This is a genomic window from Anaerotignum faecicola, from assembly GCA_024460105.1.
Lineage (GTDB): Bacteria > Bacillota > Clostridia > Lachnospirales > Anaerotignaceae > JANFXS01.
Genome location: JANFXS010000001.1, coordinates 461,374 through 519,044 on the forward strand (window position 1 = coordinate 461,374; position 57,671 = coordinate 519,044).

The 57,671-nt window shown below is 42.6% G+C and carries 40 protein-coding genes and 1 tRNA gene; 8 read left to right on the forward strand and 33 right to left on the reverse strand.

The features are described from left to right. Positions 1-9: 9 nt before the first annotated feature. Positions 10-1,227 (reverse strand): CCA tRNA nucleotidyltransferase, encoded by a 1,218-nt coding sequence (locus NE664_02040; protein ID MCQ4725443.1) that lies wholly within the window; start codon positions 1,225-1,227, stop codon positions 10-12. 478 nt (positions 1,228-1,705) lie between these two features. Here NE664_02040 and NE664_02045 point away from each other — a divergent pair. Further along, positions 1,706-1,778 (forward strand) — tRNA-Lys (locus NE664_02045). A gap of 801 nt (positions 1,779-2,579) precedes the next feature. Here NE664_02045 and NE664_02050 read toward each other — a convergent pair. The 3 genes from NE664_02050 to NE664_02060 form a co-directional block, all read right to left on the reverse strand. Next, positions 2,580-3,020, reverse strand: a complete 441-nt coding sequence (locus NE664_02050; protein MCQ4725444.1) for a MarR family winged helix-turn-helix transcriptional regulator — start codon at positions 3,018-3,020, stop codon at positions 2,580-2,582. Positions 3,021-3,108: 88 nt separating this feature from the next. After that, positions 3,109-4,056 carry a 3-hydroxyacyl-CoA dehydrogenase family protein gene (locus NE664_02055; protein ID MCQ4725445.1) on the reverse strand — a complete coding sequence of 316 codons (948 nt, stop codon included), beginning with the start codon at positions 4,054-4,056 and terminating at the stop codon, positions 3,109-3,111. Between the two features lie 13 nt (positions 4,057-4,069). Then, positions 4,070-8,167, reverse strand: a complete 4,098-nt coding sequence (locus tag NE664_02060) for a diguanylate cyclase (protein ID MCQ4725446.1) — start codon at positions 8,165-8,167, stop codon at positions 4,070-4,072. Between the two features lie 213 nt (positions 8,168-8,380). On the opposite strand from NE664_02060, the gene NE664_02065 reads away from it, so the two are divergent. Continuing rightward, entirely contained in the window at positions 8,381-8,815 is a 435-nt protein-coding gene (locus NE664_02065; GenBank protein ID MCQ4725447.1) for a hypothetical protein, read from the forward strand. A 549-nt stretch (positions 8,816-9,364) separates the two neighbouring features. Here the strand turns inward: NE664_02065 and spoVG are convergent. Genes spoVG through NE664_02080 form a run of 3 tightly spaced genes read right to left on the reverse strand, consistent with a single transcriptional unit; the run spans position 9,365 to position 12,107 of the window. Continuing rightward, the gene (gene spoVG / locus NE664_02070) at positions 9,365-9,658 is read right to left on the reverse strand and encodes a septation regulator SpoVG (GenBank protein ID MCQ4725448.1); all 294 of its coding nucleotides are present in this window, start codon (positions 9,656-9,658) and stop codon (positions 9,365-9,367) included. A gap of 56 nt (positions 9,659-9,714) precedes the next feature. Continuing rightward, positions 9,715-10,830: a glucose-1-phosphate adenylyltransferase subunit GlgD gene (gene glgD / locus NE664_02075; protein MCQ4725449.1), complete on the reverse strand. Its 1,116-nt coding sequence runs from the start codon at positions 10,828-10,830 to the stop codon at positions 9,715-9,717. Next, positions 10,827-12,107, reverse strand: coding sequence for a glucose-1-phosphate adenylyltransferase (locus NE664_02080; protein ID MCQ4725450.1), 1,281 nt, complete (start codon positions 12,105-12,107; stop codon positions 10,827-10,829). The genes glgD and NE664_02080 overlap by 4 nt, the downstream gene beginning before the upstream one ends. 790 nt (positions 12,108-12,897) lie before the next feature. Between NE664_02080 and murC the strand changes: the two genes are divergently transcribed. Next, positions 12,898-14,277, forward strand: coding sequence for a UDP-N-acetylmuramate--L-alanine ligase (gene murC, locus NE664_02085; GenBank protein ID MCQ4725451.1), 1,380 nt, complete (start codon positions 12,898-12,900; stop codon positions 14,275-14,277). A gap of 262 nt (positions 14,278-14,539) precedes the next feature. Here murC and NE664_02090 read toward each other — a convergent pair whose 3' ends face one another. After that, entirely contained in the window at positions 14,540-16,204 is a 1,665-nt protein-coding gene (locus NE664_02090) for a GH3 auxin-responsive promoter family protein (GenBank protein ID MCQ4725452.1), read from the reverse strand. Between the two features lie 98 nt (positions 16,205-16,302). Here NE664_02090 and NE664_02095 point away from each other — a divergent pair, with 98 nt between their 5' ends. After that, the gene (locus tag NE664_02095; GenBank protein ID MCQ4725453.1) at positions 16,303-17,217 is read left to right on the forward strand and encodes a hypothetical protein; all 915 of its coding nucleotides are present in this window, start codon (positions 16,303-16,305) and stop codon (positions 17,215-17,217) included. Positions 17,218-18,014: 797 nt separating this feature from the next. On the opposite strand, the gene NE664_02100 is transcribed toward NE664_02095, so the two are convergent. From NE664_02100 to NE664_02125, 6 genes are all read right to left on the reverse strand, one after another. Continuing rightward, positions 18,015-19,361 (reverse strand): GntP family permease, encoded by a 1,347-nt coding sequence (locus tag NE664_02100; protein ID MCQ4725454.1) that lies wholly within the window; start codon positions 19,359-19,361, stop codon positions 18,015-18,017. A gap of 1,283 nt (positions 19,362-20,644) precedes the next feature. Further along, a complete protein-coding gene (locus tag NE664_02105; GenBank protein MCQ4725455.1) occupies positions 20,645-21,721 on the reverse strand; it encodes an ABC transporter substrate-binding protein in 1,077 nt (358 codons plus the stop codon). Further along, complete coding sequence (locus NE664_02110; GenBank protein ID MCQ4725456.1) at positions 21,718-22,506, reverse strand: ABC transporter permease; 789 nt, start codon at positions 22,504-22,506, stop codon at positions 21,718-21,720. Before NE664_02110 ends, NE664_02105 begins: the two co-directional genes overlap by 4 nt. Beyond that, on the reverse strand, positions 22,503-23,348 hold the full coding sequence (locus tag NE664_02115; protein ID MCQ4725457.1) for an ABC transporter permease: 846 nt from the start codon (positions 23,346-23,348) through the stop codon (positions 22,503-22,505). The genes NE664_02110 and NE664_02115 overlap by 4 nt, the downstream gene beginning before the upstream one ends. A gap of 2 nt (positions 23,349-23,350) precedes the next feature. After that, positions 23,351-24,919: an ABC transporter ATP-binding protein gene (locus NE664_02120; protein MCQ4725458.1), complete on the reverse strand. Its 1,569-nt coding sequence runs from the start codon at positions 24,917-24,919 to the stop codon at positions 23,351-23,353. Positions 24,920-25,016: 97 nt separating this feature from the next. Next, entirely contained in the window at positions 25,017-25,550 is a 534-nt protein-coding gene (locus NE664_02125; protein MCQ4725459.1) for an XRE family transcriptional regulator, read from the reverse strand. Positions 25,551-25,994: 444 nt separating this feature from the next. On the opposite strand from NE664_02125, the gene NE664_02130 reads away from it, so the two are divergent. Beyond that, positions 25,995-26,831, forward strand: a complete 837-nt coding sequence (locus tag NE664_02130; protein ID MCQ4725460.1) for a Cof-type HAD-IIB family hydrolase — start codon at positions 25,995-25,997, stop codon at positions 26,829-26,831. Between the two features lie 527 nt (positions 26,832-27,358). Here the strand turns inward: NE664_02130 and NE664_02135 are convergent. After that, complete coding sequence (locus NE664_02135) at positions 27,359-27,871, reverse strand: cysteine hydrolase (protein ID MCQ4725461.1); 513 nt, start codon at positions 27,869-27,871, stop codon at positions 27,359-27,361. A gap of 135 nt (positions 27,872-28,006) precedes the next feature. On the opposite strand from NE664_02135, the gene NE664_02140 reads away from it, so the two are divergent. Continuing rightward, positions 28,007-29,563, forward strand: a complete 1,557-nt coding sequence (locus NE664_02140) for an ATP-binding cassette domain-containing protein (protein ID MCQ4725462.1) — start codon at positions 28,007-28,009, stop codon at positions 29,561-29,563. Positions 29,564-29,828: 265 nt separating this feature from the next. Here the strand turns inward: NE664_02140 and NE664_02145 are convergent, their stop codons facing one another. From NE664_02145 to cysK, 3 genes are all read right to left on the reverse strand, one after another. Next, positions 29,829-30,245 carry a YjdF family protein gene (locus tag NE664_02145; GenBank protein MCQ4725463.1) on the reverse strand — a complete coding sequence of 139 codons (417 nt, stop codon included), beginning with the start codon at positions 30,243-30,245 and terminating at the stop codon, positions 29,829-29,831. 408 nt (positions 30,246-30,653) lie between these two features. After that, a complete protein-coding gene (locus NE664_02150) occupies positions 30,654-31,202 on the reverse strand; it encodes a DUF2148 domain-containing protein (GenBank protein MCQ4725464.1) in 549 nt (182 codons plus the stop codon). A gap of 1,075 nt (positions 31,203-32,277) precedes the next feature. Continuing rightward, positions 32,278-33,207 carry a cysteine synthase A gene (cysK, locus tag NE664_02155; GenBank protein MCQ4725465.1) on the reverse strand — a complete coding sequence of 310 codons (930 nt, stop codon included), beginning with the start codon at positions 33,205-33,207 and terminating at the stop codon, positions 32,278-32,280. Between the two features lie 349 nt (positions 33,208-33,556). Between cysK and NE664_02160 the strand changes: the two genes are divergently transcribed. Next, complete coding sequence (locus NE664_02160) at positions 33,557-34,156, forward strand: formate/nitrite transporter family protein (protein MCQ4725466.1); 600 nt, start codon at positions 33,557-33,559, stop codon at positions 34,154-34,156. A 423-nt stretch (positions 34,157-34,579) separates the two neighbouring features. On the opposite strand, the gene NE664_02165 is transcribed toward NE664_02160, so the two are convergent. From NE664_02165 to NE664_02180, 4 genes are all read right to left on the reverse strand, one after another. Then, entirely contained in the window at positions 34,580-34,732 is a 153-nt protein-coding gene (locus NE664_02165) for a hypothetical protein (GenBank protein ID MCQ4725467.1), read from the reverse strand. Positions 34,733-34,743: 11 nt separating this feature from the next. Continuing rightward, a complete protein-coding gene (locus NE664_02170) occupies positions 34,744-34,902 on the reverse strand; it encodes a rubredoxin (GenBank protein MCQ4725468.1) in 159 nt (52 codons plus the stop codon). 27 nt (positions 34,903-34,929) lie between these two features. Continuing rightward, a complete protein-coding gene (gene pyk, locus NE664_02175; GenBank protein ID MCQ4725469.1) occupies positions 34,930-36,693 on the reverse strand; it encodes a pyruvate kinase in 1,764 nt (587 codons plus the stop codon). Between the two features lie 258 nt (positions 36,694-36,951). Beyond that, positions 36,952-40,440 (reverse strand): DNA polymerase III subunit alpha, encoded by a 3,489-nt coding sequence (locus tag NE664_02180; protein MCQ4725470.1) that lies wholly within the window; start codon positions 40,438-40,440, stop codon positions 36,952-36,954. 196 nt (positions 40,441-40,636) lie between these two features. On the opposite strand from NE664_02180, the gene NE664_02185 reads away from it, so the two are divergent. Next, positions 40,637-41,539: a DMT family transporter gene (locus tag NE664_02185; GenBank protein ID MCQ4725471.1), complete on the forward strand. Its 903-nt coding sequence runs from the start codon at positions 40,637-40,639 to the stop codon at positions 41,537-41,539. Positions 41,540-41,903: 364 nt separating this feature from the next. Here the strand turns inward: NE664_02185 and NE664_02190 are convergent, their stop codons facing one another. The 11 genes from NE664_02190 to NE664_02240 all read right to left on the reverse strand — a co-directional run bounded on the left by NE664_02190 (position 41,904) and on the right by NE664_02240 (position 57,561). After that, positions 41,904-43,265 carry an MATE family efflux transporter gene (locus NE664_02190; GenBank protein ID MCQ4725472.1) on the reverse strand — a complete coding sequence of 454 codons (1,362 nt, stop codon included), beginning with the start codon at positions 43,263-43,265 and terminating at the stop codon, positions 41,904-41,906. Positions 43,266-43,550: 285 nt separating this feature from the next. Then, entirely contained in the window at positions 43,551-44,525 is a 975-nt protein-coding gene (locus NE664_02195) for a 2-hydroxyacid dehydrogenase (protein ID MCQ4725473.1), read from the reverse strand. Positions 44,526-44,591: 66 nt separating this feature from the next. Continuing rightward, a complete protein-coding gene (locus NE664_02200) occupies positions 44,592-45,596 on the reverse strand; it encodes a TAXI family TRAP transporter solute-binding subunit (GenBank protein MCQ4725474.1) in 1,005 nt (334 codons plus the stop codon). 35 nt (positions 45,597-45,631) lie between these two features. Continuing rightward, positions 45,632-47,602 (reverse strand): TRAP transporter permease, encoded by a 1,971-nt coding sequence (locus NE664_02205; GenBank protein MCQ4725475.1) that lies wholly within the window; start codon positions 47,600-47,602, stop codon positions 45,632-45,634. A gap of 550 nt (positions 47,603-48,152) precedes the next feature. Further along, positions 48,153-52,460, reverse strand: a complete 4,308-nt coding sequence (locus NE664_02210; GenBank protein MCQ4725476.1) for a 2-hydroxyacyl-CoA dehydratase — start codon at positions 52,458-52,460, stop codon at positions 48,153-48,155. Between the two features lie 177 nt (positions 52,461-52,637). Continuing rightward, positions 52,638-53,042: a hypothetical protein gene (locus NE664_02215; GenBank protein ID MCQ4725477.1), complete on the reverse strand. Its 405-nt coding sequence runs from the start codon at positions 53,040-53,042 to the stop codon at positions 52,638-52,640. A gap of 62 nt (positions 53,043-53,104) precedes the next feature. After that, entirely contained in the window at positions 53,105-54,508 is a 1,404-nt protein-coding gene (locus tag NE664_02220; GenBank protein MCQ4725478.1) for an aminotransferase class I/II-fold pyridoxal phosphate-dependent enzyme, read from the reverse strand. A gap of 9 nt (positions 54,509-54,517) precedes the next feature. After that, positions 54,518-55,018 (reverse strand): prolyl-tRNA synthetase associated domain-containing protein, encoded by a 501-nt coding sequence (locus NE664_02225; protein ID MCQ4725479.1) that lies wholly within the window; start codon positions 55,016-55,018, stop codon positions 54,518-54,520. A 1-nt stretch (position 55,019) separates the two neighbouring features. Further along, positions 55,020-55,868: a 16S rRNA (cytidine(1402)-2'-O)-methyltransferase gene (gene rsmI / locus NE664_02230; protein MCQ4725480.1), complete on the reverse strand. Its 849-nt coding sequence runs from the start codon at positions 55,866-55,868 to the stop codon at positions 55,020-55,022. After that, positions 55,865-56,464, reverse strand: a complete 600-nt coding sequence (gene pth / locus NE664_02235) for an aminoacyl-tRNA hydrolase (protein ID MCQ4725481.1) — start codon at positions 56,462-56,464, stop codon at positions 55,865-55,867. Before pth ends, rsmI begins: the two co-directional genes overlap by 4 nt. A gap of 107 nt (positions 56,465-56,571) precedes the next feature. Next, a complete protein-coding gene (locus tag NE664_02240; GenBank protein MCQ4725482.1) occupies positions 56,572-57,561 on the reverse strand; it encodes a 2-hydroxyacid dehydrogenase in 990 nt (329 codons plus the stop codon). Positions 57,562-57,671 lie beyond the last annotated feature (110 nt).

Consider the following 57,671-nt stretch of genomic DNA (forward strand, 5'->3'; position numbering starts at 1 on the left):
TTCAGCCTTTTAAAACCGCTCTTTTTTCAATTCTTCGGCCGTTAGAACCGAAAGGGTTTCAAATGTGTTTAACCTCGGATCATCAAGCACTTTATCCAGAAGGAAATTAAGCATGCCGCCTACTTCCCGTCCCTTCGGCACTCCCATGGCCATTATGTCGTTCCCCGTTATTTTGAGATCCTTAATATATAAAGGCTCCTTGTTTCCGATTACTTCTTCCAGTATTTTTCCTGCCTCAGCGGCTTTTGCGTTTCCTTTGGCGCGCGCCGTATCTATAAGCATACGCGTCTCTTCCGCTCCAAGATTTGACGCCGCTTTTCTTACATCGGCATAAAACGGGCGTATATCGGCCCTTCTGTTTTCAAGCAGTTTTTTAATCGCGTTAAACGTTTTGCCGTCAAATTTAAGCCATTTAACAAATTTTAACGCCTCGTCAAGCTCCACAAAATCAAGGAACAGCGCAAATGCCTCCGCAATATTTTTGTCGGCCTTTTTAATAAAACCTATAATTTCCCCGCCGTTTTTATATACGCCTTCATAAACAGGCCGGGACACATGTCTTATAAGCCCCGTTTCCCACAGCACGGGAAGCCTGTCAAGATAATCTCCCAAAAGCGTTTTCGTAAGTTCTTCCCTGACCCTTTCGGCGCTGATGTTTTTTATAAGCGCCCCGTTTTCCCGTATGGCATTATATGTATTGCTTTCAATTTCAAAATCAAGCTGTACGCTGAACCTTACGGCCCTGAGCATCCTCAAGGCGTCCTCTCTGAATCTTTCGCATGGATCGCCCACACCTCGTATTATTTTTCTTTCAATGTCAGCCATTCCTCCGAAAATATCCACATATCCTTCTTCCGGGGAATATGCCACTGCATTAGACGTAAAATCCCTCCTAAGCAGGTCCTTATGCAGATCCCTTGTAAAACTTACGCTGGACGGGCGGCGGCAGTCCTCATACCCGCCTTCAATTCGATATGTCGTTATTTCATAGTTCCGCCCGCCAATTACAGCCGTTACAGTTCCGTGTTTAATGCCCGTATCCACAGTATGGCGGAATATTTTCTTTACTTCTTCCGGAACGGCAGACGTTGTTATATCCCAGTCGTTTGGACGCCTTCCCATTATCGTATCCCTTACGCACCCTCCTACAATATAAGCCTCATATCCATGCTTTTTTATTTCGTTAATTATATAAATAACGTCGTCTGGCAAAACCGGTTCTTTCATTTGTATTCTCCTTATAATAAATTATGTTAATATAAAATCCGTCAAAACGCCCTTTTTTTACAGTATTGTATATTCACTTTACAAGAACGCGCACGTTTCGCAAAAAATTTTCCGCATTTCGTCGCTGCACACGCTTGCCGCCGATTCCTCGGCGCCTTAAACGGCGAAACCTTGAAAGACCGTAGAGTTTTAACCGGCAGAAACGGCGTAAGAGCATGGAAAGCCGCTCCGACGCCGCTAACTTGGCGGCAATCAGCCTTAACGCTGTTATTTCACCGCCTGATATCGGTTAAATCTGTATACGCCTTTACAAACCGAAACCGCTTACTTATATGCGTCCTTATGGAATTAACATGTGTTTTCCGCTGCAAACTACGGACGTCTTTCTTTAAACAATAAAATAATTTAAGATTTTTTTAATAATTTTGTTGACATACTAAAGATATGGTGATATTATATTTCTTGCGTTAATCAATGTGCGCTTTTAGCTCAGTTGGTAGAGCAGGTGACTCTTAATCACAAGGTCCAGGGTTCGAGTCCCTGAAGGCGCATTTCAAAAGCGGCGTTTTGTACGGCAATCGTATGGGGCGTCGTTTTTTTATTCAAAAAATCGAGCCTTACGCCAAATATATACTGTAGCTTTCGCCGTGTGAAGGCAAAAAATTTGTTTTTAATAAATTCCTTTCAATAACTGCTCTTTGCGGCATCCCCAATAAAATGTGCCTTCACTTTACAAGGCATACACGCTACATATGGTACATTTTTCTGTTTTTCCACTCTGCAAGTACTCGGCTGAATTCTCTAATCTCGCCTTGTGGAATCTAAACGCCATGATTCTCACAGCGCGTATACTTGCCTGCATATTTGCGCCTTGAATAATAAAAAAATTTTTCCGTGCACAGCCAAAGACTTGAAAAGGGCATCAGCGGTTTAAGAGCAATGAAAAAGTACTCCGATGCAGCGAACGTCAAATTTTTTGACGCCGCTATTATGCCGATGATGCCTTCCTCAGCCGTATGCGCCCTTGTAAACCGGAAATAACATTCGGCAATGAAAAATATACGTTTATTAAAACTTTGTGCCATACCATGCGTTTCATTACAACCCGCACATTTCAGCATATCGACGCCCGCCATACGTTTAAACAGGGCTTTTGCACAGTACTATGCTTCAAGCCCCGTATCATCATTATCTCTGTTCTTCACGTTTGCATAATTAATTTTTTGACACAAAAACCAATACGTTCAAGCCTTATCAGTATTCGTAACGGCATGATACGCCGACAAAGCCCATATGGACTTAAAAAAGTATATACGTCTGTTTTTAAAAATATATTTCAGACGCAAAACCCTTTACAGCAATTTTGAATCAAGTGTTTCAATTTTAGAAAATATTTCCTTCAGCATCGGTATATTCTCTTCCCCAATAACAGCCTTAACCCTCTCCTGCGCTTTCTTCCATTCTTCCATTCCGTCGGCTACCGTTTTTTCACCCGCTCCTGTCAGCCTGATGTTTTTGTTCCTGTTGTCATGCCCGTCAATTTCTTCTATCAATTTTTTCTTTTTCAGTATGCCAAGCCCCCTGATAACAGTCGTCCTGTCCAGCTTTGTAAACTGCGCAAGTTCGCTTTTATTGCATGTTTTTAATATATTAATGTTATTAAGGAGCGAAAACTGCGTTGTCGTTATATTCAGTTTTTCAAACGCATTATCATAATATTTTGTAATAGTATTTGCGGCGCGCCTGAAATTAATGCAGTAGCACGGCGTATTCCTAGGTATAATTTTACTCACAGCGTTCCCCTTTCCCGCTTTTTTAATACTGAATACATAAATAAATTTTACCTGCCCCGTACTTTCATGAGGTAATAAAATTCCTGCCTCAATCTTTGTGTTCTTCCGTTCCGTATAACGCTTTATATAGCCTTATAAATTTTTCGTCCCTATTCTTAATAGCCTTCTCAGATTTTCCGTCGGAATAGTCATAAAACCCTTTTCCCGTTTTAACGCCGTAATTTCCTCCCTGTGCAAGCGAATTAAGAAGCGGCGCTTCGCGGCTTACGCTCAAATCCGGAAAAAGATACCCGCAAATATTTGAAAACGTATTAAGCCCTCCCAAATCGGCTGTTTCAAAAGGCCCTATACATGCATATCTGAAACCGACTCCGTATTTAACGGCGTCGTCAATGTCTTCAACTGTTGCCGCGCCGCTTTCCAAAATTGCCATGGCTTCCCTTAAAACGGCAAGCTGGATACGGTTGCCTATAAATCCCATTATTTCCTTTTTCAGCACAACCGGTTTTTTGCCGATTTTTTCAGCCAGCGAATATACTGTATCTACAGTTTCGCCGTCTGTTTCACGCCCTTTGATTATTTCAACGAGTGGAACAAGGTGCGGCGGATTCCAAAAGTGCATGCCCGCAAAACGCTCCGGTTTTTTAACGGCCTCGGCCATTTCTGTGATGCTTAGCCCCGATGTATTTGTTGTAAGCACGGCGTGTTCCGGCGCAATTCCCGAAATTTCTTTCCAGAAAATATGCTTTTCGGCCATATTTTCCACTATGTTTTCAATCACAAAATCACAGTCAGCAAATTCCTTTTTGTCAGTTGTAAACTTTATGCTTTTTACAACGTTTTCAGAGCTTTCCTTCGTTGCCATGCCTTCTTTTATAAGGCCCTCCTGATTTATTGCAATAAGTTTTCCCGCCCTTTCCAGGCCGCTTTCCGATCTGTTATAAAGCGCAACATTATACCCGTATTCCGCAAATATCTGCACTAAGGATATTCCCATCGTTCCTGCGCCCGCAATTACAATTTTGTTAATTTCCATAAATATCTCCCCCTTAATCATTCCAAGGCATGCCGCTTATAAGCATCCCTTCATATTCTTCTTCCGGCAGTGGCATAGAATAAACATATCCCTGAATATAGTCGCATCCCATCTTCCGGAGTTCTTCCACCTGTTCCAAAGTTTCAACGCCTTCAACCACCGTGCGTATGCCAAGCCGCTTTGCCATTTGCAGCACGCTCTTAACTATTATATCATGCCTGCTCTTGTTTACTATCCTCCCGTAGAAAAACATTTTGTCAAGTTTAATCATATCAACAGGAAGATTCTGAAGGAGATTAAGGGAAGTATCCCCCGTGCCGAAATCATCCATTGTACATAAAAAACCGCATTGCTTCATTCCGTCTATAATTTTTTCAAATTTATATGGGTTTTCAACAGCCGCGCTTTCGGTAAATTCAAGCTCAATTTCACCGTTTGATACGGAATACCTTTCTTTAACGGCCTTATACTTCTCTATGCAGTTAGGCCGCATAAGGGATATTTTTGAAATATTTACAGATATGCAGACTTGTTTTTTATGCTTTTCCTTCATCATTTTAATAAATCGGCAGCTTTCTTCAAACATATACATATCAAGCTCCGCAATCTGCCCGCTCTTTTCAAGAACAGGTATAAATTCATCGGGATACGAAAATACGTTTCCGCCCCTAATCCACCGAGCAAGCGCTTCGGCTCTTTCCGGACCGCCCGCATTATCGCCGCCTACTGCCGCCTGAGGCTGGAAATACACTTCAATTTCCTTATTTTGTATTGCGTGCGCGGCTTCGCTTTCAAGGTTAAAATACCTAAGCGATTCAAGCCTCAACGTATCGTCAAAAAACGCCATTTGGCTGCCGCCCTTGCCTTTAATGCGCTTCTGCGCCATATTGGCCCTGTTTATAATTTCCTCAAGAGTAATGTTTTTAAGCTCTTCCCTTTCTATTAAATAAATACCGGCAGAAAACTCAACGCGAAAATATCTTTTTGCCAATTCTTTATATTCATTCAAGGCTTTTTCAAGCTTATTAAACAACTTGCCTATTTCCCCGATTTCCTTATATTTTTTAAGCAGTATAAACGTATCTGCCGAAACGCGGCAAAAAGTTTCATCCTCTGTTAAATACAGATCAAATACTTCCGCACAATAACTAAGGAGGCCATTGCCTTTGTCAAAACCGTAGGCGTCGTTAATGTATTTAAAGTTTTTAATATCAAAATACCACAGGGAATAATCATTTCCTTCAAATTCGTTAATGAGCCTTTCGGCTTCAATTTTAAAGCCGTCAAAACTTAAATACCCCGTAAGCATATCTCTATACCTGAGTTTTTTATTTTCTTCCCTAAGCGAATCTTTTTTTATCTGAGCCGCAAGATATGACGCCATAATCCTGGTTAAAGCCAAATCCGCCCAGTGTTTTTTGACATTGGCAATCCCTATCATCCCTTCAAGCTTGCCATCCACAAATAGCGGCGTAATAAATATGGATTCCACATCAAACTCCCTCAAAAAATCATACGCATGAGGATCTGTTTCCTTAATGCCGTCTACACTGCTTATAACAACCTGCTTGCCGTTTTTAAGCGATTCCTGCCACAAAATCCGCACATCAGCCGAAACAGACGGAAAAATGCACTCCGAAAACCCATTTTCCCTGTTCCAGTACACATTTGGCAAATTTCCGAAAAACTGTATATAAGTATGCTGTGCGTCGAAAAAACCGCACAGCGCCTTAAGCATATCCGCGACTGCCCCGGCCTTATTGGAGTCGAACAAAAGGGGGCTTAAAAATCCATTGAGAAGCCTTTGGCTTTCAAGGTTTTCTTCAAGCACTTTCCTTACCCTTCCCGTTTCCGATATGTCCATGGCTATTTCCATGCGGACAATTTTCCCGTTCCACTCCGCCAGTTTGTCTTTAAGCAGATATTCGTGGTTTGTAATCGGATTTTTGAAAGACCAAATCAGGTACTCGTCTTTTTTCAAAAGGCGGTTTGTACAGAACAGGCAAGGGCTGTCCCTCTCCTGAAGCACTTCATAACATTTGCGTCCCTTATAATTGCCCCATCGCCTTTCGGCAAGCCCCGGCTTTTGGGAAATAATTTCATATAGTTCATATGTATTAAGGTCGCTGAAATAAAGGAAGTCATTGTCGTTTTCAAGCATAAAACGCTCGCTTGCATTAATCGAGTAGCCGCTTATTATTTTTGAAAATATTTCGCTGGGGCCATTTTTACAGCTTGCAATGCTTTTAATATTCTTTTCTGTTTTTCCCACGTCATAAAGTACGCCCCTGTTTTTTCCAAGCCTTTTCGCTTCATAAAGGGCCGAATCGGCTTTTTCGTAAAGCGAATCCAAATTCCTGCCGTCTTTCGGATAAACGGCGGCGCCTACGCTTATAAATACGGAAGTAATCCATTTTTCATCGTTTCCGGTTCCCGAAAAAACGCGCTGCAAAAGTTTCAGTTTCTTTTCGGCTTCTTTCCCACCTTGTATATTTTTCATGAATACGATAAATTCGTCGCCGCCGAGCCTGCCGATAATATCGCTTTCCCTGAAAGAATGTTTCAGCATCCGCGCAACAAACTTTATAACTTTATCTCCTTCCATATGTCCGTAAGTATCGTTTATCTTTTTAAAATCATCTATATCTACGATAAACAAAGCTCCACATTTATCGCCATTGCGTATTATGTATTCGGCTATTTTCCTTTCTATACTTTTCCTGTTGTAAAGCCCCGTAAGGGAATCGGTTTGGGCTTCGGTTTCAAGATCGTATTTGTCTGAAATGTCTTCGATTTTTCCAACTATACGCCGTACCGTGCCGTTTTTTCCGCGCAGTATTGCCGCTGTAATTTTGCACCAGATGTACCTGTCCTCGGTTTCATGATTTATCCTTATTTCAATAGGATCGCGTTCAACGCCGCCGCTTATGTCGTCCAGAAAATCCCTAAACTTTTCCGAATCGTCTTCATGTATATGCATGAAGCTTTCATCTATGGAAAACCTTGACGAACGACCGAAAAGTTCGGTATATGTGTCGCTTACAACAAAATTTTTTTCGTCTATATCATATTCAAGTATTACATCCTGTGAACTTTCGGCAAGTATCCTATACCTTTCCTCATTCCACAAAAGTTTTATTTTATCCTCGGAGCTTTGCCTGAATCGGTTTTCAAATATAAGTATTACAAGGAATATGAGCATCAGAAAACAAATGGATATAGAAATTTCAAGGATTACTCCGTTATCAATTACAAAGCCGAACTCCTTTTCCATTAAACTTTTGTCGTAAATCGAAACGAGATGCATCCCCTTCGCTCCAAGCGGCTGGCACAGCATATATACGCAGTTTTGGCCTATATTATACACGGACGTTCCATTCCCTCCGGAAGCCAGCCTTTTCCTTAGCGTTTTGCCCGTTTCTTCCAACCCTTCCGTATTAATATACGCTTCAACTATATTGTCCCCTGTTTTAAGGCCGTCTCCGCCGTCGTATCTTTTCGCAAGTATATTTCCGAAATCGTCCACAATAAATCCCCTGGCCGCATAAGCATCCATATCTTCCCAAATCGATTCCGCAAGCCAGTTTGTATCCGCTACCGCCGCTATGACAAACTCAACCCTGCCGCCGTCGAATACGGGGACGCTCATTATAAAATATCCTTTTGCGCCTTCACCGGAAGATATTGTATAATTTCCGGCAAACCTCATGCCGTTTAAAGCCTCGGAAATAAACTCCTCAGAGCCGGTCAGTTTAACGTTTCCCATTGAATATATTTCCCCGTATTCAGCCGACATAACAAAAACCGAGGTGAATGTCCCGTCAAGCGAACCGAACTTTTTAAAAAACCTTTCGACCGTTTCGCTTTCTTTGCCTTCCTCCGCTATTTCAATAATATCCCCCAAATTGTCGAGGGAATCAAACTTGGAATCAAGCTTTGTTTTAAACACCCGGCTTTCCTTTTCCGCAAGCGTTTTTATGGATAAAGCCGTTATCTCGCCTATGCCGCGATCTATTTTTTTATTATATGTATTAACGGAATATATATACCCGACAATAATCATAGCAAAAAGAAATACTATCCCGAAAATAAACCCAGAGTTCTTCTTCATAAAAATTCAATCCTTCGCAATATTTGAAAACCACCCATATAATATATGACATTATAACATACATATCTTTTAAGGTAAACAATTCAAAACAACGTAATCTAAACTGCTTTTAAGGCGCAAAAGTAAGGCTTTAGTTTAAAAAACATTTAAATAACGGATAAAAACACGCTGTGGAAAATATAATTGTAATAAAATCCCTTTGGGAGGCTAATTATGAGCGATAATAAAATTTATGAAATTGCGAGAATGATAAACAATTCGTCGCCGCTGAACGAGGACGTGGTAAACGCCTTGGAGGTACTGAGGAATAATTTTCAAAACAACTACGTACGCCGTCTTGTCCACGCGGCCGGCAGCGAAGCCGAAAAGGCTAAAACGCATCCCAGCCGTGAAGTTGTTCTTCTGAAGGCATTAAAAAGCTTCGGCGATAAAAATTCCATGCGAAATATAGACAGGGCTATAGAAATGCTTACCACATTCCAGGCAATTAATAATGTACAGTACACATTAAATACATTGAAGCAGAACCAAACTTCCATACAAATGAAAAGCAGCTTGGCAAAAAATCATCCGGCCGATATAATCAGCCCTTCAAGCATAAATATAGCCGGCCTGCTTTTAACTATGGAGCTTTTAAAAAGTATGTAACCGCCCCGCACAACATAATTAAAAAAGCCCGTATCCTTCAAAGGGAACGGGCTTTTTTAACGCTTTAAGCAAAAAAAGCTTTTATAACGGCGTATACCTTCGGTTTGCAAGGGCACATACGCCCCACAAGGAAAAAATTTCCGCATTTCTGCGCTGCATAAGCTTGCCATAGGATCCGCTGTGCCGGCGCATATGCGCCTTGAACTGCAAAAATTTTTCCCTTGTGAGGCCGGAAAGTTTTAGCGAACGTCATCGGAATAAGCGCAAGGCAAAAACGAGCAGGCGCCACGGTTCCTACGGCAAGCGGCTTTAACACAGCTATTGCGCCGCTGACGTCCGTTAAAACCGTGTGTGCTCTTGTAAACTGAAGCTATGATAAATATTTATGGCTTTTAAAAAATGTTCAAAAATACAAAACAGGATTTTCGATTCGGCTTAAACGCCGTTCAAAAATCCTGTTTTTACAACGCGGCTATTCCCCGCGTTCCATTAAAATATTATTTTCCTAAATATAAGCCGCAATGTTTCTTTGCCTTAAGAGCAAATTTCTCAGATTTCCGTCGGCTCCCCTTCCAATGCTTCGGCTTCTTCCAATGCCTCTTCATACTTTTTAAGTACCACGTCTTGGATCTTCTCTCTTGTAGATGCATTTATCGGATGCGCAATATCCCTAAATCCGCCCTCGCCGGTCTTTCTGCTCGGCATAGCAATAAAAAGGCCTTCATCTCTTTCAATGACCTTTATATCGTGGACAACAAACTCATTGTCAAACGTAACTGAAATAACAGCCTTCATTTTGCCTTCTTTGTTGACTTTCCTAACCCTTACATCAGTAATTTCCATAATTAGTCCACCCTTCTTTTGTCGTCTTAACGCGTTAGCATTGGTATAAGCGCCGTTTATAAAACGGTGCCTTTTTTTAATATAACCGGTTTATTTTTTTCGCCGATTATATGCCTTCCCTCCGATATAATAACATTTTTGTCGAAAATAACATTTTCAATAACACAGTTATTTCCTATATAACATCCTTCCATCAATATGCTGTCCTTAACGCTTGTATTTTCGCCGATATATATTCTCCTGAAAAGCACGGAACCCTCAACCCTGCCGTTAATAATGCTCCCTCCGCCGCTGATTGTATTTTTAACTTCGGCGCATGCATTATACTTAACGGGCGGTTCGTCTTTCAGTTTTGTTGTAGTATACGGGTATTCCTTTACAAAAATATCCCTAATCTCTTTTTTAAGGAAATCCATATTAGTCTGGTAATAGTCCGAAATTCCTCCGCCCACGCAACTCCAATAGCCGTCGAACTTATATCCGTAAATGTTAAGCTTTCGGCGAAAACGTACTATAATATCTTTAACAATATCATATCGCCCTTCCGGAACAATTTCTTCAAGCAGTTCTATCAAAAGCGTCCTTGATATAACATAAATCCCGAGAGAAGCGTTATTTGTCTGCGGCTCCAACGGTTTCTCTTCAAAATCCACAACCCTTCCGTCATCGTTTACGTTCATAATGCCAAGCCTTGTCAGATCCTTATCGTGCATTTGTTTATACACAACGGTTATATCCGCTTTTTTAGCCGCATGGTATTCAAGCACCTGCCTGTAATTCATTTTATACACCGAATCGCCCGACGCTATAACCACATAAGGCTCGTTGCTCTTTTTAAGGAACGAAATATTTTGATATATGGAATCCGCCGTCCCTCTGAACCAAAAATTGTTGTCGCTGCTTATAAACGGAGTAAATATGAAAAGCCCGCCCTGCTTGCGTCCGAAGTCCCACCATTTTGAGCTTGATAAATGGTCGTTCAGGGAACGCGAATTATACTGGGTAATAACCGCGACTTTGTTAATGCGGGAATTTGCCATATTGCTTAAAGGAAAATCAATAGCCCTGTAGCAGCTGCCGACAGGCATGGCCGAAGCCGCCCTTGTTATTGTTAAATCGCCAAGGCGCATCTCGCTGTTGCCGCCTGCCAATATAATACCTATAGCTTTCATAATTCAACCCCCTCTTTTATGATGGATAATCCGCTTCCAAGCTTCATATCAGGGTAGTCTTGTGCCGATGTAAAGCCGTAAATAACACAGTTTTTGCCTATCTCAACGCCGGGAGGCACCACTGTTTTTTCTCCCAGTACGGTAATTCCGGTATTGTATATTTTAGGCTGGTTAATACAAGGTATGTTGTCGCCGACGCCCATTTTAACATTTTCGCCTATTATACATCCTTCGTCTATTATGCACCTGTCGATCACAGCCCCTTTTTCTATCCTGCAGCCTGACATAATAATCGAATCTTTAATAAACGCGCCTTCGGCAACTTCAACATTCGGGCTTAAAACCGAGTTATGTACCTCGCCGTATATTTCGCATCCGTCCGAAACAATGCTTTGCCTTATAACCGCATTTTCTCCGGTGTACTGCGGAGGCTGCTGTTCGGCGTTTGTATATATTTTCCAAAAGTCTTCATAGAGGTTAAACGACGGCAGAGTTTTTATAAGCTCCATATTAGCCTGCCAATAACTTTCAATTGTTCCGACGTCTTTCCAGTAATCCTTAAACCTGTAGGCATACATAATTTCGCCGTTATTAAGCATTGCGGGTATTATATGGTTTCCGAAATCGCTGTCGGGATGTATTTTGCTGTCGGTAATGAGAGCTTTCCTGAGCTTATCCCATGTAAAGATATAAATTCCCATGCTGGCAAGGTTGCTCTTCGGATTTACAGGTTTTTCTTCAAATTCATAAATAAAATCGTCGTCTTTTGTATTCATAATGCCGAAACGCCCGGCTTCTTCAAAAGGCACTTCCAAAACCGCTATCGTTGCGGCGGCATTTTTTTCCTTATGGAATTCAAGCATTTTAGAGTAATCCATCTTGTAGATATGGTCGCCTGAAAGAACCAGGACATATTCCGGATCGTTTTCATCGATATATTCGATATTTTGATAAATAGCATTAGCCGTGCCCATAAACCATTCGCCGCTGTCGCCGCCTTTTACATGGGGGGCGAGAATTGTAACTCCTCCCCTTTTTCTGTCCAGATCCCACGGTATGCCTATGCCTATGTGCTGGTTAAGCCTTAACGGCTGATATTGGGTCAGGACGCCGACGTTATAAACTCCTGAATTTATACAGTTGCTGAGCGGAAAGTCTATTATCCTGTACATGCCTCCGAAAGCAACAGCCGGTTTAGCTATTTTCTTAGTCAAAATACCAAGCCTGCTTCCCTGCCCGCCGGCAAGGAGCATTGCAATCATTTCATTTTTACTCATGCCATCATCCCCCCGCATATCCATGTCCGTATGGATAATTTTTGTCAAAAAAGTAAATAATAAGCCCTGACGGATAATAAAATATTCCTGACATATTATCTTACTTTGTATATGTAATTATTTTAACATAAATACCATAAATTATAAATAGCAATTTAACCGTTTATTAAAAAATATATCCAACCCATTGTTAAAATTATATACTTTTTTGTCAAATATGTGTACTAAACATTTTTTTAACCAAATTAAAAAGTAATTTTTTATATATTTTAGTATTTTTAAGCTTTATTTATATGAATTTTGACTACCTTTTATACAAATACGCATTTATTTTCTGCAAAGTTGTTTTTTTATAAATACAAGTTCATATACTTTCCTCGCATCTTCAAGTATTTTGGGCTTATCATAACGGCCGGCAAGCGCCTGTCCTAAACGCCCATTAAAAGCTTATGCGGCGTAAAGTTAAAAATATTCATAAATATAATGCCGAAAATCTACAGTGCCGGCCGGCGCACATAATTTATGCCAAATAACGCCGCCGCCTTCAAAATTGCTAAAATATAGACTTTAAACAAAGTATGTAGTATAATTTTATCGTAAGATATTTCATAAACCCGCTTGGCAAAACATAAATAATCCTATTTTATATTTCTGTCCCGAATCAGTTTTAATGCCGACGGCGGCTCGATATTTTTAACGGCTTATATTTATAATTTTCCATGCAGGTTTTTATACCACCAAAACGGGGATTTATAATCAAATTTAATAAAGAATAGAGGCGTTCTGATTAATGAATAAAAATATTAAGGAAACATATAAAAACGTTTATTTTATAGGCATAGGCGGCGTAAGCATGTCAGGCCTTGCCGAAATACTTAACGGCATGGGGATAGCGGTATCCGGTACGGACATAAAACCGTCGGCCGCTACAAAACGCCTTGAAAATCTCGGCATACATGTCAATTACGGCCATAAAGGCGAAAATATAAAGGACGGCACGGATCTTGTGGTCTATACCGCCGCAGTTAAGGAAGATAATCCCGAAGTAGAGGCCGCAAGGGAAAAAGGCATCGAAACAGTCGAAAGGGCCGATCTCCTCGGCGCAATAATGTCAAACTACAGCCATTCAATAGCCGTAAGCGGAACCCATGGAAAAACAACGACGACCTCTATGATTAGCGAAATACTGCTTGCAGCCGACGCTGACCCGACCATAACCGTAGGCGGAACCTTATCGACAATAGGCGGCAATATTAAAGTAGGAAAAAGCGGTTACTTTGTTGCCGAAGCGTGCGAATACCACAACAGTTTCCTTAAATTTAACCCATATATAGGGATAATACTTAATGTAGAAGCAGATCACCTTGATTTCTTTAAGGATATTGACGAAATAAAGGAATCTTTTAAAAAATTCGCTTTAAACGTGCCTAAAGAAGGACGCGTTATAATAAACCATGAGGCATATGGTGTTGAATATATTACATCCGGGCTTAACAGCGACGTTATCACATTCGGCCTTACCTCCGGAGCCGACTGGTATGCCGAAAACATCGTTCATGAACCTGACGGCACAAACAGTTTTGACGCTGTGTTTAAAGGCAAAAACTCAGGCCGTATTTCCCTGAAGATACCGGGAGAACACAATATTTTAAATGCCCTTGCCGCATGCGCCGCTTCATACTCTCTCGGCATAAGCATGGAAAATATTATAAAAGGCCTTGATAGCTACACCGGCGTTAACCGCCGTTTCCAGAGAAAAGGCGAATTTAACGGAGTTAAAGTTATCGACGACTACGCGCACCATCCTTCCGAAATAAAAGCCACCCTCGCCGCCGCAAAAAATGTCGAGCATAATAAAATATGGTGCGTATTCCAGCCGCACACATATACAAGGGCAAAAGCTTTATTTGAAGAATTCGGCAAGGCATTTTCGGACGCCGACAAAATTATCGTCGCCGACATATATGCCGCAAGGGAAAAGGATACGGGGCTTATAAACGCCGAAGATATTGCGCAAAAAATCAGATCTAACGACAAAGACGCCGTTTATCTCGGAAATTTCGACAGTATAGTTGACTACATTAAATCCACAGCATGTCCGGGCGATCTGTTGATAACCATGGGCGCCGGAGATGTTTATTTAGTTGGGGAAAGGCTGGTTTCCCAATAGTTATCCACACTATCCACAGAGTTATAAACATTTTATGATTAATATTACTGTTGATAACTTGTTTTTCCCCATAAACATACGTCTTTTCCCAGCAGTATAAAACTGCCGTAAAACACGGCAAAAACTCCTTTGATTTTTCGGCGCACGTAAAAGCGCTTATATTATATCAAAGGAGTTTTTTGCTGCCCAATTATATCAGCCGACGCAAAATCGTGCTTTGCATCAATTATTAAACGCGCCGAAACTACGCGGCGTTTCCGGCTTATTCCATCTTTTGAATCATAGAAAAGAAAAAGCTTTCCCTGAACTTATTGTCAATCAGACGCACCGGCTTTATCTGCCCCGACGCTCCGCCTTTGGCGCACATAAGCTGCCTGTACACGGCATACGAACCTTCCCTAAGCATATTTATTTTAAGAGGGGCTATAATACCCAATTTCCGTTTGTCCAAATACGAACGGTTAAACCTTCCTATTTCCAAATCAAGCGCGCTTTCGTATTCCGAAAGGCGTTCTTTTTTTATCCCGCCTGGTATTTCCATAAAAACTATATACCTTGCCGGGCTGTGGCTGTAATCCGGATACAGACTGTATTCGGCGACGTCTGCTCCCGTTTTTTCGGAAAAGGCGTTAATCGCCGACTGCATGGCGTAATCGTTTGTTTTTTCGCCTGCCAGGCTTACAATCTGATTTTTCCTGTAAAGGAATTTAATAACAGGGCATGTCCCCCAAAATCCTACAACCTTTATCACGTCAAGCATTTTATAGCGGTAAAAACCTGAAAGATTGGTTATTACAAGTTCATAGTCGCGCCCTTTTTCAATTTCGCCGACGGTTTTCGGCCCGCCGCCGCGCTCAATGTCTATAAATTCGTAAAAGGCGCTGTCGAGTATCATAACCATTCCGTCGTCCTCCGGGGCTATATGTGTGGCAAATATCCCTTCCGACGCGGAATATATGCTTTCGTTTAAAAGCGCCCCTCCCATGTAGCGCCGCATTTTATCTGCATATACCGAAAAGCTTCCCCCGCCTATGCCGTATATAAATTTGAAATCAGGCCAAATCCTTGTAAGTATTCCGTCAAAGCCCTTCTCGCATTCCTTCCTTATAAATCTCCCCCTGCCGGGCATGGGCTTAATGCCCTCCGAGATTTCTTTTCTTACGCGCGGCGGCATAATTATATCTTCGTTTACAGTTCCCCGTTCTATATCGCCGGCCAGCATTTCCCAGTTATCCTCAAAATATTTCATGGCGTCAACGGCGGTGTTCAGAAATGCGCATGTAATAAACGACAAATCCTCTTCCATAAGGGCAAAGCGCAGATGAAGGTATTTTGTATCCGTTTCGCCTCCGGGATATGTGGCCGCCAAAGGCGACGTATACACATAATGTTCCACATCCTTATATTTCTCGCGTATTTTGCTTGAAACAGCCCCATACGAATAACCGTTAAGGTTTTTAAGGCGCACATTTGCAAGGGATAGCCCTCTGCTTTTTTTCCAGTTATCCCCAAGCGTGTTTTCCATTGCCCCAAAACATACGTTTAAAGTATAGTCAGTAAACATTTCAAGCGCCTCGGCGCACATGGGAACCTTTTTAGGCAATCCGCTGCTGCCGCTGCTTTCGGCAAAATGTACTGGGCGGCGCGCTGAAAGTATATTTTCGCCTCCGTTTAATATGCTTTCAATATATTCCTCATAATCGGAATATTCTGTTAAAGGCGCTTTTTCCATATATTCCTTCACATTCTTTATGTTTCCGAAACCGTATTTCCTTCCGTATACGGTATCTTTATTTTCCGATAAAATACGCATAAGCAGTTCTTCGTTGCTTTTTGCAGCGTTTTTGCTTAATTGAGACATATTGGCAATACGTTCTCTGCCTATTTCTATTTTGCGTTTAATTGCTTTTAATGTTGCCTTTTCCATACTTAGCTCCTTTTTATATTTTACATACTGTATACCACTTGTAACACTGCATATGCTGTGGTAGAATATTCAGATATTAATTTTTTGGAGGAATAATAATGCCGGGATTTATACTTATTGGCGAAAAAAGCGCTAAATTGAAAGACCTTGATATATTTACCGAAACATTTAACAGCCTCGGCCTGCCGCTTGAAAAGGTATATGCCGACGATATTGCCGTAATAAGCGGCGAAACGCCTTATATTTATATCCGCGGCGCCAAAACGCCGCCGCCTGATTTTATAATTCCGGCATTTTTCGGCGACAACACATATCACAACAGAAGCGTTGTACGCATGTTTGAAAGTATCGGCGTCCTCTGCATAAATAACTGCGACTGCCTTATAAATACGGGCGACAAGCTTAAAAGCTTCCAGCTTATTAAAAAGCATGCGCCATATGCCTGTCTGCCAAAAACAATGCTGTATATGCCTTCCATAGGCGAAAAAACTATAACCGAAAACTTTTCATTTCCTATTATAGTAAAAATAGACCACGGAGCAAAGGGAACCGGCGTATCCCTTGCCAAAAATTACGATCATCTTATTGATATAATAGGATTATACCGTAAAAGCTACAACGACGAAATACTTTTACAGGAATTTATATCCGAGTCGGCCGGCGTGGATCTTAGGATTATAATATGCGGCGGCAAATATATAACTTCTTTTAAAAGGATAAATGAAAAATGCTTTAAGTCCAATCTGGCTTCGGGCGGCCGCCTTGAGTTTTTCACGCCGCCCGATGAAATAATAAATACTGCAAAAGCCGTAGGAGCCGCGCTCAACATAAATCTCGGCAGCGTGGACTTTCTTCTCGGAAGCAAAGGGCGGTACTATGTATGCGAAGCAAACTCCATGCCCGGCCTAAGCTATGTTAAAGCGGCGGCAAAGGCAGGGCTTAGGAACCCTCTTTCAGATATAGCCGAAAATATAAGGCGGCAAGTTGAAAACCACAAATCAAATATACAATAACTATCCGAAAAATTGCGGCATACGGCAATATTATCATACAAATCTAATTTATTGCCGATCCGCGGAGTATTCCATGTTTTTTACGTTTTTAAGCACGCCGTTTATACCTTCGATTTTTCGGTATTCACTTCAGCCTATATATTATAAAGTTTCCCCGTATTTTCAAACTTCCAGCCAACCCGAAAATCCGCATAACATATACGGCTTTGAAAAACGGCAAACATTACGCATGATATTTAGGATTAAATTACCTTCAATTTACGATGTTCAATTTACAATGGAATATATGGTTTAGAACAGCATCGGCGTCATAGCGGCGGCGTCAAAAGCATTACCGCGCCGCTTAGACTGCTTTTGCACCCTTACTTTATCTTTGCTCTTAAACCGCTAATGCCGTTGCAGGCTCTTCAACTCCATATAAAGAAATTTTTTGTTATTCAATGCACAAATATGCAGGCAAGTGTACAAACCTTATGAGAGTTGCGGCGCATTTTCCAAAGCGGAGTTAAAAAGTCCCAATCAAGGGTTTGCAGCGCCAAAGAACAGAAAAATTTACCATGCGGAGCCTGTATGTTCGTAAGCTTAAGGTATTCATGTTTCATATAAATGCATCTAACGGTAAATCTTTCTGTACAAATTAATATACTGTTAATATACTGCCGACAAAAAAACACTGTTTCTTAAAGAAACAGTGTTTTTTTGAAATGTGCCGCTGCCCATGTGAATTTAAATCAGTTAATTTAAATCGCCATACTCATTTAACCCCCCGTTAAATACGGCGGCGGCTGTATTCAATTTTAAAGCCCCGGAAGAACTCCCGCGAACAGGCTTAATATAAGCACTACTACAAAACCCGATAAGCCCGCTACAAGGCCGCCTATCGTCCATGTTTTAAATGTTTCCGCAAACGAGAAACCGGAGAACCTGTTAATTACCCAGAAACCTGAATCGTTCGGGAGCGAAAGCCCTACGCTTCCACAGCATGTTGCAAGGCCTACAAGTACCGGCGACGCACCTACTGCCGCAATAGTCGGCGCAACAATCGACGCCGTTGTTACGAGGGCTACTGTTGCAGAACCCTGTGCCGCACGGAGTATCTGCGAAAGAAGGAACGCAAGCAGTATAAGCGGTATATTGAAGTTGCCCATAACGTTAACAAGATATTCGCCGATACCTGTTGAGTTGATAATCTGCCCAAAACTTCCGCCGGCTCCCGTTATAAGAAATACCATTCCGGCCTGCGCCGCGCCTTCTGTAAGCACGTCTTCCAAAGGCCTTTTGAGGTATTTTTTAAGGGCGAAAACCGCAACGAGCACGCCTATGAAAAGCGCTATATTCTTATCGCCGATAAATGTGAAAAACGCTGTTACGGCAGGGCTCTTATCACCTATAACCGCTCCGGCAACAGTGCCTAAGAGTATAAGGAGTATAGGAAGGAGAATAAGCCCGATTGCAAGCTGTCCGCTTGGCTTAGGACCGTTTGAAGCTTCAGCCTTTGCCGCGGCCTCGCTGTCCTCCTTAATTTCAAAGCCGTTAGGGAAAAACTTGTCCACAGTTAATTTTGAATATAAAACGCCGCCTATTAAGCTGGCAGGAACCGCAACTACTAGCGAATAGAATACGAACGGCCCCATGCTCGCCCCTACAGTGCCGGCAACGGCCATAGGCCCAGGAGTAGGAATAACAAGGCAATGGGCAACAATAAGGCCTACGCCAAGCGCCGTAACAAAACGCGCAAAATTAATGCCCGTCTGCTTTGAAAGCTGTTTCGCAATAGAAACAAGTATAACGAAAGCCGCGTCAAAATAAACAGGTATTGCAACTATAACGCCTGTTAAGTTCATTGCCAACGGCGAGTTCTTTACGCCGATTTTTTCAAGCACAAGGCTTGCTATTTCTTCTGTGCCGCCCGTTTCATAAAGGAGCTGGCCAAGTAAAATTCCGAGCGCGATAACAATACCTATAGAGGTCATTGTAGAGCCGAAGCCCTTCGCTATATCGGTTGGTATCTGCGCAACCGGAATACCGCCGCCCAAACCGATAACTATTGAAACTAATAAAAGCGCGATGAAAGGGTTTACTTTAAATTTGATGATAAGAAGCATTAATAAAGCTATACCCACTAAGAAAATTGCAAGAAGCATTTTATGCCCTCCTAGAAATAAATTGCAGAAATGAGCCGTTTTTATAACATATCCCGGGTTTATTACAATTAAACAGGCCTTAAACATTTGCACATATATAATAAATAAATGCGCCTGTAATGTCAAATTTTTAACGGCCAAATATTTCTTTTAATGTTAAAAAATTATTTGTGATATTTAACATGCACAGCTTCGGTAAGTCCGGCGAAAAAATGCCTAAAAACAAATATTTCTACAAAAAACATCATAAAATCCCTATATAAAGCTATAAAAAATACAGAAAATTCCTCAAATCTAAATATTTTATATTTATATATAAATATACATCCAGCCATAATAATAACAGCGGCAATATGCGCATTTCCATAACTTAAAATCCCCAAAATATGAATAAAACTGAAAAATAATAAAAATCTAAGCAAAATAAACTCCCCCTAACTTCAGTATAAAAATATAAAACAAAAAAAGTTCACAAATTTTATTGTCTTTTATAAAATTTACATTTTTAACCCGTTAAAATTTTAAGCGTTTATTTCTGTGTACATTTCGACGTAAATTTATAAAGCTTTACCGATTTCCTATGTGCTTTTTGTTTATATTAAAATGGACGATGTGTTGCGGGTAAAACTCCATGCCGCCTCCATTCGGCTAAATATGGCAATTTAAAGTTTTGATCCGAAATTGCTCCGGCTAATTTGCTGCAAACGTTTCCGCATTGCAACAATATAGGGCCGCGACGGTTTTTTTTCGTCTGTCTGTTTATACCTTCGCTTGCATTAGAATTTTTTTACATAATACGAAAGCCGATATTAACGGACTTAGCTTTAAATTGTTGTAAAAAGATGTGTATATAATTTCATTTTTTTTATTCTAATCTTAAATTTCCCGGTATATTTTCGTATAAATTCAATCAATAATTATTCAAATAAAGCATATTAATAAAATATTGTTCATTATAAACGCGATATAATACCGTTATATTCCATATATCATTCTTAATTTTGAAGCGCATCCTTTAATATTTCCATTAAAAACTATATATTTCATATATTTTTCTATACAAAAGCATCGTTTGTGTAAAATTTCATCCGCTTTTTGAAAACAAAAGCGTTTCCGCCTATGCAATATTATGAATTAATCCTGCCGAAAACCAAATGAACGGAACAAATTTTGAAATTTATATAATTAAAAACCGCCGCACAAATGATCTGCAATCATCTGCACGGCAGTTTTATATTCATTAATCTATACAGCGTATAAATTCCTTAAAATACCGTTCGCTTTTATTTTTCCGCTTTAACTTTAATCCAAAGATCCGAAAGTTTCTGTTTTAAAACCTCGTTGTCCCTGAAAATCTCATCTTTATCGTATCCCATCCTCGGAAGGTAAGCCTCGTTATCCGCATATAAACCGCCTTCACCGCTCATTTCATCAAGAACTTCCTGGTTGCTTGAAGCATAGCCAACCGTTTCGCTGTTGCCGTACGACGCGTCATATGTCAGAACATAGTTTATAAATTCATGGGCAAGTTCCGGATTTTCGGCATTGGCTGGTATAACCATAGCGTCGCTCCAAAGGTTTGTTCCTTCCGACGGCATGAAATATTCCATATCCTCATTTTCGTCAAGTATAACCGTCGCATCGCCGCTGTAAACAACCGCTATATCCTTGTCGCCGTTCATCATACTGTCAATTACTTCATCTGTTACATATATAGGTTCCATTGTATCGTTAAGTTCCCTGAGCCATTCATACGCCTCGTTTATTTCTTCCTCATTATCGGTATTCATAGAATATCCGAGCGCTTTAAGGGCAACCATAAACGAGTCCCTTTCGGAATCGTACATATAAATCCTGCCTTTGTAATTTGTATCTTTTAATATTTCCCAGCCTTTTTCCTCAATAAGTTCCGTAGGCACGTTTTCCTTATTATATACAAGGCCTACTGTCCCCCAGAAATACGGCACGGAATATGTGTTGTCAGGGTCGTAGTCAAGGTTTTTTACACCGTCGGAAAGGTTTTCTATATTAGGTATAAGGCTTTTGTCTATTTCCATAAGCATGTCGTTTGCAATAAGCCTTTCAATCATATAATCCGAAGGCACAAGCACGTCGTATGAATCTCCTGCCTGAAGCTTGGTGTACATCATTTCATTTGAATCAAAATATTCGACGATAACGTCAACGCCGAACTCATCCTCAAAGTCCGAAATCAGGTTTTCACCCATATATTCGCCCCAGTTGTAAAGCTTTAACGTATTTGAGGAATATTTTTCTTCTCCTCCCTCCGAATTCGAGCTGCCGCCGCATCCGCTTAATAAAAGCGCGGCTCCTAAAAAACATACGATTAATTTTTTCATTTTGCACTTTTCCTTTCTTTAATTAATGGGATTATATTAATAAGCACAAGCGCTATTGTTATCAACAGTATTATAATTGTGCTTAAAGCATTTATTGAAGGGTTTATACGTTTGCTCATCGTATAGACCATAATTGAAATGTTGCTTACTCCGTTGCCAGTAACAAAATATGATATAATAAAATCGTCAAAGCTCATTGTAAACGCTATTAGGGCCCCTGATATAATTCCCGGCATTATCTGTGGCACTATAACTTTAGTAAGGGCCTGCCAAGGCGTAGCCCCAAGATCCATGCATGCGTCTGCAAGGTTCGGATCCAAGCTTCTAAGCTTAGGCGATACGCTAAGCATCACATACGGTATGCAGAACATTACATGCGCCGCAAGCATTGTGCCAAGCCCCTTTTTAACACCTAATGCGCTGAAAAACATAAGAAGCCCTATTGCCGTTACTATTTCGGGGTTCATAATAGGCAGATCGTTTACCCTTTCAACCATAGCCTTAACAACTTTATTGCTTTTTGAAAGCCCTATTGCCGTTATAGTGCCTACGAATGTTGAAATAACCGTTGCCAGCACAGCTACAAGTATAGTGTATCCAACAGCGTCCATCATATCGCCGTTATTAAACATTTTTTCATACCAACGCAGTGAAAACCCGTTCCAGTGGGTCAGGCTTTTGTTGCTGTTGAAAGAGAATATAATTGTGTATATAATCGGGGCGTAAAAAAACAGCATCATTATGCCCATAAATATTTTCGAAAGTATTTTCGGCCTTTTTTTCATTTTTTAACAAGGCCCCCTTTCCCTTCCGGATCAGCGTCAACCCTTTTCGCTATATACATGGAAATCATAATAATAATTGCCATAATAAGCGAAATCGCGCTTCCGAAATTCCAGTTGCCGCTTGTCAGGAATTGGCTTTCAATTACGTTGCCGATAAGCACATACTGCCCGCCTCCCAAAAGCTTCGGTATAAAAAAGCTTGAAACGGCCGGAAGGAATACAAGGGTTATCCCGCTTATAACGCCCGGCATCGAAAGAGGCAGTGTAATTTTTAAAAAGCACTTAACCTTATCGGCGCCCAAATCGCTTGCGGCCTCCAAGAGGCTTTTATCCATTTTGGTAAGCGACGTATAGATCTGCAATATCATAAAAGGTATAAAGTTATAAACCATTCCGAGTATAACGGCAAAGCTTGTGTGCAGCATTTTTACTGGGCCTATTCCGAAAAATCCCAGTATTGTGTTTATTATGCCGTCGTTTTGGAGTATTCCCATCCATGCGTATGTCCTTACAAGCATGTTGATCCACATTGGTATTGTTATAAGCAGCACAAGCATTATCTTTGTTTTCGGCTTTGAATTTGCAATTATATAAGCGGCGGGGTACCCCAAAATTATGCATATAACGGTTGTTATAACAGCAATTAAAAGCGACCGTTTTAAAACGTCGAGAAATATCGGATCGCTGAAAAACTTCCCGAAATTTTCCAATGTAAACCTGAATGTCGTCACATCGTTGCCCTTTGAAGTAAAAGCATACATAAGTATCAAAAGCATAGGCAGGACAATCATAACCGCCATCCATATTATGTATGGCAGAGCCATACGGCGAAATTGTTTCATGCTTATCCCTGCCTTTCCATAATATGTATATCCTCCGGCACGAACATAAGGCCCACTTCGTCGCCGACTTCATATTTGTCGGTAGTATCTACTTTATATTCATAGCCTTCCGTTTTGAATGTAACGTCATAATCGCCCGCGGCGATATTTTCGGGATCAAACGAATATTCAACATCCGTTATCTCAACGGGCGAATCGTCCTCAAGGCTCCATGCAGAAGCGTTCGCCCACGTTTTAAGATCTGTTTCAAGGGCAATGCTCTCCATTATTTCGTCAACCTTTTTAAAGAAGTTAACGGCATATATTTCCTCCTGATAAACATTGCTTACAATCCTGTTTTCATCGCGAACAATCATATTTGCAGTCGCTATAGTGCCTGCCGCCGTTGAAAACGTAACCGGATATACGCCGTTTTTAGGCTCGATCCTGTACTCTACCTTGTTTATGGAAATAAGGCTGTCTGTATCCGGGTTCCATGCTTGGGCGTCGGCCCTCGCAATTATATCGCTTTCGGTAAGTTCCTCTATGTCGCTTACATCGAGATAAAAATCGTTGGCGCTCATTTTTTCATTGGCTTCGCTGTTGAAAACAGGACGATCCTCGGAAACGTGCATTTTAACCGTTATGCTTGTTCCGGCGCGCGTTTCGACGACAGTTTCATAATGTACGCCTTTAAAAAGCACGCTTTTTACAACGCCTTTTAGCTTGCCCTTTTCCTTAGGCACTATGTCCAAATCCTCCGGACGTATAACTACGTCGACTTTCTCATTTTCTCCGAAGCCCGTATCGACACATTCAAATTTTTTGTCCTCAAACATAACAAGCCTGTCGCGTATCATAACGCCGTCTATAATATTGCTTTCGCCTATAAAATTTGCGACAAATTCATTCACAGGCTCGTTGTATATATCGGTAGGGCTTCCTATCTGCTGTATCTCCCCGTCTTTCATAACAACGATTTTATCGCTCATGGTGAGGGCTTCTTCCTGGTCGTGGGTTACATAAATAAACGTAATTCCGACTTCCTGCTGTATTTTTTTCAGCTCGTGCTGCATTTCTTTCCTAAGTTTAAGATCAAGCGCGCCAAGCGGCTCGTCAAGCAGAAGCACCATAGGCTCGTTAACAAGCGCGCGGGCTATCGCCACCCTCTGCTGTTGGCCTCCGCTCATTTCCGTTACGGCCCTTTTTGCATAATCCTCAAGATTTACAAGCTTCAGCATACGTTTAACTTTTTGCTCTATAATATCTTTCGGTTCTTTTTTTATCTTTAGTCCGAAAGCCACATTGTCGTAAACATTCATATGAGGAAAAAGCGCATACTTTTGGAAAACAGTATTTATTTCCCTCTTATACGGCGGCACGCCGCTTATTTCCTGCCCGTCGAATATAAGCTGTCCCTCGTACCCTTCAAGGAAACCTCCAAGTATCCTTAAAAGAGTTGTTTTTCCGCAGCCGGAAGGCCCCAAAAGGGTAACGAATTCGTTTTCGTATATATCAAGGTTAATCCCTTTTAAAACAAGCTGCCCGTCAAACTCCTTAACTATGTTTTTAAACTGAATTAATTTTTTCATTTCCCTCTCCCCACTGAAATTTTAGAATACTCCCTTTTAAACGCGATCCGCGCCCGCTAAGCGGTAAATTTCATTATACCGAAAAAACGGCGGCGGCCTAAAACAGAGGCGGGGTTGAAACCCATAAAACTTTTGCCGCCGTTTTCCTGTCGTTTCTTAAATAATGAAAATCCCTTCCGTTGAGATAAAATGTTTCCCCTTTTTTAACAAAATATTCCTTGTCGCCGTTTACAAGCGTAACGCGCCCTTCAAGCACAAAACCGAATTCCTCTCCGTCGTTTGGGTTAAGCTCAAACGTTTTCTGCCCAGCCTCAAGCTCTATAAGCACGGGTTCCATTTCATTTTTCTGGGAATTAGGCACAATCCAGTTAACCTTATACCCTTCCCGTTCGTCAACAAAAAAATCGTCCTCCTTAAAAACGATTTTTTCGTCTTTCGCCTCGCTGAAAAATTCGGAAAGCGTTGTTCCCAAAGCCTCGAGTATATCGTTTAAAGTCGCTATGGAAGGGGAAGTCAGGTTCCTTTCAAGCTGAGATAAAAAACCCTTTGTCAGTTCGCATCGGCTTGCAAGCTCTTCAAGGGTAAGCCCCTTCTGCGTCCTAAGCTGCTTTATTTTTATTCCTATATCCATAAAACGCCCCCGGAAAAAGTTATCTAATACTAAACAAACAAATTATTTTTACTAAACTCAGAACATTATACTATACGCCGTAATTTTTTCAAGTATTTGTAAACAAATAATTTATTTTTATTAAACATACATAACGGCACGCCGTTTTTCGGATATTAAATTAAACACAATACATAAAACGACAAAACCAACGGTAAATTATTTATTTGATAACGGTAAACAAAACGCTTATTTTAACGGCTTTTGTCCCATTTAAAAATACATCCGGTCCCGCTCATTGTTCAAATACTCCACTCAATGTTTAAAAACCCCTCTCCAAACGATACCCATACCCAAATATGCGATATTGAGCCGCTCTTTTATCAAGCATTCGCACCTTACTTGCAGATAAAGGCCGTATGTGTTAATATTACAGTAAATTTAGCGGAGGAAGGTGCTGGCAAAATGGCGTCTAAAATAAAACTGATTGCAAGCGATCTGGACGGCACGCTGCTTACGTCCGACAAAAAAATCCCACCGGCCCTTGCCGACGGGATTTCCGGTTTAATAAAACGCGGCGTAATATTTGTACCGGCTACGGGAAGGCCGCTTGGCTCAATCCCAAAAGACGTATTTGATATAAAGGGGATCAAGTATGTAATATCGTCAAACGGCGCGGCCGTTAAAAACATTCAGACAGGAATCGAAATTATAAGGACTTGTCTTAACGCCGATATAGGGCTAAGTATAATTGAAAACACAAGAAACAAAGAAATAATGGCGGAACTGTTTTCCGAAGGCATAGCCTACACGGAAAAACGATTTATAGAGTGTGTCGATAAATATGCCGTAAGCGCCGCCCATATGGAATATGTGCTTTCAACAAGAAAACCAATAGACGACAGCGCCGATTTCATACGCCGAAACAGCTGCCGCATTGAAAATATAAACCTTATATTTAAAGACAAAAACCTTAGGGCGGAATTTAAAAATCACCTTTCGGCCCGCAAAGACATTTCAGTTACAAGTTCTTCGCCCAATAACATAGAAATCACAAGTTCTTCGGCAACAAAAGGCCGGGCGCTCAAACTGCTGTGCGAAAAGCTTTCCGTAAAACCGTGTGAAGTTATGGCTTTCGGCGACAACGGCAATGATGAAGATATGCTGGGTTTTGCCGGCGTCGGAGTTGCGACGGCAAACGGGGAAGAGCATATTAAAAAGCTGGCCGACTACGTTACCCTTTCATGCGATGAAGGCGGCGTACTGCATGCAGTCAACAAATTTATGGACATGTTTATATAGCGTTTTTACGCCGTTCGGATAATAAGCCTTTTTTCTTCATAACCCCCGCGCTTTCACGGCTTCTTGCAGTTCAAAAAAATTTAAAGGCCGCCGCGGAACCGTCCGAAAACTTTCTTCCTGAAACCGCAATGAAAATTAATCGGCGGATACTTTTAATTTATAAAGACATATACGTTCCCCGAATATTATTTATGCGGCGCACAAGTCGCATAGTTTCTCCGAATGAATGTTCCAGCCTTCGTCCATGCGCTAACTATGCTGAATCCACTGCTTCCGGCTTTTTCCGGAAGTAATTCAAAAACGTCCGCTCATATTATGCGTTAATAAATATTTAAAAAAATTCCATTATGAGAAATATTTTTTCTTATTGTTCGCGGCAATACATAAAAATAAAAAACGCCGTTCAAACATAAAACGGCGTTTAACATGCTTAACACGGCAAAATTCCAATTACAGGCCGCGTATTTTTTATGTTACTAAATTCAATAATGAAAGTTTCTTATTCCTCTTCCGAAAATATTCCCCGCTTAGTAAACCTCTATTTGGCACATACCCATTGCGCCTAACGCCCTTTCATGGCTTTCGGGCGTAACCCCCGCGCAGCACGACCTGTCTACGGCAATCGGCGTTTCCCACAATGCGGCCTTTAACAAAAGCGCGTTTGATATAACGCATATATCCGTACAAAGGCCTATAAGCGTAATTTTATCATACCCCCTGCCTTTTACAAAAGCCGCCAATTCCTCGGAGCCGAAAGTCGGCTTATCGATAACAGACGCACACTTTCCTTTCCCTGCATTAAAAACCCTTTCGTCTATTTTCCATCCTTCGGTATCCTTAATACAGTGTATAACCGGAAGGTTTCTGCCCTCCGCCGTTTCAAGGTAGCCGTCGTAATGGGTATCCCTTGTATAAATAACCTCGCCGTCAAAATCTTTTATCTTTTTAACCACGTTTTCAACAATGGCCCGAGCCTCCTTTGTCCCCAGGCTCCCTTCAATAAAATCCTTCTGCATATCGACAACTATTAAAGCTTCCATTTAAAAATTCCCCCTTTTATACGGCATTTTACCACTCTGTGGACACAATGTACAGTTTTAGTATTGAAATAATGCCGCGGCCATTGTAATATAATAATCGCCGCCGATTTGTATATATTAGTAAGGAGAATCAGAATGAGTATTTTAAACGTACAGAATTTAAGCCACGGCTTTGGCGACAGGGCAATATTCAATAATGTATCGTTCCGCCTTCTTAAAGGCGAACACGTCGGCTTTGTCGGAGCAAACGGCGAAGGCAAAAGCACATTTATGAGTATTGTTACCGGTAAGCTTATGCCGGATGAAGGTAAAATCGAATGGAGCAAAAATGTCAAAGTCGGCTACCTTGATCAGCACACGTCGCTTGAAAAGGGCCAGACAATACGCGATGTTTTAAAAAGCGCATTCTCGCCGCTTTTCGCCCTCGAAAGCCGTATGAACGATATATGCGACAGCATGGGGGACGCGGAACCCGAAGAAATGGAAAAAATGATGGAAGAGCTTGGCGAAATACAGGACACGTTAACCGTCCATGATTTCTATATAATCGATTCAAAAGTGGAGGAAGTCGGCCGCGCCCTGGGGCTGGAGGACATCGGCATGGACCGCGACGTTATGGAACTTAGCGGAGGGCAGCGCACAAAAGCGCTTTTAGGCAAGCTTCTTCTTGAAAAGCCCGATATACTTCTTCTCGACGAACCTACGAACTACCTTGACGAAAACCACATCGAATGGCTCAAGCGGTATTTAAACGAATACGAAAACGCATTTATACTTATTTCCCATGACATACCGTTCCTCAACAGCGTCGTCAACCTTATTTACCACGTTGAAAACGCCGAAATAAACAGGTATGTTGGAAATTATGATAAATTCCTTGAAGTTTACGCCATGAAACGCGCCCAGCTTGAAGCCGCATATAAAAAACAGCAGCAGGAAATAGGCGAGCTTAAAGACTTCGTGGCAAGGAACAAAGCCCGCGTTTCAACAAGGAATATGGCCATGAGCCGTCAAAAGAAACTTGATAAAATGGAAATAATAGACTTAGGGCATGAAAAGCCAAAACCCGAATTCAACTTTAAAGAAGCGCGCGCCGCAAGCCGCTATATATTCGAAACAAAAGGGCTTGTAATAGGTTATGACGAACCTCTCAGCCGTCCATTGGATTTGACAATGGAACGCGGGCAGAAAATCGTGCTTAAAGGCGCCAACGGTATAGGAAAAACGACGCTTTTAAAAAGTATAATCGGCCTTATCCCTCCCATAAGCGGCGCAACACAGCTTGGAGATTATCTTTACACAGGATATTTCGAACAGGAGAAAAAATACACTGACAACGTCACGTGTATTGACGAAATTTGGAAAGAGTTTCCGAGCTATACCCAGTATGAAGTGCGAAGCGCCCTTGCAAAATGCGGGCTTACCACAAAGCATATTGAAAGCATGGTTAAAGTGCTGAGCGGCGGCGAGCAGGCCAAAGTCCGCCTCTGCAAGCTTATTAACAGGGAAACTAACGTACTGCTTTTAGACGAGCCCACAAACCACTTGGATCAGGACGCCAAAGACGAATTAAAGCGCGCGCTTAAAGCATATAAGGGAAGCATACTTCTTATATGCCACGATCCGGAGTTTTATGACGGCATAGCTACGGACGTATGGAATTGCGAAAACTGGACGACTAAACAATTCTAAAACCGTTCTTTATAAAATTTTTCAAAAATAAAAACCGTTTATCCGACTGCACAGTACGGCAAACTGCCGAAAACCGTAAATACAATCGGAATAAACGGTTTTTATTATATATCCGAATATAGCCTTAGACTTTTTGTTTTCGGGAGCAATAAGTTTATTGCTCCCGTTAATTCCCGCCGGACTCCTTCTGTACACGGCCGCGCATAATTGTCAAACCGAAATTTCACATAACCTTTAATCTTTTTTGCCAATATAATATCCCTTGTCACCTGCCTCGGCGCTTCTTTTTCCTTTTTTGCCGTTTCAGTTCAAACTGCCGCTGTTTTTCCGCTTCACGCCGTTCACGGCTAATGATTTTTCGTTCAACTTTCGACTGCTCCCGCTGTAATTTCAAAGCAAGCTGCGATTTTGTGCCTACGCCTCTGCATTTTACGCTTTTCCGCACTTCGCGCCGTATACGTTTTGGATTTCCGGCAGTTTTCTTTATATCGGCCGTTATCTCCGAACTGTATTTCAGCTTATAATAATTTCTCAGTATAAAATCGTATACCTCGCCGTCCTTCGGCTCGGAGCCGAATATAACCCGGCATACTCTCAGCCTGCCATTCCATATACATTCAAAAACACCCGTCCAGAACGGTTCCTCAAAAAATACCGTCAGTCTGCCAGATACATTATCCATGGCAATTCCTCCTTAAATAAATTTAATAAGCAAAGAACGGACGACCCTAAGGAGGGAGGGTTACTTACACCAAACGGTGCGGCCGGGCTACCTACCGGCTCTGCAAGGAAAATTCCTTTGCGCTGCGTTTTTATCTTTGCATTTTGATTGTACCATATGTTCAATCACTTAGCCATAAAAAATCGGGACACAGCCTCTGCCATGCCCCTCTTCTTTTTTTAATCCGTTTCAGAATAAATCCGAATATATTTTCCTCTTAAATTTTTATATACAGCGTCATCCTCACTCCGCCGAAATTTCAAGCCTTGTATTTTTGGTTCCCGTTTTTAAAAGCGAAAATAATGCAAAACCCTTATCCCGTTTTTACAAAACAGACATTCCTTACCGAACATTCAAAAACACGCCTGATCAGTCATGAAAAATTCCTCTGTCAAAAAAGATATTTTTGCCCGAAACCGAAACGGGAATTCCAAGCCATATGCACTCGCAAGCGAAATCCATTTCCTCGGCAGTTTTTCCTATCGAATACATAACACGGCAGTCGACTTTATCAATAGCCGCCGCAGATACCGCCGAGGAAACTGCAATACCAAGATCTACATACGCAAATCCGCAGTTTCCGCCAGCTTTTTTGCATCCGTCGCAATCGCCAAAACCACAGTATCCGCAGTGCGGCACTCCAAGCTGTTTTTTGTCGGCTCCGATTAAAACTACTGCATGCGCCGACCGTACATTGGCCGCGTCGCGTCCGTACCATGTATACATTTTGTCGCCCATTTCGCGTGTTCCCACTTCTTCCATTTTCAACGCCAGTTTTTCTTTTTCCTCACCGGTTAAAACAAAAGTATGGATTGTGTCTTTGCCGTGGGCTTTCGGCGCTGTCCTTGCGGCCGCGCACATTCTTGCGGCAGTCTGCATAACAGCCTGCCCTTCTAACTCATTGCTCTTAAACAACATCCTATCGCCCTCCTGTGTATATGCACTGTGTATATACACACTATCATTTATATTCCATTTTGTCAAGCAGTTTTTAAACTTTATCATAGCTTCGGTTTACAAGGACACACACGCCTCACAAGGAAAATTTTCCGCATTTCGGCGTTGCATATGTTTGCCATAGGAGCCGCTATGTCGGCACATATGCGCCTTGAACTGCAAAAAATTTTTCCCTTGTGAGGTCAAAGAGTTTTAAGCGGCGGCAGCGGCGTAAGAGCAAGGCAAAGACGGGCAAACGCCGCAAACCCTGCGGCAAGCGGCTTTAACACGGCTATTGTGCCGCTTCCGCCGCTTAAAACCGCGTGTGACCTTATAAACCGAAGCTAAGCACAAAATAAACTTCAAAAATATTATTCTGTTAATATGATAAAACCATTTCCTTGACGTCCGTATAAAAAACCTGCTTAATAAAAATTTAAACCGTCCGCACCTAACCTATTTAATTTATAAACGCCAACTCCTATATACTGATTGTCCATGGATAATAACGCATCAAAAATTTTATAGCCGTTTTAGGCAGACGCATAGTTGTTGAACAGACAAAATCCGCTGAAATCAAGGCGCGCCGCCGTAAAAGCAAGTAAGGAATCCGAAACGGCATGCCTCTTCCGGATTGTCTTTAACCGTACAGACAAAAAAACAGCTGTCCCTATTTAAAGCGGACAGCCTCTATTACTTATTAAATTTCGCAATACTCTGAAAACATCGGCAAATCTTAACTATAACCTTAAATCTGCCGAATTAATTTAACGGTATTTTATAAAACAAAATCCCGCCGCCTGTATTTCATATGTTTGCATACTTAACATGCCATCAAAACAGGAAAACAAACTTAATACATAATGAGTTTTTATTTGCCTTCCATACAATATTTGTTTTGTTTCCCGGTCTTTCACGAGAATATTCCTTCATCCGGCAATATGCGGAAATATCCGAAGCAAAAACCCGATTCTGTATTTTTATAATAAAACCTATAATATCACGCCGTGCGAATACTTTTATGCCGAATGATAAATTTACAGCCGCGCCTCTTTAATTATTCAAAAAGCTTAGTGCTGAAATATCTCTCCCCTGTATCCGGCAGCAACGTAACAACTGTTTTTCCCCTGCCGAGCTTTTTTGCAAGCTTAACTGCCGCCGTGACATTGGAGCCGCTTGATATGCCGCACAGCAATCCCTCTTCACGCGCAAGGCGTTTCGACATTTCCAAAGCCTCCTCATCCGTTACGATACAGATCCCATTATATATATTCGTGTTCAGGTTATCCGGTATAAGTCCGTCGCCAATTCCCATTTGTATGTGCGTGCCAACTTTATGCCCGGAAAGTATTGCGGCGTTTTCAGGTTCCACCGCCCATATCTCAACGGAAGGGTTATCTGCCTTAAGGACCTCTCCTATGCCTGTTATAGTTCCTCCCGTGCCTATTCCGGAACAGAAGCCGTCTATTTTAACCTCGCCCATCTGCTGAAGTATTTCCATTGCCGTTCCCTTTTTATGCGCCGCGTTGTTGTCAGGATTTACAAACTGCTGAGGAACATATACGTTAGGATCTTCATCCCTCATTTTAAGGGCGGTGTTAAGACACTCGTCAATACACTTTCCAATATCGCCGTCGTCATGAATAAGTATAACCTCCGCCCCATACTGGCTGACAAGCATACGCCTTTCTTCGCTTACGGAATCCGGCATTATAATTTTCACTTTATATCCCTTCACAGCCCCGACAAGCGCTATCCCTATGCCCTGATTGCCGCTTGTAGGCTCCACGATTATTGTATCCTTTGTTATAATCCCTTGTTTTTCCGCTTCGTTAAGCATATTAAACGCCGTTCTTGTTTTTACGGATCCCCCTACGTTAAGCCCTTCATATTTTACATATATGTCGGCCCCGTCCTCCGGCGCAATCCTGTTAAGGCGTATCATAGGCGTGTTGCCCAGCGCTTCGAGAATATTATTATAAATCACGTCAATTACCTCCGCATAAAATATAAACTGATTTAATAAGTATACCATATAATTACGAAAGGTCACACAGCAAATTTACTATTTTTTGCTTTTAACGCCGTTTTTTACACGCCGTTTCATAAGACGCCTACTAATGGGCGGGCCTTATTACAAAATAGAATTCATCTGATATTTTTAGTCATAATTGATAAAAATTTCCATTTTTTTATGTTGACTATTTTACAGCGCATTTTTTTGGACAAAAATCAATAGCAAAATTTCATAATTTAATTCGTTAAATATTGGTCAAATAAGAAATGGAAATATTTTTTAATAAGAATTATAATTCTCGTCTATAGGAGGGGAGAAAATGTATACAATATTCATTAAAGCAGTTATAGCCGGCATATGCATATCCATAGGAGGCACAGTGTTCCTTTCGGTGGAAAATACTGTGGCCGGGGCATTCCTGTTCAGCGTAGGGCTTTTTACGGTTTGTTTTTACCAGTATAATCTGTTTACGGGGAAGGTCGGATACATCCCCCTTCAGAAAGACAAGTTAAAATACTCATATTATCTTATTGTCATATGGATAGGTAATTTAATCGGAGCGTTTGTTTCCGGCATGCTAGTTAACATGACCCGTCTTACAGTAAACGAACGCGCGGCACAGATTTGTTCCGTAAAGCTTGGCGACAGCCCTTTAAGCCTGTTTATACTTGCTTTCTTCTGCGGAATACTTATGTATATCGCCGTAGAAGCATACAAGCGCGGAAACTTTATAGGCATATTTATCTGTGTAACGGTTTTCATCTGTTCGGGCTTTGAGCACTGCGTGGCCGATATGTTTTATTTTTCCGCCGCCAACGTATGGTCGCTGAAAACGCTTTTATATACCGTTGTAATGTCGCTTGGAAATGCGGCCGGAAGTATTTTAATGTGCATAACAAGCAATTTAAAGGAAACATAATTTGTGTTTCGCTAACGGATATTTCATTTAAATGCGCTTTAAACAGCCGTACTCCGACGATTTTAACTATTAAGTATAGCTTTAGTTTACAAGGCCGCCACGCCCAACAATGAAATTTTTTCCGCGTTTTTTGCATGCGCTTTCCATAGAAGCCGCTGTGCCTCTAATGTCTGCTGAAACCCATGCGCGCTCCTGTAAAACGAAACCAATATTAACACATTCAAAAAACCTTCCGCATATTAAGCGGAAGGTTTTTAACTGCCATTAGATTCGGTTCATAGCGCCGCACACGCCCAACAAAGAAAAAATCCCCTCATTTAGGCTACGCTAATCCGGCGGCAAGAAGCTTTAACGCGGCTATCGCGCCGCCGCTGCCCGTTAAAACCGTACGCGCATTTTGTAAAGCGAAACTGCAAACGCCGCTTATATCTCTTCTCCGAACGTATCCTCATAAAGCAGGTATATTTCGTCTTCCGTCCTGCCTTTTATCTCTTTTTCGTAAAAATCCTCATAGCCGGCCGTTTCATAAAATATTTCAAGGGCGGCTATCATATTTTCAAGCTTCTGCTTATCCATATCAAAACCCTCTAAATTTTCTCAAAATCCGTCTTATCAACTTCGCACATCGGGCAGATCCAGTCCTCGGGCAATTCATCAAAGGTTACGCCGGGCAAAATGTCCTGCGTCTTATCGCCGACAGCCGGATCATAAACATATCCGCAAACAATGCATCTGTATTTATCCATAAAAATCCCCCCATGTTTTAAAAAACATTACTGCATATCTTTCGGCATACCTGCATAAACGAAGCCCTTTTCCGCATCAACCGATATAAACGTGCCGTTTTTAATCAAATCGGTTACGCAACTGTTGCATATAACCACAGGAACGTCGAGGGCATGGGCGATTATTTCCGCATGGCTGCCTTCAACCTGATCCATAGGTCCGACAACTATAGCGCTTGCCTGCTTTGCAAACGGAAGGAGATCGTTTGTGGTATACGGCGTTACAAGCACGTCGCCTTTTTTAAACTTTTTAAGCGCCTCGTCGATAACCTTAATAACTGTCGCCTGTCCCGACGCCGATTTTCCGCCTATTCCCGTTCCCTTGCAAATAACGTCGCCCACTATCTCAACGCGCATTGTATTTGTGGAACCCGAAACGCCGACAGGAACGCCAACGGCAATTACGACAGTATCGCCGTTAACGGCAAGGCCGCTTTTTACGGCAGTTTCCATTGCAAGCTCAAAAACTTTGCCGTCGTCAAGTATCCTTTCAAGAAGCACAGGGCGGCATCCCCAGACAAGATTTAACTGCCTCCACACCCTTTCATTGAAAGAACTTGCCGCGATAGGGCATGTCGGCTTGAATTTCGATATCATTCTTGCCGTGAAACCGCTTTTCGTAACCGTAGATATACACGCCGTTTTAAGTTCGGCCGCCGTTGTGCAGGCCGCATAGCTTATGGCGTTTGTGATGTTGGTTTGTTCTGGGTAAAACTGCTGGTGGAGCCTCTTTATATAATTTATACTTCCTTCCGTAGTAACGGCTATACGCGCCATTGTCGATACGCTTTCCACAGGGTACTTTCCGGACGCCGTTTCTCCCGAAAGCATTATAGCGTCGCTTCCGTCAAATATGGCGTTTGCAACGTCGTTGGCTTCCGCCCTTGTCGGACGCGGATTTGACGCCATGCTTTCAAGCATCTGCGTAGCCGTTATAACAGGCTTGCATACGGCGTTTGCTTTTTTAATAAGCTCTTTCTGCACAAGCGGCACTTCTTCTATAGGTATTTCGACTCCGAGATCCCCGCGGGCAACCATTATGCCGTCTGAAACAGCCAGTATCTCGTCAATATTGTTAACGCCTTCCCTGTTTTCGATTTTGGCGATTATAAATATATCCCCGCCCCCGTTTTCTTCAAGGACTCGCCTTATTTTAAGGACGTCTTTCGCGCTTCTTATAAATGAAGCCGCAATATAATCAAATCCCATTTTTACGCCGAATTTAATATCTTCAATATCCCTTTCCGTTAAAGAAGGCAGATTTACATATACGTCCGGTATGTTGACGCCCTTATTTGAACTTAAAAAACCTCCGTTTATAACTTCACATTCAACGTCCGTTTCGCTGAGGCCAGTAACTTTAAGCTCCAAAAGGCCGTCGTCCAAAAGTACGCGGCTGCCTTTTTTAAGGTCTTTCGGTAGATCTTTGTAGGTTACGCCGACTATGTTTCCGTCGCCCTCTACATCTCTTGTAGTAAGTGTAAAAGTACTTCCGCTTTCAAGGTATACTTTTGATTTTGCAAATTTTTTAATTCTTATTTCAGGCCCCTTGGTATCAAGTATAAGAGGTATCGGAGCGTTAAGTTCTTCCCTTGCCTCTTTAAGGTTGTTAATCGTTTGGCCATGGGAATCATAGTCCCCGTGGGAAAAGTTGATCCTTGCCGCATCCATGCCGTTTTCTATGAGTTCTTTGATCTTCTCTTTCGTGTTTGACGCCGGGCCGAGGGTACATACTATTTTTGTTCTTCTCATTTTTATACCACCTCATTATAATATTCAGAACAGTAAGCGGGAAACGGCCGATAACGTCCGGTGCGCGAAACCTTTTCCCGCCGCGCAAAAAGCGCGCATATTTTACAGTAATTCCGCCTGTATACATGTCAGGCGGAATATACGTCATAAACAAAAATCAAAATGACGCCAATACGCGGCATACTTCCGCTTAATTTAATTTTTTCACCATAAGGATACCACATACATACAATTTATGGCAAATCAAAATACAAATATTTACTGACGTCCTTTTAAAACTACGTTGTTTTCACCGATTATATCCTTTAATTCGCGCAAAAGTCCGTCGCTGCCGTCTACCCAACTGCTTTTCGGAGTTCCCAGCATCTGTCCAGTTTCCAAATTCCGTATCCTTACGGGTATATTGCCGCCGTACTTTTTAAGCAAAGGGGCTAAGCTCTCTATTTGGCTCCCGTTTTCAGCCCTGAGAAAAAGCGTTTTGCTCCACGGATCGTTCTTCGGTTTTTCTTCGCCGTTTAAATCCATTATCTTATCGGCCATAAGCTTTCCGTCCTCGCCTTCTGAAATCTGCGCCGATCCCTCTGCAAGTATGACGTTTCCAATATTTAAAAGCCCTATATACTTATTATATACGTTTGGGAATACAACTACTTCAACGCTACCGTACATATCCTCAAGCTGCACAAACGCCATAACTTTATTATTCTTTGTATATTTTATCGTTTTATCCGCTATAAGGCCGCCGGCCGTAACTTTTTGGCCGTCTTTCACACGGTCGGGATTTTCTTCCCCGTTTTCCCCGGCCATGAAGTTTATGGTATTTACGCTTACGCGGCGGCTGAGACGTTCTTCATATTCCGCAAGGGGATGTCCGCTTACATATATTCCGAGAACTTCTTTTTCCATATCAAGCCTGTCTCTTTGGGAATATTCCTCCATAGGCATAAAATCATCGTCTGAGCTTTCTTCTTTAACTTCTCCGTCCATACCGAAAGAAAAAAGGTCTATCTGGCCTTCTATGTTGTTTTTCCTCGCATTGGATATACCGTCAAGCACACTTTTATAGTTTGCCATATACTGGCTCCTCGCGCCGCCGAATCCGTCGAAAGCCCCGGCCTTTATAAAGCTTTCAACAGCACGTTTGTTAATATCGCGCCCGTCCATTCTCTTGAGGAAGTCGGTAAGGCTTTTAAACGCGCCGTTTTTCTCCCTTTCGTTTACAATAGCGTCTATAGCTCCACGACCGACGCTTTTTATCGCCGCAAGGCCGAAACGTATTTTCCCGCCGGAAACGGAAAATTCCTTAAATCCCTCGTTTATATCGGGAGGCAAAAGACCTATCCCCATTTTTTTACATTCAACTATATATTCGGAAACTTTCGTTGAATTATCCATAACGCTTGTCATAAGCGCCGCCATAAATTCTACGGGATAGTACGTTTTAAGCCATGCGGTCTGATAGCCGACAACGGCATAGCAGGCGGCGTGGCTCTTATTGAATGCATATTTTGCAAAATCCGTCATTTCGTCAAATATTTTTTCCGCCACATCAGCCGGAATACCGTTTTTAACGCACCCCGGAACTTCACCTTCAATGCCGTAAACAAAGTTTTTCCTCTCCTCGGCCATTACGGACGCTTTCTTTTTGCTCATGGCGCGTCGCACAAGATCGCTCCTGCCCAGGCTGTATCCTGCCAAATCCCTGACTATCTGCATAACCTGTTCCTGATACACTATACACCCGTATGTCGGTTCAAGTATACTTTCAAGGGCGGGATGAGTATACTGCACATTCTTTCCGCTGTTTTTCCCTTTAACATATTTCGGTATAAACTCCATCGGCCCCGGACGGTAAAGCGAAATGCCCGCTATTAAATCCTCCAGACGCGTAGGCAAAAGTTCCTTCATAAAGGATTTCATGCCGGGGCTTTCAAGCTGGAACACGCCTTCCGTTTTCCCCTGCCGTATCAGCTCGTAAACCTTCTGATCGTCGTCCGGAAGATGATCTATATCAATTTCAATTCCGTGGATACGTTTTATTTCATTAACTGCATTCTGTATAACGGTAAGCGTCCTAAGCCCCAGAAAGTCCATTTTAAGTATGCCAAGTTCTTCCAGTATAGTCATTGTATACTGCGTTGTGACAGCTCCGTCGTTGGAGTTGAGCGGAACATATTCCATTACCGGCTCGCGGCAGATTACGACGCCTGCCGCATGTGTAGAAGCATGCCGCGGCAGCCCTTCGAGGCGTCGGCTTGTATCTATCAGAAACCTTGCCTGTTCGTCGCCGTCATACAGGCTTTTAAGTTCCGGATTTTTTTCAAGCGCCTTGTCTATGGTTATATTAAGTTCAAAAGGTATCATTTTTGAAACACGGTCAACATCCGCATAAGGCATGGCCAAAGCCCGTCCGACGTCTTTAATAGCCGCCCTCGCGGCAAGGGTTCCGAATGTTATTATCTGGGAAACATGATCCTCGCCGTACTTGCCTATTACATAATCGATAACCTCCTGACGCCTTTCATAGCAAAAGTCAACGTCTATATCGGGCATTGAAACACGTTCGGGATTTAGGAAACGCTCAAAAATAAGGTTATACTTTACCGGATCTATAGTTGTTATGTCCAGGCAGTAGCTTACAACGCTTCCCGCCGCGCTTCCCCTGCCGGGACCTACTATAATTCCGTTTTCCTTAGCATATCGTATAAAATCCCAGACTATAAGGAAATAGTCGACATACCCCATATTTTCTATTGTGTCAAGTTCATATTCAAGCCTTTCCCTCAGCTCCGTATCGGCGTTGGGATACCTTTTTTCAAAACCGGCTCGGCAAAGCCTTCGCAAATACCCGGCCGCATCCCCGCCGTCCGGCACGTCGAATTTCGGAAGTTTAAGGTCGTGGAAAGTAAATTCCACATTACATCTTTGGGCTATTTTATACGTGTTCTCCAACGCTTCTTTGGCGTACGGAAAAAGCGCGTACATCTCTTCAGGGCTTTTAACGTAAAACTGCCCGCCTTCGTAACGCATCCTGTTTTCATCGTTAACGGTTTTGCCGGTCTGTATACAAAGCAGTATATCGTGCGGGGCCGCATCCTCTTTGTAAATATAATGGCTGTCGTTTGTGGCAATCATAGGTATTCCTGTTTCTTCATGTATCCTGATGAGCTGCTCGTTGACAATTTTCTGCTCCTTTATGCCGTGGTCCTGAAGCTCAAGAAAAAAGTTTCCCCTTCCGAATATACTGTCATATAAAAGCGCCGTTTCCTTCGCTTTTTCGTATCCTTCGGTAAGTATTGCCCTTGCAACGGGCCCCGCAAGGCATGCGCTTCCGGCGATAAGGCCTTTGGCATACTTCCTCAAAAGCTCCAAATCAACCCTAGGCTTGTAATAAAAACCTTCAAGAAAACCGTATGACACAAGTTTTATAAGGTTTTGATACCCCTCGTTTGTTTCAGCCAAAAGCACGAGGTGATAATATATCCCCCCACGTGAATTATCCTTTATAAAACGGCTTTCGGGAGCGACATAAACCTCACAGCCTATTATGGGTTTAACCCCCGCTTCCTTGGCCGCTTTGTAAAATTCAACCGCCCCGTACATCGCGCCGTGATCCGTTATGGCGATACTGTCCATGCCTAGCTCCTTCACTCGGGCGACAAGTTCCTTTATCTTTGCCGAGCCGTCAAGAAGGCTGTATTCAGTATGTACATGAAGATGTGTAAAATTTAATAATCCCGGTTCCATTTTCCGGCCCCCTTCTCTGAGTATATCACAAACGCCCGCCCTCATTTTCCTGCCCGTTTATAATCAAACGGAGCGTGTACATAGGGCAAAATATATAAAACGGCGTTTAAAGTAAAAATTTGCATATAATTCTTGAAAAAATTTTTATCCGGATATATTATATACAGAAAATATTATTTGCAAAGGAAGGTATATTATGAGCAACCGTACGGCAAAAGGCCACTTTTTCGCATTTCTCTGCGTACTTGTATGGGGCACTACTTTTATTTCAACTAAACTGCTGTTAAAAGAACTTACCCCGATTGAAATTCTTTTTATACGTTTTGCACTGGGATTTGCCGCGCTTTCGGTTATTTCTCCCAGAATTCCGAAACTAAAAGACAGCGTTTCAAAATGGCTTTTCATATGCGCCGGAATATCCGGCATAACCCTCTATTTCCTTTTGGAAAATATAGCTTTGACATATACTCTTGCTTCAAACGTAGGCACTATAGTTTCAGTCGTGCCATTTTTTACAGCCATTATATCATGCCTTGTACTAAAAAACGAGAAGCTTAACGTAAATTTTTTTATCGGATTTGTCGCCGCAATAACTGGAATAGCAATTTTAAGTTATAACGGCGTTTCTGAATTTAAGCTTAATCCTATAGGCGATCTGCTTGCCCTCGCCGCGGCGGCGGCATGGGCAGTCTATACTGTTGCGCTTAACGCCATAAGTTCACGCGGGTACGGTTCAATCGAAACTACCCGTTTTGTGTTTATGATAGGGCTTATATTTATGATACCGGCGCTTTTTATAATGGACTTCAGCCCGGATATTAAAATCATTTTGAATCTTGATATACTTCCAAAACTTCTGTACCTTGGCTTCGGCGCATCCGCGCTGTGCTTTGTGCTGTGGAGCAGGGCAGTCAATTTAATAGGCCCCTTAAAAGCAAGCATGTATATATACGCTTCACCTGTTATAACAGTTATAACAAGCGCGGCAATACTGGGTGAAAAAATAACGCCCCTTTCGGCGGCCGGAGTTGCGCTTGCGCTTATAGGCCTTATAATCGGAGAAAAAGGCAGAAAGCATGAACAATGTAAAAATACATAATTTCATATTATACGGCAACTCCGCATCGGTCCTGAACCGATAACGCCGATTCAAAAACATATGCTTAAAAGCAATTATCATTTGTTAAATAACTTTGCCCTCACGGCTTTTTATACAAAAACGGAAACTGCTGTATTTATCCGTGTTAACTCTATACATGATTTTGCTCCCGCTCACAGTTCAAAACGGCAGTATAAAAAATGTTTTTAACAAATAGGCCCCTATTTTGAGCCTGATGCGGAATTTTTCACTGTTTGCCGCTGTTTTCTTTTTACCGCTGTTTGACGCTCTGCAAAAACAAATTTGAAACCTAAAATGCCGCCGGAACTGCCGGCGGCATTAATGTCACAATATTCCTTTAATATCAGTTTTTTCCAAGAATTTCCTCTTTTTCCTCTATTTGATTAAATTTTTTAGACCATTTTCCCTTTTTATAAAACGCATACATAAAAATTGCCGTAAACACCCATGTAAACGGATAGCATACCTGAACCATTGCAAAGGAAAAATCTATTTTTGAAACTGCAAAAAGATAAATCTGGCGCAAAACTACAAATCCGCCTATCATTACCATCATAGGAACAACGGCCTCTCCGAAACCGCGCATAGCGCCCGCATAAACAAGAGCAATCGTAAGCGTAAAATAAAGCGGCATCAGCATTTTTATACATATATTGCCGTACTCTATAACCTCAGGGTCGGGAGAAAAAATAGAAAGGATCTGAGCCCCGAACATAAGCGCAAGCACGCATGTGGAAATATTAAATATAACCGCGATTACAGCCGATATTTTAACCCCTTCCCGTGCGCGCCGTATTTTTCCGGCCCCGGCGTTCTGCCCAACATACGTTACAAGCGCCAACGATATACTCTGCATGGGCAGAATATAAAAACTGTCTATTTTAAGGTATGCGCTGTATCCGGCTATCGCCGCCGCGCCGAACTGGTTAATATACGCCTGTACCATTACGTTTGAAAAAGCCGTTACAAGCTGCTGTAATCCCCCCGGGAAACCTATAGCCAGTATCATCCTCGAGATTTCCGGAGTATTTTTTATTTCTTTCAGGACAAGGCCGTCTGTTTTAATAAGCAGAATAACGCACAAAGCCGCCGAAAGCGCCTGGGATATGAACGTGGCCCATGCAACGCCTGAAATTCCCATGCCTAACACTACGACAAAAACTATATCCAGCACAACGTTCAAAAGCGATGCGAAACACAAAAAATAAAGCGGCCTTTTAGAATCGCCGACAGCCCTCAATACAGCCGCCGTCATGTTATAAATCAGCACTCCGGCAATTCCGAAAAAGTATATCCTAAGGTAAACCACAGCGTCCGTAAAAACCTCCGGCGGCACATCTATAAGCTCCAAAATATACGGCGAGCCCAAAACGCCTATTATTGTAAAAAGTACGCTGAGTATAATGGTCAGAAAAAACGACGTGTGTATTGCACGGCGCAGCTTGATAACGTCGCCGGAACCGTAAAACTGCGCTATTACCGCGCTTGCGCCTGTGGAAAGTCCCGTAAAAAAACCGACAAGCATCGTTATAATCGGCGACGAAGCTCCTACGGCCGCCAAAGCCTCTTTTCCGACATAACGGCCTACGACTATAACGTCTACCGTATTATAAAGCTGCTGAAAAATGTTGCCTAACAGAAGCGGAAACGTAAAAAGCAGTATCTGCTTCAATATATTCCCTTCCGTCATTGAAGTTGTTTTCACTGCAAAGCCCCCATATCCCTACAAGACTAGACTTATTAACCCCGCTTAAATAGTTTGAAAAAAGTTTTTAATTATTCTGTATTTTTGCAGACAATTTTAAAACTGACGCGTATCTAATTATACAACCCCAAATAAAGTGCGTTTAATACTCATCGTTAAACGCACCCCTTCCTTAGATTATGCCGCCGGGACAACCCCTCCCGCGCGGCATTGTTATTTATGCAAGGCCAAGGCGCTTAACCTATTTTCGCCGAAATTATATGCAAACCGCAAAACGGCTTATTTTCACTTCTTAACGAGATACTGCCCGTTTATTAAATCCTTCGGCGAATTAAAAGGCTGCCCGTTGTGGAATTTAACAATATTGCCGTAGCAGTATTTAACCATATTAATATCATTGTCGGCGGTGTTGCCGCCTGCATGGGCCGTTGCCGAAACGTTTGCCATATGAAGAAGCGGGTGATCCGCGCCCACCGGCTCTTTATTGAAGTTATCTACCCCGGCCCCCAGTATCCTACCGGATTCAAGGGCGTTTATAAGCGCGCTTTCCTCAACAATAGGCCCTCTTGCCGTATTTATAATTATAGCGGTTTTTTTCATCTTTTCAAACTCATTTTTTCCAATCATGCCTATTGTATCTTCTTTTTGCGGAACATGGACAGTTATAATGTCGCTCGTTCTCAAAATATCTTCAAATGTCACAAATTTACATCCGTATTTTTCCTCGAGCCAAGGTTTTCTTTCAATATCATAATACTGCACGTCGGCCCCGAATCCCCCGGTCAAAATTTCGGCAACTTTGCTCCCTATGTTGCCGAGGCCGATTATGCCTACCGTTTTCCCGTTTATCATATAAGAACGCCCGAAAAATTCGCTTTTTGGCCATATCCCTTTTGTCAGATTCCTGTTTATTGCAATAAGGTTCCTGTAAACGCTCAGCATATGCATAACGGCAAGCTCGGCAACAGGGCGGGAATTAACTCCCGGGCAGTTCGCCACGGTTATTCCGAGACTTCCCGCAAGCTTTATATCGCAGTCGTCAAATCCGGCTCCCCACTTTTGAAGCAGTTTAAGATTTTTAGCCGCCGTAAATATTTCGGAATCAACGGCAAGGCGGTTTATGATATATTCAACGTCTTTAAGTTTATTATATTCTTCTTTTCCGTTTATAAATTCTATTTCAAAACCTTCCGGCACATTCTCGATGAGGGCTTTTTTAGCCCCGTCAAAATAAACGCCCGTAAGTCCAATCTTAGGCATATCTTTTCCTCCTTAACGCTTCAAAAGCGTACTGCCTGAAAACAGTACGCTGAAATTTAGTTTTTATTATTCCAATACGCCGATTTCCTTATAATATCTTTCGGCGCCCGGATGAATAGGCAGTCCCGCAAGGTCTGTAACCGCTTCTTCAACAGAGCATTTTGAAAGCACGCTTGACGTTTCAGCTAGAGTATCGACATTTTCCCAGAATGTTTTTGTAAGCTGGTATGCCGTTTCTTCATCAAGATCGCTTGTTGTACAGATTGTCATTTTTATCGCGGACGTAAGTATGTCCCCGTCCTGACCGTCGTATGTTCCGGCGGGGATTGTGTATTCCGCATACCATGGATATTCGCCTTTCAGTTTTTCAATCAGCGACGCGTCCATAGGCACAAGCCTGCCGCCCGCTGTTGAAAGTATTTCCGTTACGGCCGCCGTAGGCGTCCCCGCCATTATCCATGCCCCGTCAATCTGTTTGTTCCTCATAAGGTCTGTAGCTTCCGTGAAGCCCACATACTGAGCTTTAATATCGTCCGGGTAATTCATGCCGAGAGCGGTTAAATGTATTCTTGTTTCAACTTCACTTGTTCCGCCTGCCGAACCCGGCGCAAAATTTGACCCTTTAAGATCCTCAAGGCTTTCAATCCCGCTTTCTTCGGTTACAACAACCTGATTAGGGTTATAGTAAAGCCCCGCAAGCACTCTGAGCTTATCGTTCGGCCTGCCTTCAAACGTCCCTGTGCCGTTATATGATTCATACATAATGCTTGTAACAGCAACGCCCATTTGAGCCTCTCCGTCCGCAATCATATTAAGGTTGTCTACGCCTCCGTTTGAAGCTTGGGCGCTGACCCTCACGCCTTCAACATTATTGTTCCAAAGGTTCGCTATGGCGCTTCCCATCGGATAAACCGCTCCCGTTGTGGCTGCCGTCGGGAAATTAATTGAAACGACGCCGTCATTCGCCGTCTGTCCGTCCGCCGCCCCGGAATCTCCGCCGGAACATCCCGAAAGCATAGAAACGCCTATAACGCCGACGGCAAGTAAATTTAACGCCCTTTTCATCTTCATTAAAATCTCTCCCTTTTATATTTTATATTTTTTGTTTAAGAAACCGTTTGAGTGCGCCGTGCAATTTTAATTCTCTGGAATATAATTACAACAGCGAAAAGCCCCACGGCAATCAAGTCCGTAAAACCGTTGGGATCTATAGCCAGCACGGCCGCTACGAGAAGCATTGCCCTTTCGATAAACGAGCATTTATCAAAAAGCATTCCCTGAAGGGCCGCCGATAGAGCTATAACTCCAAGGCTTGCGGTTATAACCGCCTGTGCAATCTCAAGCGTGCCCGCCTCTGAAGTGCCGATCAAAAGCAACGGATTGTCAAGAAAGAAAAACGGCAGTATAAATCCTGTAAGTCCCAACTTTACTGCAATAAGCGAAGTTTTAGTCTGGTTTGAATTGGCAATCCCGCTTGCAACATAGCTGCTCATTGCAACCGGAGGCGTTATATTTGAAAGGCATGCATATATCAGGCAGAACATATGCGCCGCCATGGGCATTGCCCCAACGTCGACAAGGACCGGAACGGCCACCGTCGCAACAATAACATACGCCGCAACCCCCGGAACGCCCATGCCGAGAATTATGCTCATTACCATAACCATAACGCCGCCCAATACAAGCTGGTTTTCCCCTACTATCCTTAAAACAATATATCCGAAATTAAGCCCAAGCCCGGTAAGCGAAACCGTACCTATAATTATACCTATAATTACACAGCTTACGCCGACGCTTACGGCGCCTCTTGCGCCCTCAACAGTTGCGGCGATAATCGTTGAAGGATACATCCTCGTGTCTTTCCTCAGCCATGACGCCGCCACTGTTGCAAATGTCGCAAACACCGCTGCGAAAAGCGGCGTATATCCCATAAACATCATAACCATAAGCACAATAAGCGGTATAAGCAAATGGCCGCGTTCCTTAAGAACCTTAACGGCGTTTGGTATATTTTCCTTTGAAAGCCCTTTAAGCCCGAGCTTTTTAGCTTCAAAATGCACCGCAAACAAAAGCGTAAGGTAGTACAGGAACGCCGGTATACATGCCGCAAGCATAACTTTTGTATAGCTTACGCCCAAAAATTCCGCCATAACAAAACCTACGGCGCCCATTATAGGCGGGGCAAACTGCCCTCCGGTTGAGGCTACCGCCTCGACAGCCGCCGCAAATTCCGGTTTATAGCCGGTCTGTTTCATAAGCGGTATTGTAATCGTTCCCGTTGTGGCAACATTCGCTATTGCGCTTCCGTTTATCATTCCCAAAAGCGCGCTTGCAAGCACGGCTACTTTTGCGGGCCCGCCCGGCGAACGCCCTACGAGGGTTAATGCTATATCGTTGATAAACTGGCTGAAGCCGCTGTATTTGAGATATGCGCCGAAAACTACAAAAAGGAATATGTATGTTGCGCTTACGCCTATGCCGACTCCGAAAATACCTTGGCTGCCCCAAAACATGTGGCTTAAAACCCTTTTAAGGCTGAAGCCCACATGCCCGAGTTCCCCCGGTATTAAAGGCCCCAGGAAGTTATACGCCAAAAATACAAGCGCAAGTACGGCAAGGCTTCCGCACGCCCTTCTTGCCGCCTCGAAAGTAAGCGCAATCCCTATCGCGCTTACTGCAAGATCCATTTGAGTCAAATATCCGCCCCTAAGCGTTATTTTAGGGTAATTTATAATCATGTACCCAAATACAAAAATCGTTAAACCAATCAGTATTATATCCCAAACCGGAGGAAAAGCCCGTTCCTTTTTTTCTTTCTTAAACGTAGGATAAATAAAAAAAGTGAATAAAAACAGGAACAGTATGTGCCACGCCCTTAAATCCATTGCGCTCAACCCGCCGATCGTGTTCGCATATAACTGGAACAAAGACCATATAAGAAAAAGTACGGTAAGGACTTTTGCACAAATCCCCGTATAAGTTCTGACCCTGTTTTCCGCTTCTTTTTCCTCAAGCAACCTTTGGGCTTTCGCTTCAATATCTTCCTCCTGATTATTAACTGCTTTGTTGCTGTCCATTTTCCATTTCCCCTGCCTTCCGAATTAAAAAATAATAAGTTTTGCTGCAAAGGTATTTTTGTGGCGCATGCTCCTTCATGGCCGCCAATATGCTAAAAACGGCTTTTCACCCTAAAGGACGAAAAGCCGTTGTACCACCTTAATTCACGCTGTGTAAAGCGCCTCTAAGCATATAACGCGTGCCTGCGCTGCAGTTTCCCACAGAAGCTCCGAAACCGAAATTCACAATTTTATGTACTGCGCGCCTTTCACCAAGCCGCCGCGCTCTCTTTGGCTGTAACCATAAAACGCTACTTTAATTCCTTCACAGCTAAATATATTTTATTGTTTCACTAATTTATCACTAATACGCCGCAAAGTCAATACAGTTAAAATTAAATATTTTCCTTAAAAACGGTTAAAATAATAAAGTATGACCTACGCTTACACAATGCAAAGCTTTAAAGTGCTAAAATATTCATTTTTCAAGGGACTAAGCATGTTTTTTTACAGCAATTTTTACTACTGACAGCTTTTTAACATTCTTTTTTTCTGCATATTTGCCAAAATCTTATATTTGGGCTCCCAGTTCGTTTCCCCTATGGCAAAATTTTTCCTCCGCATCTTTTCTTATTTCAGTCCTGTTTTCCTGCTGAAGTTCAAGGTTTTTCCTTGCCGATGCCAACATAAGCTTGATCCTGTTAAGCTGGTTAACCTCGCTTGCGCCCGGATCATAGTCGATAGCCACTATGTTTGTAAGAGGGTTCCTTCTTTTAAGCTCCTTAATAACCCCCTTGCCTACAACATGGTTGGGAAGGCATGCAAAAGGCTGCGTACATACGATATTCGGCACGCCGGTATGTATAAGCTCCATCATTTCTCCGGTTAGGAACCATCCTTCCCCCGTCTGATTACAGAGCGAAACTACAGGCTCAGCAAAATTTCCGAGCGTTTCTATCCTTTCAGGCGCTATAAAACGCCTGCTGTTTTTAAGGGCCTTAATCATAGGCTTCCTGTAATATTCAAGAAGCTCTATAACGGTTTTTCCCATAACGCTTCCGGAAAGGCTCGTTCCGAGATACTTGTGCTTTTGTACGGAGTTATAAGCGCTGTAAAGCCCGAAGCCCAAAAGATCCGGCACCACCGCTTCCGCCCCTTCGTTTTCAAGGAGGTTTACTATATCGTTATTTGCCGTCGGATGAAATTTAACGAGTATTTCCCCTACGACGCCTACTCGCGGCTTTTTAACGTCCGTAATTTCGAGGGCGTCAAAATCCTTAACTATATTTTCGATGTTTTCCTTATAGTTTTTGCCTGTCCTCACATCTTTTTTAACCTTTTCGTTCCATTTCTCATACAGCATGTTTGCAGAGCCCTTAACCTTCTCATACGGCCTTACCCTGTAAAGCACGCGCATAAACAAGTCGCCGTAAACAAACGCCTGAATCGCCTTATTGGCAACGTCAAGGTTAAGTTTCCAACCCGGGTTCTTCTCAAGCCCACCGGCGCTTACCGAAACTACGGGTATATGCCCCATTCCCGCATTTTCAAGCGCTTTCCTTATAAAGCCAATATAGTTTGAAGCACGGCAGCCGCCTCCTGTCTGGCTCATTAAAACGGCGACTTTGTTCAAATCATACTTCCCGCTCTTAAGGGCGTTGATAACCTGGCCTACAACTATCAACGCCGGGTAGCAGGCGTCGTTATTAACGTATCTCAGCCCTGTATCAATAGAGCTTTTATCAATATCCGGCATAACGTCTATATTATAGCCGCTGCTGTTAAAGGCTTCTTTTAATATATCAAAGTGCATAGGGGCCATCTGCGGGCAGAGAAGGGTATACTCCTTGCGCATTTTTTCCGTAAATATTACCCTTTTAAGCGACGCGTCGCCTTCTTTTATTGTTATGCCCTTTTCGCGCCTGTCCTCAATAGCGGCTATAAGGGAACGTATCCTTATCCTTGCCGCGCCGAGGTTGTTAACCTCGTCTATTTTAAGCGACGTATATATTTTCCCGGCGGCGTTCAGTATAGATTTAACTTCGTCGGTCGTAACCGCGTCAAGGCCGCAGCCGAAACTGTTAAGCTGTATATATTCAATATTTTCCTGCTTTTTAACAAAAGCCGCCGCTTCGTAAAGCCTTGAATGGTACATCCATTGATCCCTTACCACAAGAGGCCTTTCCACATTGCCCAAATGTGCCACGCTGTCCTCTGTCAAAACGGCAATATTATATCCGGTTATAAGTTCCGGTATGCCGTGGTTAACTTCCGGATCCACATGATACGGCCTTCCTCCGAGCACAATGGCCGGCATATTATGTTCTTTTATGTATTCAAGCGTTTCCACGCCTTTTTTATGCATATCTTCCCTGAAACGGTCCCATTCGGCAAAGCCCTTTTCAACGGCGCGCTTAATTGTTTTCGAATCAATGCCGAAATCGCCGAAAACTTCTATAAGGCGTTTAACAAGTCCGTCTTTGTATTTGAAGGATATAAAAGGATTTAAAAAACGTATATTGCGTTCTTTAAGTTCCTCCATATTGTTCTTTATATTTTCGCTGTAGCTTGCAACAATAGGGCAGTTATAGCAGTCGGCCGTATTTTTGATATCCGGCCTTTCGTATGCAACTCCCGGATAAAATATCGTCCTGACCCCCTCGTTTATAAGATGCATAATATGGCCGTGGACAAGTTTTGCCGGATAGCATACGCTTTCGCTCGGTATGCTTTCTATCCCTTCTTCATATATAGACTTTGAAGAATATGGCGAAAGCTTTACGCTGAACCCTATTTCGGTTAAAAAAGTATGCCAGAAAGGATAATCCTCATACATATTGAGCGCCCTCGGCACGCCTATCACGCCGTACTTTGCTTTGTCAGGATCAAGACTTTCGTATCCGAAAAGCCTGTTTTTCTTATATTCGTAGAGGTTCGGCACATCCGCCCCCGCTTTTGAACGGCCTTCGCCTTTTTCACATCGGTTCCCCGTTATAAACCGCCTTCCGCCGTCAAAAGTATTTATTGTAAGCAGGCAGTTGTTTGTACAAAGCCCGCATCTTGCGTTTGCAGCCTTTATGACAAGGCTGTTCATGGCATCGCGGCTGATGAGAGTCGTTTCATACCCTTCCGCATACTTTTCACGCGCTATCAGCCCCGCGCCGAAAGCCCCCATAATGCCCGCAATGTCCGGGCGCACGGCTTCCCTTTCGCTGATAAGCTCAAAGCTTCTTAAAACTGCGTTATTGTAAAACGTGCCGCCCTGTACGACTATGCTTTTGCCCAAAGCTTTGGGATCTGAAATTTTTATAACTTTTAAAAGGGCGTTTTTAATTACCGAATAGGCAAGGCCGGCGGAAATGTCGCTTACGTCGGCCCCTTCCTTCTGCGCCTGCTTAACGCGGCTGTTCATAAACACTGTGCACCTTGAGCCTAAATCGATTGGATTTTTGGAAAAGAGGGCAATCTGGGCAAAATCATGGACAGTATAGTTAAGGCTTTTTGCAAATGTTTCTATAAACGAACCGCACCCGGAAGAACATGCCTCGTTTAAAAGCACGCTGTCAATAACTCCGTCTTTTATTCGTATGCATTTCATATCCTGCCCGCCTATATCGAGTATAAAATCCACGTCGGGCTTAAAAAATGCCGCCGCTTTATAATGCGCCACCGTTTCTATGTATCCTAAATCAACCATTAAGGCTTCTTTTATAAGGCCCTCTCCGTATCCCGTTACGCATGAGTTCTTTATTTTAACTGTTTCCGGCATTTTTTCATAAAGACCGTTGAGCGCTTTCATTACGACTTTAAGCGGGTTTCCTTCATTGCCTGCATAGAATGAGTAAAGCAGATCGCCGTTTTCGGAAACAAGCGCAACCTTTGTCGTAGTGCTTCCCGCGTCTATTCCCAAAAACGCGCCGCCGTTGTAGTTTGAAAGCTCCACACGCCCCACTTTCTCTTTTTCATGGCGCGTACAGAATGTATTATACTCTTCTTCATCCTTAAAAAGCGGATCAAGGCGGCTTACTTCCATTTGAAGCCCTTCTACTCCGTTAAGCTTTTCGATAAGCGTTTTTAAATACATTTCGGGGCTGTTTTCGGATGCGCTTACAGCCGCGCCGAAAGCGGCAAAAAGATGCGACCCTTCCGGTATGATCGTCGTTTCATCGGTTAAATTAAGAGTTTCGATAAATCTCTGCCTAAGTTCCGAAAGGAAATGGAGAGGCCCGCCGAGAAAAGCCACATTTCCGCGTATCGGCTTGCCGCATGCAAGGCCGCTTATAGTTTGATTTACAACGGCCTGGAATATGGAAGCCGCCAAATCTTCCTTTGAAGCCCCTTCATTTATAAGGGGCTGTATGTCCGTCTTTGCAAAAACCCCGCAGCGGCTTGCTATCGGATATATAACTTTATGGCTTTTGGCATATTCGTTAAGCCCCGAAGCGTCCGTTTGGAGAAGGGAGGCCATTTGGTCTATAAAGCTTCCGGTACCGCCGGCGCACACGCCGTTCATACGCTGTTCAATGCCGCCTTTGAAATAGATAATTTTTGCGTCCTCGCCGCCCAGCTCAATAGCCACGTCGCATTTGGGAGCCACAGCCGCCACGGCGTTTGCAGTTGCGACAACTTCCTGTATAAATTCCATTCCCACGGCTTCCGCCATGGAAACGCCGCCGCTTCCCGTCATTAAAGCCGTAACTTTTGCATTGCCTATGGCGTTATATGCATTTTCCAAAAGCTCCTGCAAAGTCGCCTTTATTTCCGAAAAGTGCCTTTTGTACTGCGAAAAAACCGTTTTCTGGAACCTGTCGGCCACAACAACCTTAACTGTCGTGGAACCGATGTCAACCCCAAGTTTAAGCGTGTCAATTACGCCCATATATTTTCCCCCTGTCAATATACGTTAACTTTTTTATCTTTATATATTATACCGCTTGTAAGCAGCCGATTTTCTATATATTGTATCAAACAACCATTAATAACGCAATATATTCCGTTTTTTCCCAATTTACCCAAAAATAAGCCCTAAAGGCATAACCTCTCAGGCTTATTCTTATTATCTGTTTGAAGTTGTGCATTGAGCCATTTCCGTCATGTCTTCGATTTTATCCATTTCATGGGCAATAATATGCTGCCCCGCTATAATGCAAAGTATGTTCATCTCGTTTTTGCCTATAATTTCACCTTCGATTATCCTTTTTTGAAAAGTCGTGATCCTTACTTTCATGCCTTTTGTAAATACTTTGCCTCTGAAATTGATTGTCGCCTCCGGAAACATTTCCATGCATTTTTTAATAACCATAAGCCTGTCGGCTTCACGGCTGCCGCCCTGCGGCGAATCCGTTATCTTTACAACCTTAACAAACTTTGAAACAACCAGTATAAGCTGCGTTGCAACAAACGCCGTTATAGCGGCATATATATAATCCGCCGCCGTAAGGTTCAAAAATCCTTCCATCATAAGAAGCGCCTCCTTAACTTACTGACATTTTCTGCCAAAAAACTACTATCGGTTAGATTATATTAACTCAAAACAAAAATATTTTCAAGCGTATAATCATTAATTCCCGTTACATTAATATTACAAATTTTAAATAGTTTAATACACTCAAGTATCTCCGGCGTTATTTTTTCCCCGGGAACCGCAAGCGGTATTCCCGGAGGATACGCGGTTATAAATTCGCCGCAAATTTCCCCAAGGGAATCGGACATTTTTATCTTCCTTGTTTCGGAATTAAAAGCTTTCCGCGGCATAACCGAAACCGTAGGGGAAGGAAAAACAAAATCCGCCGCCCTGTCCGGCTTTTTAAAATTAAAATTGACGTCCATATCGAAAAATGCGTCCCTGAGCCTGTTAAAGCCTTCCATGCTGTCGCATACGCTGGTCATTGCTATTATATGCGTCGGGCATGCCATTTCAACCTCTATGCGGTATTTTTCTCTTAAAACCCGCGCCGCTTCCCTCATATCACAATATTCGCAGAAAAGCACGATTTTGCCTGTATCATATTGAAACGCGCCGTTTTTTCCCACAACGCTTTTATCCATAATACGAAAATTATTAAGCTTGCCGAGGCTTTCCCTTAAAGCCGAAAGGTTTTCCGAATACCGACGGAAGTCCTCCGCCGCGTTATCAACGTATTCACGGCATCTGTCCATAGCCGCCATAAAATAATACGACGGGCTTGTGCTCTGCGTAATGGCAAGGGCTTTTTTAAGCCTCGCCGTGTCCTTAAACCCTTTGCCGGTATGAAGCGCCGCCGTCTGCGTCGGCGACGGAAGAGTTTTGTGAAGGCTCTGCACAACTATATCGGCCCCCATTTCCAGCGCTGTTTTCGGAAAAACGCCGCTGAATTTAAAATGAGGCCCGTGGGCTTCGTCAACAATAAGAATCATGCCTTTCTCATGCACAGCCTTGGCTATTGCCTCAATATCGCTTACTATCCCCTCAAAAGTAGGGCTTGTTACTATAACCGCACGGCTTTCAGGATACTTTTCCGCCGCCGCCTTAATACTTTCGGCGGTTATAGCGCCCATAACCGGAAAACCATATGCGTTTTCAGGCATTACATAATGGACGTCGGCGCCGCTTAATATTATTCCGTCAAACACGCTTTTATGGCAGTTCCTTCCTACAATTATTCCTTCCCCTTCTTTAACGCATGAAAGTATGGCGGCTATCAGCCCGCAGCTTGAGCCGTTAACAAGAAAAAAACTTTCGCATGCTCCGAAAGTATCCGCCGCCAAACGTTCGGCCTCCAATATTATGCCTTCGGGGCGGTGGAGATTGTCAAAGCCGTCTATTTCCGTTATGTCGACGGCAAAAGGACGTTCAAATTCCATATTGCGCTTATGCCCGGGCATGTGGAACGGATAAATCCCTTTATTTCTATAATCATTAAGTTTATCGTAAATAGGGGACGCCATTTAATCACCTCAAAATTCAACAACCGTATAATCATGGCCGCAGTGCGGCAGTACTTTTTCCAAAAGATCCTTTGTATTTATTAAAACCGTAGCCGTGTTTACACATGGGTGTACGGATATTTTTTCCATTTCCAAAACTTCCCTGTCGATAAGGAAACGCACCTTGCCGTATTTGTCGTTTATAAGCCCCAGCGGCGTTACGGAACCGGGCGTTACATTGAGAAACTCCTCCATATTTGAAGCGTCCGCAAAAGTCATCCGCGGCACGCCTAAATATTTGGAAACTTTGCCCGTATTGAACTTTTTGTCCCCCGGCATTGTCAGCAAAAAAAATTCCGTATTATGCCTTGAGCTTAAAAACAGGTTTTTGCATATTTTAACGCCGATCCGCCTGTCCAAATCCGCCGCGGCCTCTACTGTAAAAACAGCTTCGTGCCTAAACAATTTATATTCAATTTCCAGCCCATTAAGAACATCGTACACAAGCTGTTCCTTTGCGCTTATTTCCATCTTATTTCCCTTCTGTTTTAAGTATGGAATATATATCCCTTTTGGATACGCCTCTGTCCTTAGCCACCTGCTTCATGGCTTCCTTTTCCGACAATCCTTTGTTTGTATATAATTCCATATGTTCTTCAAGCGTCATTTTTTCAAAATTCTCTATTTCTTCACGCCTCAGGCATTCGGCGTCGGCGCCTTCCAAAACCAGCACAAATTCCCCCCGCGGGACGTTGTTTTTATAATAGGAAATAAGGCCCGACAGCCTGTCTTTCCTTACTTCCTCAAACTTTTTGGTTATTTCCCTGACGCACGCCGCATTCCTGTCGCCCGCGGCTTCAATAAGTTCTCCGAGAGTTTCCGCAAGACGGTGCGGGGCTTCATAAAATATAACCGTGCGTTCCTCTTTAGCAAGGGATTTAAGCGTTTTTGCCCGTTCTTTCCTGTCGGCCGGCAAAAAACCTTCAAAAACAAAACGTCTTGTATTCATTCCGCTTAAAACAAGCGCCGTTACCGCCGCGCTTGCCCCCGGGGCCGCCGTAGCGCGTATGCCCTCTTCAAAACACAGCTTTACAAGATCCGCTCCCGGATCGGAAATGCCGGGCATGCCGGCGTCGGTAACAAGGGCAATGTTCATCCCGCTTTTAAGCTTTTCAATTAATATGGGTCCTTTAGAAATTTTATTATGTTCATGATAGCTTATAAGCGGCGTTTTAATTCCGAAATGGTTAAGCAGCTTAATGGTGTTCCTTGTATCTTCAGCGGCAATAAGATCACATTCCTTTAAAAGCTCTATAACCCTTAAAGTTATATCTCCCAAATTGCCTATCGGCGTTGCACAGAGGTACAGCGTTCCGCTCATTTAATCCCCTCCCCGGGATTTTCCTTTTTCGCCCTTGGCGTATTTGCAAAATTCATGGCGGCATTAACGCCGTCTTTTATATAAATTTCGACCGCTTTCGCCGCTCTTTCGCAGCCTGCCGCAACAAGCGGCTCTTCATCCTTACTAAAACGGCTAAGCACATAATCCGCCAAATCCCAGCCGTTGGGCTTTTCGCCTATACCGACCCTTATGCGCATAAACTCCTCGCTGTTTAAACGGCTTATAATGTTTTTCATGCCGTTATGCCCTCCGGCGCTCCCTCTTTCGCGTATGCGGGTAGCCCCCGGCGGTATGCTTATATCATCGTATATAACCACAATATCTTTGGCGGGTATTTTATAAAAAGACATAGTTTCCTTTATGCTTTCCCCGCTTAAATTCATATATGTCAGAGGTTTTAAAAGAATAACCTTTTCTCCGGCTATGACGCCGTTTCCCTGAAATCCCTTGTTTTTTATACGGCTTATATCTATTTTAAATTGTTCGGCAATTAAATCTATAACCCTAAAACCGACGTTATGCTTTGTTCCGTCATATTTTGCCCCGGGATTGCCGAGGCCTGCAATCAGTTTCATACTGCCCTCCAAAAAAATACAGGAATAGCCCTAAGACAGTCTTAGGGCTATTCCATTTTAAAATAAATACGATATTTTGTCTATATACGTTTCTTACGAAAAAAGGCTTATTTCGGCTGGTATTTTAACTCATTTTCCAAAGGCGCGCCTTCCTCATACGCTTTAAGGTTGTTAAGCGAAACGCTTGCAATCGCTTCAAGAGATTCGTCCGTAAAAAATGCCTGATGGCTTGTAATAAGCACATTTGGATATGCCATAAGTTTTATAAGCTCGTCGTCCTTAATAATATCGTTCGACCTGTCCTCAAAGAAATATTCGTCCTCTTCCTCATAAACGTCAAGGGCAACCCCAAGGAACTTGTTCTCCCTAAGCCCGTCGTTAAGCGCCTGGGTATCTACAAGCCCTCCCCTTGAAGTATTAATAAGTATAACGTTCTTTTTCATCTTTGATATGCTGTTTTTATTTATAATATACTGCGTGTCGCTTGAAAGAGGGCAGTGTAGGCTTATAACGTCGCTGCTTTTAAGAAGATCGTCAAGGGCCACATACTCAACGTCAAGCGACGTGTCCGGGAACGGATCATATGCAAGTACATTCATGCCAAACCCTTTTAATATTTCAATCATAATGCGGCCAATCTTGCCCGTACCGATAACTCCGGCGGTCTTTCCCCTTAAAGTTATGCCCATAAGGCCGCTGATTTTAAAGTTAAATTCACGGGTCCTTGTATATGCTTTATGGGTTTTCCTGTTAAGAGTAAGTAAAAGCGCCGCCGCATATTCCGCAACGGCCGTAGGGGAATAGCTGGGAACGCGCATTACCGTTATTTTCCCTTCGCAGGCTTTAAGGTCTATATTGTCGTATCCGGCGCACCTTAAAAGTATAACTTTAACTCCCATGTCATAAAGCATATTTATGGCGGTTTCATCTATAACGTCGTTTACGAAAAGGCATACGGCGTCGCACCCGTTGGCAAGTATTGCCGTGTCCGCTATAAAACGGCTTTCATAAAAAACGATTTCATATCCGAACTCTTTCGCCAGAGGCTCAAACCAGATCCTGTCGTAGTCCTTCGTATCATAAAAAGCAATTTTCATAAATCAAACCTCCTGTTAAATTTAATATTTATATTTTCCTGATCGCCCGTAAAATATGTTTATTATAAATTTAAATCTCTCTTAACATAAAGATACATTATAGTTAAATA

What these genes read in the sequence shown, in the direction of transcription:
- NE664_02200 (MCQ4725474.1), bottom strand. Translation starts at nt 45,596, where the DNA reads ATGAAGATGAAAAGGGCGTTAAATTTACTTGCCGTCGGCGTTATAGGC.
- NE664_02180 (MCQ4725470.1), bottom strand. Translation starts at nt 40,440, where the DNA reads ATGGAACCGGGATTATTAAATTTTACACATCTTCATGTACATACTGAA.
- NE664_02140 (MCQ4725462.1), top strand. Translation starts at nt 28,007, where the DNA reads ATGAGTATTTTAAACGTACAGAATTTAAGCCACGGCTTTGGCGACAGG.
- NE664_02115 (MCQ4725457.1), bottom strand. Translation starts at nt 23,348, where the DNA reads ATGAAACAATTTCGCCGTATGGCTCTGCCATACATAATATGGATGGCG.
- NE664_02100 (MCQ4725454.1), bottom strand. Translation starts at nt 19,361, where the DNA reads ATGCTTCTTGCAATTTTCTTAGTGGGTATAGCTTTATTAATGCTTCTT.
- pth (MCQ4725481.1), bottom strand. Translation starts at nt 56,464, where the DNA reads ATGAAACTGATTGCAGGCCTCGGCAATCCCGGGGCAAAATATGACGGA.
- NE664_02240 (MCQ4725482.1), bottom strand. Translation starts at nt 57,561, where the DNA reads ATGAAAATTGCTTTTTATGATACGAAGGACTACGACAGGATCTGGTTT.
- NE664_02065 (MCQ4725447.1), top strand. Translation starts at nt 8,381, where the DNA reads ATGAGCGATAATAAAATTTATGAAATTGCGAGAATGATAAACAATTCG.
- rsmI (MCQ4725480.1), bottom strand. Translation starts at nt 55,868, where the DNA reads ATGAGCGGAACGCTGTACCTCTGTGCAACGCCGATAGGCAATTTGGGA.
- NE664_02055 (MCQ4725445.1), bottom strand. Translation starts at nt 4,056, where the DNA reads ATGGAAATTAACAAAATTGTAATTGCGGGCGCAGGAACGATGGGAATA.
- NE664_02210 (MCQ4725476.1), bottom strand. Translation starts at nt 52,460, where the DNA reads ATGGGCGTAATTGACACGCTTAAACTTGGGGTTGACATCGGTTCCACG.
- NE664_02110 (MCQ4725456.1), bottom strand. Translation starts at nt 22,506, where the DNA reads ATGAAAAAAAGGCCGAAAATACTTTCGAAAATATTTATGGGCATAATG.
- murC (MCQ4725451.1), top strand. Translation starts at nt 12,898, where the DNA reads ATGAATAAAAATATTAAGGAAACATATAAAAACGTTTATTTTATAGGC.
- NE664_02120 (MCQ4725458.1), bottom strand. Translation starts at nt 24,919, where the DNA reads ATGAAAAAATTAATTCAGTTTAAAAACATAGTTAAGGAGTTTGACGGG.
- NE664_02040 (MCQ4725443.1), bottom strand. Translation starts at nt 1,227, where the DNA reads ATGAAAGAACCGGTTTTGCCAGACGACGTTATTTATATAATTAACGAA.
- NE664_02090 (MCQ4725452.1), bottom strand. Translation starts at nt 16,204, where the DNA reads ATGGAAAAGGCAACATTAAAAGCAATTAAACGCAAAATAGAAATAGGC.
- NE664_02130 (MCQ4725460.1), top strand. Translation starts at nt 25,995, where the DNA reads ATGGCGTCTAAAATAAAACTGATTGCAAGCGATCTGGACGGCACGCTG.
- NE664_02165 (MCQ4725467.1), bottom strand. Translation starts at nt 34,732, where the DNA reads ATGGATAAGCAGAAGCTTGAAAATATGATAGCCGCCCTTGAAATATTT.
- NE664_02160 (MCQ4725466.1), top strand. Translation starts at nt 33,557, where the DNA reads ATGTATACAATATTCATTAAAGCAGTTATAGCCGGCATATGCATATCC.
- NE664_02125 (MCQ4725459.1), bottom strand. Translation starts at nt 25,550, where the DNA reads ATGGATATAGGAATAAAAATAAAGCAGCTTAGGACGCAGAAGGGGCTT.
- NE664_02150 (MCQ4725464.1), bottom strand. Translation starts at nt 31,202, where the DNA reads ATGTTGTTTAAGAGCAATGAGTTAGAAGGGCAGGCTGTTATGCAGACT.
- NE664_02225 (MCQ4725479.1), bottom strand. Translation starts at nt 55,018, where the DNA reads ATGGAAATAAGCGCAAAGGAACAGCTTGTGTACGATGTTCTTAATGGG.
- NE664_02205 (MCQ4725475.1), bottom strand. Translation starts at nt 47,602, where the DNA reads ATGGACAGCAACAAAGCAGTTAATAATCAGGAGGAAGATATTGAAGCG.
- NE664_02135 (MCQ4725461.1), bottom strand. Translation starts at nt 27,871, where the DNA reads ATGGAAGCTTTAATAGTTGTCGATATGCAGAAGGATTTTATTGAAGGG.
- NE664_02060 (MCQ4725446.1), bottom strand. Translation starts at nt 8,167, where the DNA reads ATGAAGAAGAACTCTGGGTTTATTTTCGGGATAGTATTTCTTTTTGCT.
- NE664_02195 (MCQ4725473.1), bottom strand. Translation starts at nt 44,525, where the DNA reads ATGCCTAAGATTGGACTTACGGGCGTTTATTTTGACGGGGCTAAAAAA.
- spoVG (MCQ4725448.1), bottom strand. Translation starts at nt 9,658, where the DNA reads ATGGAAATTACTGATGTAAGGGTTAGGAAAGTCAACAAAGAAGGCAAA.
- NE664_02215 (MCQ4725477.1), bottom strand. Translation starts at nt 53,042, where the DNA reads ATGATGGAAGGATTTTTGAACCTTACGGCGGCGGATTATATATATGCC.
- NE664_02095 (MCQ4725453.1), top strand. Translation starts at nt 16,303, where the DNA reads ATGCCGGGATTTATACTTATTGGCGAAAAAAGCGCTAAATTGAAAGAC.
- pyk (MCQ4725469.1), bottom strand. Translation starts at nt 36,693, where the DNA reads ATGAGAAGAACAAAAATAGTATGTACCCTCGGCCCGGCGTCAAACACG.
- NE664_02145 (MCQ4725463.1), bottom strand. Translation starts at nt 30,245, where the DNA reads ATGGATAATGTATCTGGCAGACTGACGGTATTTTTTGAGGAACCGTTC.
- NE664_02220 (MCQ4725478.1), bottom strand. Translation starts at nt 54,508, where the DNA reads ATGGCGTCCCCTATTTACGATAAACTTAATGATTATAGAAATAAAGGG.
- NE664_02185 (MCQ4725471.1), top strand. Translation starts at nt 40,637, where the DNA reads ATGAGCAACCGTACGGCAAAAGGCCACTTTTTCGCATTTCTCTGCGTA.
- glgD (MCQ4725449.1), bottom strand. Translation starts at nt 10,830, where the DNA reads ATGAAAGCTATAGGTATTATATTGGCAGGCGGCAACAGCGAGATGCGC.
- NE664_02170 (MCQ4725468.1), bottom strand. Translation starts at nt 34,902, where the DNA reads ATGGATAAATACAGATGCATTGTTTGCGGATATGTTTATGATCCGGCT.
- NE664_02080 (MCQ4725450.1), bottom strand. Translation starts at nt 12,107, where the DNA reads ATGAGTAAAAATGAAATGATTGCAATGCTCCTTGCCGGCGGGCAGGGA.
- NE664_02105 (MCQ4725455.1), bottom strand. Translation starts at nt 21,721, where the DNA reads ATGAAAAAATTAATCGTATGTTTTTTAGGAGCCGCGCTTTTATTAAGC.